Source organism: Mycobacterium sp. NGS11 (assembly GCF_059813315.1).
Genome location: NZ_JCALEJ010000007.1, coordinates 113,999 through 170,200, shown reverse-complemented (window position 1 = coordinate 170,200; position 56,202 = coordinate 113,999). Strand labels below are relative to the sequence as shown.

Sequence of the window (56,202 nt, the reverse complement as noted above, 5' to 3'; positions counted from 1 at the left end):
GTGCGGGTCGACCGCACCCTCACTATATACCCCCCGAGGGTATGTCGTAAACGGCCACCACCGGTCCGATACCGGTCCGGCTTGCCGTGCCAACCCGGTCGGGCGCGGCTAGCGTGGGCGAAATGACCGAGAAACCAACCCCCGAAGACGTCGACGCATTTCTGGACAGCACGGTGGTGCAGGACGATCCGTCCTTGAGCGCCGCCCTGGAGGCCAGCAGTGCGGCCGGATTGCCCCCGATTGCGGTATCGGTCCAGCAGGGAAAGTTCCTGAGCGTGCTCGCGGGTGCCACCGGCGCGCGCAGCATCCTCGAGCTCGGCACGCTCGGCGGTTTCAGCACCATCTGGCTGGCGCGCGGCGCCGGCCCGCAGGGCCGGGTGGTGACGCTGGAATACGAGCCCAAGCACGCCGAGGTGGCGCGGGCCAACCTGGAGCGGGCCGGCCTCGCCGATCGGGTGGAGGTGGTCGTCGGGGCCGCGCTGGACACGCTGCCGACGGTGACCGGTCCCTTCGATCTGATCTTCATCGACGCCGATAAGGAGAACTACCCCGCCTACCTGGAGTGGTCGGTGCGACTGGCCCGTCCCGGCGCGGTCATCGTGGCGGACAACGTGATTCGGCAGGGACAGATCCTCGACCCGGAATCCAACGCCCAGGCGCAGGCTGTCCGGCGAACGCTGCAGGCGATGGGCGAGGATCCGCGGCTGGACACCGCGGTGATCCAGACGGTGGGCGCCAAGCCTTGGGACGGCTTCGCGCTCGCGTTGGTGCGCTAGGTGTAGCGCGGGGTGAGGTCGGCGACGGCCTGCTCGGCGGAGGTGAGTTCGCCTATCCGCAAAGCGGTTTCGCCCGCGTACAAAGCCGCGCTGTCCAACCAGGAGTCGGGCACGCCGGCCACCGGCGCCAGCGGCGTGAAGAACGGGAAGGCGGGCGACTGCAGGCGCATCAGCGGCCCCGCATCGAAATAGCCCAGAGCCGACAGCGGGCGGCTGGCCGCGTTCAGGGCAGAAGGGAGCGCCTTGGCCTTCCCGTCGTGGCCGCACCACCGCCGGGTGGCCGCGTTGGGCACGACGCGGTGGCGCAGCGGCCAGCTCAGCCCGAACAGGTTGGTTTCGATCGTGCTGTCCGCCTGCAGGATTCGCCGCTGGTACTCGCGGTTCGCGTTGGCTTCGTGCGTCAACAGGAATCGTGTGCCGGCGATGACACCGCTGGCGCCGGCATCCAGCGCGGCGCGGGTGTCGGCGCCGGTGGCGATGCCACCGGCCACGAAGACCGGGCGGTTGGCGGACACGGCGAGGGCGTGCGGTAAAAAATCCAGCGCCGCCATCGTGCCCACGAGATGCCCTCCGGCCTCGCGTCCCTGAGCGATCAAACCATCGGCGCCGCCGGCTATCGCGGCACGCGCTTGCGCCTCGGTGCCCACCATCACGAAGACGAAGACCCCGGCATCGCGCAGGTGCGCGACGAGCCCCCGCTTGTCGCCGAACGCCAGGACGACGGCGTCCACGCCGGCGTCGACGCAGACCGCGACGTGACGACGATGAACGAAGGGCAGCAACAGGTTTACCGCCACGGCGCGGTCAGGCGCCTGCGCGCGCACCTGTTCGATCGACGTTCGTAGCCGGCGGGGCGTGTCGATGCCCAGCGTGCCGAGCCCGCCCGCCCGGGTGACCGCGCCCGCCAGCGCCGGGCCCGCCAGTCCGCCGCCCATGCCGGCCTGCCCGACCGGTACATCGAGGCGCAGCCGGTCGACGATATCCATGCCCTAAGACGCTACGCGCCTTATCGATACGACCCCGCGGAGCGGCCCCGTCGGGCGCCGCTTTTCGTTGCTGGCCATGGTGCGCCGGCGTAATCTTGACGCCAGATGGATGGGTGCAGTCGGGCTCAAAAGGCTTGCTGCATAACAGAAAGGTCACAAAATGAGTACAGTCCATTCATCAATCGATCACCATCCCGATTTGTTGGCTCTGCGTGCGCGCTATGAGCGCGTCGCCGAGTCGATGAGCGCGCATGTCACGTTCGGACTGGCCCTGCTGACGGGCCTGTATGTGGCCGCGTCGCCGTGGATCGTCGGATTCAACGCCACGGCATCGCTCACCACGTCCGACTTGATCGCGGGGATCGCGGCGGCGTTCTTGGCCTACGGGTTCGCGACCGCGCTGGATCGCGCGCACGGCATGACCTGGACGATGCCGGTTCTGGGCGGTTGGGTCATCGTCTCGACCTGGATCCTGCCGGGCGTCACGCTGAGCGCCGGCATGGTCTGGTCGAATGTCGTTGCGGGCGCGTTGTTGACGTTCTTGGGCCTCAACGCGACCTACTTCGGCATGCGCACTCGCGCGGCGGACACGCGCGCGTAGTCGCGAACTTCGCTAGACCGCAAGGCGGTTCGCCTGCCCCGGGCCGAACCTCACGGCCCGGGGCGGCGATCAGCCGCAGACCGCGCCGATCGCGGCCGAGCTGACCAGCTTCACATACTTGGCCAGCACCCCGGTCTTGTAGCGGGGCTCCGGCGGGGTGAAATCCTTTCGGCGCGACTCGAATTCGGCAGGATCGGTCAGCACGTCGAGCACGTGGTTGGCCACATCCAGGCGGATGCGGTCGCCGTCTTGCAGGAAGGCGATCGGTCCGGCGTCGACCGCCTCGGGCGCGATATGTCCGACGCACAGGCCGGTGGTCCCGCCCGAGAACCGGCCGTCGGTCAGCAGCAGCACGTCCTTGCCCAGACCCGCACCCTTGATGGCGCCGGTGATGGCCAGCATTTCGCGCATGCCGGGCCCGCCCTTGGGGCCCTCGTAGCGGATCACCACGGCGTCACCCTTGGTGATGGTGCCGTCCTCCAAAGCGTCCAGCGCGGCCCGCTCGCCGTCGAAAACCCTTGCGGTGCCCTCGAACACGTCGGAATCGAAACCGGCCGACTTCACCACCGCCCCCTCGGGCGCCAGCGATCCGCGCAGGATGGTGATCCCGCCGGTCGGGTGAATGGGATTGCTCAGGGCGCGAAGCACCTTGCCGTCCGGGTCGGGCGGCGCGATCTCGGCCAGGTTCTCGGCAACCGTCGCACCCGTCACCGTCAGGCAGTCGCCGCGCAGCAGACCGGCGTCGAGCAGCGCCTTCATCACGACCGGCACGCCGCCGATGTGGTCGACGTGGGACATGACGTGGCGGCCGAAGGGCTTGACGTCGGCCAAGTGCGGAACCTTCGAGCCGATCCGGCTGAAATCGTCGAGCGAGAGCTCGACGCCGGCCTCGTGGGCGATGGCGAGCAGGTGCAGCACCGCGTTCGTCGAGCCGCCGAACGCCATCACCACCGCGATCGCGTTTTCGAAGGCCTCCTTGGTGAGGATGTCGCGGGCGGTGATGCCGCGCCGCAGCAGCTCGACGACGGCCGCACCGCTGCGCCGCGCGAACCCGTCGCGGCGGCGGTCGGTCGCCGGTGGCGCCGCGCTGCCCGGCAGCGACATCCCGAGCGCCTCGGCGGCGCTGGCCATCGTGTTGGCGGTGTACATGCCGCCGCACGCGCCCTCACCGGGACAGATCGCGCGCTCGATGGCATCGACGTCCTCGCGGGGCATCAGACCCCGGGCGCAAGCGCCGACCGCCTCGAACGCGTCGATGATCGTGACCTCGCGCTCGCTGCCGTCGGACAGCTTGGCAAGCCCGGGCAGGATGGACCCCGCGTAGAGGAACACCGAGGCCAGGTCGAGTCGTGCGGCGGCCATCAGCATCCCGGGCAGCGACTTGTCGCATCCGGCCAGCAGCACCGACCCGTCGAGCCGCTCGGCCTGCATCACCGTCTCGACGCTGTCGGCGATCACCTCGCGGGAGACCAGCGAGAAGTGCATGCCTTCGTGGCCCATCGAGATGCCGTCGGACACCGAGATGGTGCCGAACTCCAGCGGGTATCCGCCGGCGGAGAAGACGCCCTCCTTGACCGCCTTGGCGAGCCGGTCCAGGGACAGGTTGCACGGGGTGATCTCGTTCCAGGACGACGCCACCCCGATCTGCGGCTTGGCGAAGTCTTCGTCTCCCATGCCTACGGCCCGCAGCATGCCCCGGGCGGCGGCCTTCTCCAGGCCGTCGGTGACGTCACGACTACGCGGCTTGATGTCGGCGGCGGGGGCCGAATCGGTGGTGGGGGGCATCGCTCAAGTATGCGGGAACGCCGTGGCCAGCTGACCGGGGGATACCCCAACGGGGTATAAGCTGGCGGGGTGACGAACGACCACGGGTATTCGCAGCAGAAGGACAACTACGCGAAGCGGCTGCGACGCATCGAGGGCCAGGTGCGTGGCATCGCCCGGATGATCGAGGAAGACAAGTACTGCATCGACGTGCTCACCCAGGTGAGCGCCGTCAACAGCGCGCTGCGGTCGGTCGCCCTGAACCTGCTCGACGAGCACCTGAACCACTGCGTCACCCGCGCCGTCGCCGAGGGCGGCGACGATGCCCAAGCCAAGCTCGACGAGGCGTCCGCCGCGATCGCGCGGTTGGTTCGTTCTTGATCGGTGATGCAGTTGAGACCTTCGCTACGGCCCTGATGCGGGGGGAGGCGTAGTTGCGGTCCGTACGGTAAGGCAGTGTGATCGCATTAGGCGCGACAACCCAGGAAGTGGGTAGTCCGGCCGATACAGAAGCCATGACTGCCGAAATCAACGCTGCCGCGCGAACGTGGACCCCACGGATCGCGGCTCAGTTGGCTGTGCTGGCGGCCGCGGCCTTCACCTACGTCACCGCCGAGATTCTGCCGGTGGGCGCGCTGCCGGCCATCGCTCGCGACCTGCACGTCAGTTTGTTCGCGGTGGGAACGCTGTTGACCTGGTATGCCTTCGTGGCGGCCCTGACGACGTTTCCGCTGGTGCGCTGGACCGCGCACTGGCCGCGGCGGCGCGCGCTCATGCTCAGCCTGACCTGCCTGACGGCCTCGCAGGCGATCTCGGCACTGGCGCCTAATTTTGCGGTGCTGGCCACCGGGCGGGTGCTCTGCGCGATCACCCACGGCCTGCTGTGGGCGGTCATCGCACCGATCGCGACCCGGCTCGTGCCGCCGAGCCATGCCGGGCGGGCCACCATGTCGATCTACGTCGGTACCAGCCTCGCGCTGGTGGTGGGGAGCCCGCTCACCGCGGCCTTGAGCCTGATGTGGGGGTGGCGCCTGGCCGTCGTGTGCGTCACCGTCGCGGCCGCCGCCGTCACGCTCGCCGCCCGGCTGATGCTGCCGGAGATGGTGCTCACCGAGGACCAGCTCGCCCACGTCGGCCCCAGGTCACGACACCACCGCAACCCCCGGCTGATTCTGGTGAGCGTGCTGGCGATGATCGCGGTCACCGGCCACTTCGTGTCCTACACGTTCATCGTCGAGATCATCCGCAACGTCCTCGGCGTGCGTGGACCCAACCTGGCCTTCGTGCTGGCCGCCTACGGGCTGGCCGGTTTGCTGTCGTTGCCGCTGGTGGCGCGGCCGCTGGATCACCGGCCCAAGAGCGCCGTCATCCTGTGCATGACGGGGTTGACGGCGGCCTTCGTGGCGCTGACCGGGCTGGCGTTCGGTGGCCGGGCCGGCGTGGCCACAGCGCTGATCGGAACCGCCGCCATCGTGCTGTGGGGGGCGATGGCCACCGCGGTCTCGCCGATGATGCAATCCGCCGCGATGCGCAACGGGGCCGACGACCCCGACGGGGCGTCGGGGTTCTACGTCACCGCGTTCCAGGTCGGTATCATGGCCGGCTCACTGGTCGGCGGCCTGCTGTACGAGCGCAGCGTCACGATGATGCTGACGGCTTCGGCAGCGCTGATGGCCGTCGCGCTGGCCGGCATCGCGGCCAACCGGCGGATGCTGGACGTTGCTCCGACAAGCTCACCCGATTCATAGCCGCGCAGGTCAAGTGCGTGAACGCACTCCTTTCGTGTCGCGGCAATCCGTCGGTGACGGTAGCTGGCGTGGCTGCTATGCCACACTGTGTCGAGAACACCGAGTGGAGGTATGCGTATGTCAGGCTGGACGAGGGCCGGGACGAGGAAGGGCCTTTTCGCCGCTCTGAGCACAACCGGTTTGGCGTCCGTCGTGGGCTTGGCGCTGGTGCTGAGTGCGGCTCCCGCATCGGCGGATCCGGACCCGGCACCCGCTGACCCGGGTGCCGTCGCCGCTCCGCCCGGGCCGCCCCCGCCCGATCCGTTGGCGCCCCCGCCTCCGGCTGACCCGCTGGCGGCCCCGCCTCCGCCCAACCCGCTGGCGCCGCCGGCGCCGTGGGCTCCGCCCAACGCCCAGCCCGCAGCGACGTCGGCCGAGGGGCAGAACGCCACGCCGTTCACCGGCACGGCGCCGTTCGGGCCGCCGTCGTTCGTCCCCAAGAGCGGCTCGACGGTGGGTGTGGGCCAGCCGATCATCATCAACTTCCCCGGAACGGTCGAGAACGCCGACGCGGCGATCGGCGCCGTGCACGTCTCGTCGGTTCCGCCGGTGCCGGGCAAGTTCTACTGGATGACCCCGACCCAGCTGCGCTGGCGCCCGATCAACTTCTGGCCCGCGCACACCGCGGTGACCGTCGACGCCGGCGGCACCGTGTCCACCTTCCAGACCGGTGACACGCTGATCGCCACGGCCGACGACGCGACCCACCAGCTGACCATCACCCGCAACGGCACCGTGGAGAAGACCTTTCCGATGTCGATGGGCATGACGTCGGGCAACCACCAGACCCCCAACGGCACCTACTACGTGCAGGACAAGAAGGCCTCGGTGGTGATGGACTCCTCGACCTACGGGGTGCCGGTCAGCTCGACCTATGGCTACAAGGTGACGGTTGAGGACGCGGTGCGCTTCGACAACGTCGGCGACTACGTGCACAGCGCGCCGTGGTCGGTCGACGACCAAGGCAAGCGCGACGTCAGCCACGGCTGCATCAACATCAGCCCGAGCAACGCGAAGTGGTTCTTCGACAACTTCGGTCCGGGTGATCCCATCGTGGTGAAGAACTCCAGCGGCGGCTCGTACAAGAAGAACGACGGCTCCGCCGACTGGATGAACTAGACCCTTCGCGACAGCGCAGAATCGCCCATTTCCCTCGGAAATGGGTCGATTCTGCGTATTGGCGTTAAGGACGTGTGTGCTCGGGGGCTTTCGCGGCCGCGGCGATTATGTATAGCATCATACATACGCCGAGACCGCTGAGGAGCTGCGATGCGTAGTCCACGCGAGCGGATGGTCGTCTCCGCCGCGCTGCTTATCCGGGAGCGGGGCGCGCGCGCCACCGCGATCTCCGACGTGCTCGAGCACAGCGGCGCGCCGCGGGGCTCGGCCTACCACTACTTCCCCGGCGGCCGCACGCAATTGCTCTGCGAGGCGGTCGACTATGCGGGTGAGCACGTCGCCGCCGTGATCGCCGGCGCCGACGATGGCCCGCAACTGCTGGACACGTTGATCGACAAGTACCGCCGGCAGCTACTCGACAGCGACTTCCGCGCCGGCTGCCCCATCGTGGCGGTCTCCGTCGAAGCGGGCGAGCAGCACGACGCCGAACGCATGGTGATCGAGCGTGCCGCCGCGGTCTTCGACCGATGGACGGATTTGATCGCCGCGCGGTTCATCGCGGACGGGATTCCGCCGGAGCGGGCACGCGAACTGGCGATCCTCGCGACCACCTCCCTCGAGGGCGCGATCGTGCTCGCGCGGGTTCGTCGTGACCCGACGCCCCTCGACGTCGTCCACCGCCAGCTGCGCGATCTGCTGCTGGCGGCGTCGCCCCCTGGGGGGCCAGGAAAGGAAATCCGCGATGACCGGTGAATGGCAATCCAGCGCGTGCATCCTGTGCGAATGCAACTGCGGCATCGTCGTCCAAGTCGAAGACCGCCGGCTGGCCCGCATCCGCGGCGATAAGGCGCACCCGGCCTCGCAGGGCTATACCTGCAACAAGGCGCTGCGGCTGGACCACTACCAGAACAGCGGCGCCCGGCTGACCTCACCACTTCGCCGCCGCGCGGACGGCGGCTACGAGGAGATCGATTGGGACACGGCGATCGTGGAGATCGCCGAGGGATTCAAGCGCATTCGCGACAGCTACGGCGGCGACAAGATCTTCTACTACGGCGGCGGCGGGCAGGGCAATCACCTGGGCGGGGCGTACAGCGGCGCCTTCTTGAAGGCGCTGGGTTCGCGCTACCGCTCGAATGCGCTGGCGCAGGAGAAGACCGGTGAGGCCTGGATCGACGGGCACCTCTACGGTGGTCACACCAGGGGCGAGTTCGAACACGCCGAGGTCGCGGTATTCGTCGGCAAGAACCCGTGGATGTCGCAGAGCTTTCCGCGAGCCCGGGTGGTGCTCAACGAGATCGCCAAGGATCCGGCCCGTTCGATGATCGTCATCGATCCCGTGGTCACCGACACCGCCAAGATGTCCGACTTCCACCTGCGGGTCCGACCCGGCACCGACGCATGGTGTCTGGCCGCGCTGGCCGCCATCCTGGTGCAGGAAAACCTGTGCAACGAAACATTTCTCGCCGAGCATGTGCGCGGCGCGGATGCCGTGCGCGCGGCGCTGCGCGAGGTGTCGGTGGCCGACTACGCCGAGCAGTGCGGGGTGGACCAGGAACTGCTGCGCGCAGCGGCGCGGCGCATCGGCACGGCCGCCAGCGTCTCGGTGTTCGAAGACCTTGGCGTGCAGCAGGCACCCAACAGCACCCTGTGCTCCTATCTGAACAAGTTGCTCTGGATCCTCACCGGCAACTTCGCGAAAAAGGGTGGCCAGCACCTGCATTCGTCGTTCGCCCCACTGTTCGGCCAGTTCTCCGGCCGTACCCCCGTCACCGGCGCCCCGATCATCTCCGGACTGGTGCCCAGCAATGTGGTGCCCGAGGAAATCCTGACCGACCATCCCGACCGGTTCCGGGCCATGATCGTGGAAAGCAGCAATCCCGCTCACTCGCTGGCCAATTCGGCCGCCTGCCGGGAGGCTTTTCAGGCGCTGGAACTGATGGTGGTCATCGACGTCGCGATGACCGAGACGGCAAGGCTCGCGCATTATGTGCTGCCCGCGGCGTCCCAGTTCGAGAAGCCGGAAGCCACCTTCTTCAACCTCGAATTCCCGCGCAATACCTTCCAGCTGCGCCGTGCGTTGATGGAGCCGCTGCCGGGAACCCTGGACGAACCCGAGATCTGGGCGCGGTTGGTCCGTGCGCTCGGCGTCGTGGACGACGCGGATCTGCGGCCGCTGCACGAAGCGGCCCGACATGGCCGGCAGGCATACACCGAAACGTTCCTCGGTGCCGCCGCGACCAATCCCACTGTGGCGCAACTGCTGCCGTATGTGCTGTACGAAACGCTCGGGCCGACACTGCCCGAGGGGCTGCGCGGCGCGGCCGCCCTGTGGGGGCTTGCCCAGAAAACCGCACTGAGCTATCCGGATGCGGTGCGGCGCGCCGGGCACGCCGACGGCAACGCCCTGTTCGACGCGATCCTGGCCACCCCGTCAGGGGTGACCTTCACCGTGCACAACTACGAGGACGACTTCGCGCTGATCGGTCACGCCGATCAGCAGATCGCGCTGGAGATTCCGTCCATGCTCGACGAATTGAAGACGCTGTCCCGCACTCCGTCCCGGCTCACCACCCCGGAATTCCCGATCGTGCTGTCGGTGGGGGAGCGGCGCGCCTACACCGCGAATGACATCTTCCGCGACCCGACCTGGCGCAGACGCGACGCCGACGGCGCACTGCGGATCAGCATCGAGGACGCCCAGATGCTCGGTCTGGCGCAGGGGTGCCGGGCGCGCATCAGCACAGCGGCCGGTAGCGCCGAGGCCACCGTGGAGATCACCGAGACGATGATGGCCGGTCATGCCGCCCTGCCCAACGGTTTTGGGCTCGACTACCGCGACGCCGAGGGGCGCACCGTCACTCCGGGTGTGGCCCCGAACGTACTCACGTCGACCGGGTGGCGCGACCCCTACGCCGGCACGCCGTGGCACAAGCACGTGCCCGCGCGGATCGAGGCCGTGAGCGTCAGTTCCAGATCTTGACCCGGCTGCCCGGCTCCAAGAACAGCGCGCCGGCGTCGGCGCCGTCGAAGGCGTCGTAAAAGGCGTCCATGTTGCGCAGCACGCCGTTGCACCGGAACTCCGGCGGCGAGTGCGGATCCACCGCCAGGCGCCGGATCGCATCCGCCTCACGGGATTTGGTGCGCCACACCTGGGCCCATCCGTAGAACACGCGCTGCACGCCGGTCAGGCCGTCGATCACCGGGGCGGGCCGGCCGTTCAGCGACAACTGGTAAGCCAGCAGCGCGATCGACAAGCCACCCAGGTCGCCGATGTTCTCCCCGACGGTGAAAGCGCCGTTGACGTGGTGGTCGCCGTCCAGGCCCCGTGGAGTGTAAGCGTCGTACTGCTCGATGAGAGCCTTTGTGCGGGAACCGAATTCGGTCCGGTCGGCATCCGTCCACCAGTCCACCAGGTTTCCGTCACCGTCGTATTTGGCCCCCTGGTCGTCGAAGCCGTGCCCGATCTCGTGCCCGATCACCGCGCCGATCCCGCCGTAGTTGGCCGCGTCGTCGGCCTCGGGGTCGAAGAACGGCGGCTGCAGAATCGCTGCCGGGAAGACGATTTCGTTCATCCCGGGGTTGTAGTACGCGTTGACCGTCTGCGGCGTCATGAACCACTCGTCCCTGTCCACCGGCCCGCCCAGCTTGGCCAGCTCACGATCGTGGTTGACCGCGTACCCGCGCAGGTAGTTGCCGTACAGGTCGTCGCGCTCGATCACCAGCGTGGAGTAGTCGCGCCACTTGGCCGGATAGCCGACCTTGGCGGTGAACTTCTCCAGCTTGGCCAGCGCCCGCTCCCGGGTCTGCGGCGTCATCCAGTCCAGGTCGCTGATGCTCATCCGGTACGCCGCACGCAGGTTGGCGACCAGCTCGTCGATGCGGGCCTTCGCCCCGGGCGGGAAATGCCGCTGCACATACAGCTTTCCGACGGCGTCGCCCATCAGGTTCTCCACCAGCGACACCGCGCGCTTCCATCGCTCCCGGATCTGCTCGGCGCCGGTCAGCAGCCGGCCGTAGAAGTCGAAGTCCGCGGACACCAGCTCGTCGGTCAGCCAGGAGGCCCGTGCGCGGATCAGCCGCCACCGCGCCCAGCTCTTCCACACCTCGAGGTCCTCGTTGCGCCACAGCTCGGCGAAGGTGCGCAGGTAATCGGGTTGGCGCACAATCACTTCCGCCAGCGACTCGGGGCTCGCGCCCAGCGCGGCGGCCCAGCCCGCCCAGTCGAAGCCCACCGACTCGTCACGCAGTTGCGCGAACGTGCGCAGGTTGTAGCTGAGCTCGGCGTCGCGGCGCTTGACCACATCCCAATGCGCCTCGGCGAGCTTGCCCTCCAGCGCGACGATGCGTTCGGCGGTTTGGACGTGGTCGGCCGGGTCCCCGCCGAACACCAGGGCGAACATCCGCGCGATGTGCGCCGGATAGGCCTCCAGCACCTGGAGGTGCCGCTCTTCGCGGTAGTAGGACTCGTCGGGCAGCCCGAGGCCGGACTGGGTGAAATGCACCAGGTAGCGGGCCGAGTTCTTGGCGTCGGTGTCCACGTACACCCCGACGCCGCCGCCCGCGCCGGTGCGCTGCAGCGCGCCGATGGCCCGGGCCAGCGCGTCGGCATCGGCGGCGTCGTCGATCACGGACATCTCGTCGCGCAGCGGCCGCACGCCGCGGCGCTGCACGGTGTCCTCGTCGAGGAAGCTGGCATACAGGTCGCCGATGCGCTGCGCGTCATCGTCCGTGGCGGCCGAATCCTGCTGGCTGGCCTCCACGATCAGGTCGCGCACCTGTTCTTCGGCGCGGTCGTAGAGCTGGCGGAAGGCGCCGTCGGTCGCCCGGTCTGCGGGTATCTCGTATTCGGTCAGCCAGCGGCCGTTGACGTGACCGAACAGGTCGTCTTGGGGGCGGATGCTTTCGTCGACAAAGCTCAGGTCGATGCCCGAGCGGATGGCCGTATTCGTCACCCCGCCATCCTTCCATCTTTTCCGGGTGCGACGATCGGGCCATGTCCGACGGCGAGCGAACCGAGCAAGAAGATTCCGTTGACGTCGACCCAGACGAGGACTCGAACGACTCCAGCGACGTGGCAGACGAATCCGAAACAGCCGAAATGTTTTCGCATTACGGCATCGCGTCGGCGGTTCTCGGTGTGCTGTCGGTCGCCGCGGTCGTGCTCGGCTACGTCATCTGGTCCGATCACCGCGACCAGATTGCCGAGCGCGGCTACCTGAGCCGCGCCATGCAGACCGCCGCGGACTGGGCGAACGTGTTGATCAACATGAACAGCGGAAACGTGGATGCCAGCCTGCAACGGCTGCACGACGGCACGGTCGGCGAACTCAACACCGACTTCGATGCCGCCGTGCAGCCATACAAGGCGGTCGTGGAGAAGCTGCAGTCGAAGAGCGCCGGCCGGATCGACGCGGTGGCGATCGAAACCGTGCACCACGACCTGGACACCCAGCCGGCGGGCGCGAGGCCTCCAAGAGAGATCGTCACCACCAAGCTGCCGCCGTTCGCGAGTCGAACCGACTCGGTGATATTGATCGCCACGTCGGTCAGCGAAAACGTCGGAGCCAAACCGCAGACCGTGCACTGGAGTCTGCGGCTGGACGTCTCCGACGTGGACGGCAAGCAGATGATCTCCGGATTGGCGTCGATCAAATGAGGAACATCTGGCGGCTGGCCGCCTTCGACATCCTGGCGCCGCTGGCCGCGATCGCGGCCCTGCTGGCCATCGGGCTGGTGCTCGGCTGGCCGCTGTGGTGGGTGTCGGCGTGCTCGGTGCTGATCCTGCTGATCGTCGAAGGCGTGGCGATCAATTTCTGGCTGTTGCGCCGCGATTCGGTCAGCCTCGGCACCGACGACGACGCGCCGGGACTGCGGTTGGCGGTCGTCCTGCTGTGCACGGCCGCCCTGGGCGCGGCCGTCGCGACCGGCTACACGCACTGGACCGAGGCGGACAACGACTTCACCGACGACTCCCACCAAGTGGTTCAGATCGCGACCGGCATGGCGGAGGCGATGGCATCGTTCAGCCCCACCGCCCCGACCGGCTCCATCGACCGGGCGACGGCGATGATCGTCCCCGAGCACGAGGCCGCCTTCAAGGAGCAGTACACGAAGTCCAGCACCGAGCTGGCCCAGCACAATGTCACCGCGCAAGCGACCACGGTGTCGGCCGGAGTCGAGGCCCTGGGGCCGTCGGCGGCCAGTGTGGCGGTGGTCCTGCGGGTTACTCAGAACACCCCGGGCCAGCCGCCGAGTCAGGCGGCGCCGGCGCTGCGGGTGACGCTGACCAAGCGGGGCAGCGACTGGCTGGTCGCCGATGTGCTGCCGGTCAGATAGCGGGTCAGTTCGCTTCGGCTGAGCGAGCGGACTTCACCTTGACGAACCGATCCGACAACCGCCGGATCCGGATCATCAGGGCGGCCGTCGGGCTGGTGCTGCCGTCGAGGTAGCCGTCCAGCTCCTCGGCAGTGACCCCGATGCGCGACGCGAACTCCTGCGGGGCCAGACCCGAGCGGTCGATCAGGAGCCCGACGTGACGCGCCACCTCGGCGCGCTCGTTGGCCTCCAGGTGGGTGCGGGCACGCTCGAGCACCTCCCACAGCGCCTTGGCGATGCCGTACGGCCGGGTGCCCTCGAGGACCTCTTCGACCTGTCGGGCGGTCCGCCCGTACGGGTCCCGCTTCAGCGCACCGGCGATGCGCTTCCACGTCGCGATGTCACCGCCCTGCAGGGCGGAACGGATGGCCGCGGTCGGCCAGAACTCCACGGGCTGTTCGGTGTCCTGGAGCGACCCGGACGGTCCGTTGCCGGGTTGACGTTGTGCCGGGGCCGGCCGGCGGGGCGGCGGCGCGGGGCGTCGGTCGGGTGCCAACGTCACCTCGCCTCCTCCAGCATCGCTACGGCCACGGACATGCAGCGTTGCCTGATTCCCTCCCAGTCCGAGTCGGCCTCGGCTTCCGATCCCTGGTCTTCCGGGTAGTCGCAAGGGTCGGGATCTGCGAGTCGACGGACCAGCTGGGTGGCGATCCACTGCTCCCTGGATGATTTACAACAGTAGTACCTGTCCATTCCGGCCAGCACCACCGCGGCGGTCTCGGGCTCCAACGTATCGACCATGTCTGCAAAGTCGGCGTAATCGCGCCGGCTGTTACGGCGCATGATCAGGTAGCCCTTCAGCCGCAGCGTCTCCGCACCGGTCGGGACCAGCAACCGGTCGCCGGTGGGCAGCTGCACGTTGGTGGTCTCCACCGGGCTGCGCCGCTCGTATCTCGGCCCGTCGTCGACGGCTGCGCCGGTGTCGCTTTCCAGCGCGTCGATCGCGACCGACAGGCGTCCCCGCCACAACGTCACCGGGTGAACGGGCCTGCCCGTGATGGCCTTGGCGATGCCGTTGCGCGAGGTCAGGCCGTTGACCAGCTTCTTGGCCGCCAGGGAGCCGTTGGTGTGGCCGTTGGCGCCGGGCTTCCTGTCGGCCGCCACGCCGACGCTGACCTTCTCCTCACCCAGGGCGACCTGGTGGGGGATCTGCCCGGGTCCAAGACCACGGGACCGATCCTCGTCGGGGCCCAGCGCCGCCTGCGCGGTGCGGCCACAACCGGTGAAGGCCAGCGGATCGGCCACGCAGATCGCGTCGGGCGCCAGGTGTTTGAGCTTGGCGGCCGACTTGACCACCATCCGCAGGTCGGCGCTCGGGGCCACCAGCGCCGAGATGTCGTCGGGGATGACGACGACGTCGCCGAGGTCGACCTCGGGCAGCGGCCGGTCGAAGTCCACCGACGGCAGCACGCGGGACAGCCACGGCGGCAGCCACCAGTTCCACTGGGCGAACATCGCCATCAGCGCCGGCACCATCACCAGCCGCACCACGGTGGCGTCCACCGCGATGGCGACCGCGCACGCCACGCCGATCTCCGCCACCAGCGGCATGCCGGCGAACGCGAACCCGACGAATACCGCGATCATGATCAGCGCCGCGCTGGTGATGGTCCGGGCGCTGGTGCTGACGCCGTAGGCCACCGCATCGCGGGTGTTACCGGAATGCAGGAAGCGCTCCCGGATGCGGGTGAGCAGGAAGATCTCGTAGTCCATCGACAACCCGAAGGTCATCGCGAGCACCAGCGGGGGAACGGTGCTGTCGATCGAGCTGATCTGGGCGAAGCCGAGGTCCTTCAGCCACCCCCACTGGAAGACCATCACCAGGCTGCCGTAGGCGGCGGCGACCGACAGCAGCGTCATCAGGACGCCCTTGAGCGCCAGGAACACCGAGTGAACCGACACCAGCAGCATCACGAACGCGATCAGCGCCACGATGCCCAGCACCAGCGGCTCGGTCTTGGACACCTGGTCGTCGAAGTCCTTGATCAGCGCCGTGGGGCCGCCGACGTCGACGCGCGCGGTGCCCACTTCGGGGATCTTGGGCAACTGCGCACGCATCCAGCCGACGGTCTCGCGGGCCTTCATGTCCTCGGGATCCACCGACAACACCGCGGACAGCAGCGCGCTGCCGTTGTCCTCGGCGAACTGCGGAGGCGACACCGAGACGATGTTGGGGGCCTGCGACATCCGCTGGCGGATCGCGCCGACGGTGTGGCTGTGTTCGGGGGAGGCGGCGCCGCCCTCGGGGAAGTTGATCAGCACGCGGATCGGGCCCAGCGCGCCGGGACCGAGGGCCTGGGCCGCGGCGCCGACGCCGGCGCGAATTTCGTGCGACGAGTCGAACTGGCGCAACAGGCTGTTGCCCAGCACCATCGAGGACGCCGGCGCGGCCATCACGAGCAGCACCAGCGACGCCGCCAGTGCGGACATCCACGGCCGGCGCATCACCCAGCCGATCCAGCGGTTCCAGAACCGCGACTGCGTGCTCTCGGGCCGTCGCGACCAGTGCAGGAAGCCCGACCGTTTGGCGGCCGCGCGGCCGAACGTCGCCAGCGCGGCCGGCGTCAAAGTGGTCGAGGTCAACATGGCGACCGCGACGGCCAGGATGGCGCCGGTGGCCATCGACTTCAGGGCAGGGGTATTGATCACGTAGATCCCGGTCAAGGAGGCGACGACCGTCATGCCCGACAGCACCACCGCCAGACCGGAGGTGGCCATCGCGGCGTCGACGGCTTCGCGGGGCTGGCGCCCGGTCCGCAGCTCCTCCCGGAACCGCATCAAGATGAACAGTGAGTAGTCGACGGCGAGCGCGATCCCGAACATGGACACCGTCGAGGTCACGAACACCGACATGGTGGTGTAGGCGGACAGCAGATAGACCAGGCCCATGGTGACCACGACCGTGCAGATTCCCAAGGCGAGCGGAATGGCCGCGGCGGCCAGCGAACCGAACACCGCGAGCAGCACGATCAAAATGACCGGCAGGTTCCACTTTTCGGCCGCGGCGATGTCGTGTTTGGTGTTGGCCGCGGCGGCGGCGGACAGCGCGCCCTGCCCGATGACATACAGCCGCACGCGGCCGTTCGCGGTCTGGCCGGGCTGATCGCCCTTGATGCCGACCTTGGTGCGGAGCTGCTTGGCGATGTCGCTCGTGTTGCGGGAATCCAGCCGGACCGACAGCACGTACGGGCGGTCGGGCTGCGGCGGCCGCTGGGTCGGGTTGGGGATTTCGGCGGTGCCGGGGATGCCGCCGGCGATCTGTCGCAGCTGGGCGACGGCGTCGTTCATGTCCTGGTAGCTGGCGTCGGGCCGGGGCGCGGCCACCAGCGCCAGCGACGACCCACCCTGGTCGTGGTACAGCTCCTCGAGCTGGTCATGGACCGCCAGCGATTGCGATCCGGCGACGTCGAACCCACCGCCGGTGAGGTTGCCCGACTGCGTCAGCGCCAGGTACACGGCCGGAACCAATGCCAGCAACCAGCCTGTGAAGACCAACCAGCGGTACTTACGCAGGCTGCGGCTGAGGCGGATCATTAACTGCTGGATTTTGTCGCTCCCCGGTTCTCGCGTAGCGCGTGCTCGCGACGATACCGCAGCGGGCTGTGGAATATGTGGCTTATCTAGTTCCTGAGCTGCGGCGACGGCGTTGTTGCCAAGACGCTGCGAAGACGTTGTGAAGTGGTGACCAAAGCGGGATTTCGGTCACACGCTCCGTCCGAACTGGCAGCGGTGATACCGGCGGTGGCAGGATGTCGCATGGCCCGCCAGGCGGTCCCCGGGGTTCACGGGGATGCCCGCGCTCAGTGGGGCCGTCTGTTGCAGTCGTTTGCGCGGCGCCGATCCGGCGATCCGCCGCAAACTCCTAAGGAGTTATCGATGACGAGAGCCACCGCTGGACGGGGTCGCAGAATCTTCGCCGGGCTGATCGCCGCCACGGTGCCCGGGGTCGCCTTCGCGGTGCTCGCCGGAGCACCGGCGACGGGCGCCAATGACCCGTGCGCGGCCAGTGAGGTCGCCCGGACGATCGGCTCGGTCTCCAAGTCGATGGGTGATTACCTGGATTCGCATCCGGAGACCAATCAGACGATGACCTCGATGCTGCAGCAGCAGGCCGGGCCGCAGTCGGTGAACGGATTGAAGTCCTACTTCGAGGCCAACCCCAAGGTGGCCGGTGACATGACGTCGATCGCGCAGCCGCTGACCACCCTGTCGACGCAGTGCAAGCTGCCGATCTCGATCCCGCAGGCGATGGGCCTGATGCAACAGGCGCAGGGCGCGGCCGGTGGGCTGCCCGCGCTGCCCGGAAACCCTGCGGGCGCATCGCCGTTGGGTGGGACCACCGGAGGCGCTCCGGCCGCGGCGCCGCCCGCGGCGACCAACCCGCTGCCGGGTCCGCCGCGCGGAAACACCGTCGGCTAGTCCCGATGGTGGCGACCCGCTTCGCCCGGCTTGGACTATGCGGCGACCCGCCGCGCCCGGCTACGCCGCGCTTGCGATCGCCGCGGCCGCCCTCGCGATCGCCACTAGAGCTCGGTTTCGGGGTTTCGGTCGGGCGGCAACGGCCCCTGCAGCGCGGTCTCGGTCGGATCGGCCGGGGGGTCGCCCTGCGGCGGCACGACCGGTAGTGGACCCGTGATCGGGTCCTCGTCGGACTCCGCCACGTTCTCGGTGCGGAACACGAAGAAGAACACCACCCAGCCGATCGCGGAGATGAGCAACCAGCTGATCAGCCGGTAGATCAGCATCGCCGAGATCGCGTTGGGCAGCGACATTCCGCTGGACACCAGGCCGGGCACGAGCACCGCCTCGACGATCAACAGCCCGCCGGGCATCAGCGGGATGGTGCCGACCGCGCGGGCGGCAGCGTAGGCCACCGTCAACCCGGCAACCGAGGCGTGGTCCCCGGCGGCGTACGCGGCGAAGCCCAGGCAGGCGACGTCGGCGATCCAGTTGAACATCGACCAGCCGAAGGCCACCCCCAGGTCGCGCCGGCCCAGGCTCACCGATTCCAGCTGCATCAGCGTCTCGCGCCACTTGTCCAGGCCGGCGTCGGCCGGCCTGCCCCGGACCGAGTTGATCCATGCCAACACCCGGCTGCCGATGCCGTCGATCAGCTCCGGGCGTGACGCGACGGCCTGGGCCAGCAGCAGCAGCGCGACGAAGCCGCCGAGGGTGAACAGCAACGAGAACGGGTTGTTCTTCGCGCCCAGCAGGAAGGCGCCGCCCAGGCCGAGCAAAGCCAACCCGACCGCCTGCAGTACGCCCGACATCACCAACTGCCACGACGCCACCACGGTCGAGGCTCCCCACAGCCGCTGCTGGCGGAACAGGAACGTCGCCGACAGGACGGGCCCGCCGGGCAGCGTGGTGCTCAGTGAGTTGGCGGCATAGAAGGCCGCCTCGGAGCGCAACTGCTTGACGTGCACGCCAGCCGACTTGAGCAACGTGCGCTGGATCTGAGCAAAGCTGTGCATCGACGCGGCCGCGGCCGCCACCGACGCCAGCAACCACAACCAGTTCGCCTCATACAGGCTCATCCAGGCTTTGGCCAGCTGGTCCCAGCCCAGCGAAACCTCGACGGCAAGCACGATGGCTACCGCGCCCAGGATCACCCAGCGCACCCACCAGTACTTGCCACGCGAAGTTTCTTCGCGCGGCAAGTCGAGGTTGCGGGCGGGCGCGTCGTGCGACACGTGATTTAGGGTAACGGTGCAGGTGGCGCCGCGATCGCCGCGGATCGCTTACCGTGTCTCGGACGTGCTGGGGTCGTAACCGGATCGTGCCGACGATTACCGGTTCAGCAGGCGCGCAGCCTGCCTCGAGCCAGGCTTGGACCACGTTTGACCGCGCGCCGCGGCGGATAGGCTGACGAGATGTCAGCAAACGTCGACGATGCCTCGGTCGAACCCCTTGTCCGCAAGACCGCAGCCTGGGCGTGGCGCTTGCTCATCATCCTGATCGCCGTGCTCGCGCTGTTGTGGGTGGTGAAAAAGCTCGAAGTCATCGTCGTTCCGGTCCTGGTGGCGCTGCTGCTGAGCGCACTGTTGGTGCCCGTGGTCGACTGGCTGGACAAGCGAGGCCTGCCCCGCGGCGGCGCGGTGGCCCTGGTGTTGCTGGGCGGCTTCGCGATCCTGGGCGGCATTCTGGCGTTCGTCGTCCTGCAATTCATCGACGGCCTGCCCGGCCTCACCGAGCAGGTGACGAACAGCATCGAGTCAACGCGGCGCTGGCTGACTCACGGGCCGGCCCATCTGCGCAACGAACAGATCGACAACGTGGGCAACGCCGCCATCGAGGCGCTGCACAACAATCAGGCGAAGCTGACCAGCGGCGCGCTCTCCACCGCGGCCACCGTCACGGAGCTGGTCACGGCGGCGGTGCTGGTGCTGTTCACGCTCATCTTCTTTCTCTACGGCGGGCGCAACATCTGGCAGTACGTCGTGCAGATCATTCCGTCGGACGTGCGCGGCCGGGTGCACGAAGCCGGTACTGCCGGATACGGGTCGCTGATCGGGTACGTGCGGGCCACGTTTCTGGTTGCCCTGACCGACGCGGCGGGGGTCGGCACGGGCTTGGCGATCATGGGGATCCCGCTGGCGCTGCCGCTGGCGTCGCTGGTCTTCCTGGGCGCGTTCATCCCGCTGGTGGGTGCATTGATCTCCGGTCTGGTGGCCGTGGTGGTCGCGCTGCTGGCCAAGGGCTTCGTCTACGCCCTGATCACGCTGGGCCTGCTGATCGCGGTCAACCAGATCGAGGCTCATCTGCTACAGCCGCTGGTGATGGGCCGCGCGGTCTCGATTCACCCGCTCGCGGTGGTGCTCGCGATTGCCACCGGAGGAGTGATCGCCGGGATCGTCGGTGCCCTGCTGGCGGTGCCGACGGTGGCCTTTCTCAACAACGCGATCCAGGTGCTGTTGGCGCCCGATCCGTCCGTCGAAGCCGAGAAACAGACCGAGGAAGCGGACGAAAAGAACGCGATTTTGCAGGCCGAGCCCGACAAACCCGAGGACGAATCCGGCTGAGCCGCTAGTCCTTTCGGTGCCGTTGCGAAGACCTGGTTACAGCCGACCCTCGCGACGCAGGAGGTCCTGCGCGGACAGGCCGCCGCCGGAGCGCCGGCGTTGCCGCGCGGGGTCGCCGTTCTCGCCCTGCCCGCGCGCGTCCGCCTGATCGGTGGCAGCGTTGGGGTCGTTGCCCTCCGGGCGCATCTTCGGCAGGGCGGTGGTGGGTTCGGCGGCGTCGCTGGTGTCGTCGGTCCGGTGGCCGGGCACCGGGATGGCCCGCGTCTGATCGTCGGACGGCGGGGCGGTCGGGCCCGGCGCCGGCGGTCGTTGGGCAGGCTGCGGTGCGGAGCTGGTCGCGGGGCGCGGCTCGGCCGGGCGGTCATGCCCGGGCACGCCCGGCGCGGAGAAGCGCGTCGTCTTGGCTTCGGTCGGCTGGCTGGAGCGGGCGGGGACGCGGGTGCCGCCCGCGGTTTCACCCGAAGACGGTTCCCGCGCAGGCCGTGGCTCGGCCGGACCCGGACGGGCCGGGCGCGGCGGCTCCAGCGCGCCGGGATGGGTGGGGTCATGCGGCGGCCGCGGTGCGGCCGCGACCAGGCTTGCGGCGACCGGCGGCCGCGCGGGCCGGCCGTTGAGCGTGGGCCGCTTGCGCTCGTCGGGCAGGTCGATCTCGCCGAGCCCGATCTTGTTCTGCAGGCGCCGGGCCCAGCGCGGCGCCCACCAGCAGTCGTCGCCGAGCAGCTTCATCACCGACGGCACCAGGAACATGCGGACGACGGTGGCGTCCAGCAGCAGCGCCGCCATCAGACCGAAGGCCAGATACTTCATCAACACCAGGTCGGAGAACACGAACGAGCCGGCGACCACCGCCAGCACCAGAGCGGCGGCCGTGATCAGGCGCCCGGTGGTCGCGGTGCCGATCCGGATGGCCTCGGCCGTCGACATGCCGCGCTCGCGCGCCTCGACCATTCGCGACACCAGGAACACCTCGTAGTCGGTGGCCAGACCGAAACCGACCGCGACGACCAGCGCGATGACCACGACCATCAGGGGGGTAGGCGTGAAGTTCAGCACGTTCGCGAAGTGCCCGTCGACGAAAATCCAGGTCAGGATGCCCATCGTCGAGCCCAGCGTCAGCGCGCTCATCACCGCCGCCTTGATCGGCAACACCACCGACCCGAACGCCAGGAACATCAGCAACATGGTCGCGCCCAGCAGCAGCACCAGCATCAGCGGAGCCTTGTCGAACAAGCTGTGGATGCTGTCCTGCTCCAGGGCCGGCGTACCGCCGACGTACAGGTTGAGCCCCTTCGGGGGGTTGATCGAGCGAAGTTCGGCGAGCTTCTTGGCGGCGTCGTTCTTGTTGACCAGACCGTTCTGGATCACCCGCACCGAGCCGTCCTTGGGCACCGTCGTCCCGTTCGGTCCGGCGACGCAGGGGTTGCCGGCGATGGTCGGGCAGGCCCGCTCCTCCCACTGCTTGTCGGTGAAGCCGCCGATCGAGGAGATCCTGTTGCGGATGTCGGCGACCTGTTGGTCGGTGACCTTGGTGCCGTTGCTGCTCTGGATGACGACCGTCAGCTGCTCGGTCCGGTAACCGGGGAAGAGCTTGTCGAAGTGCTCCTGGGCCATGCGCACCGGGTTGTCCGGCGGCAGGTATTTCTCGCTCATGCCGCCGAACGACAGGTTGCCCAGCGGGATGACCAGCAGGATCATGCCGATGGCGATCGGCAGGGCGAACGCCAGCGGGCGCTTCATCACCCAGTTGACGAGCTTGCCCCAGAAGCCGGCCTCGACCTCTTCACGGGTCTTGGTCTTCTGCAGCCGGTCGGCCAGCCAGTTCAGGTAGGCCCGCGAATACTTCCAATTCCGCAGGAAGGGCACCCGGAATGCGGTCCGGACCCCGAGCGCGTCGACGTGGCGGCCGAGGATGCCCAGGCAGGCGGGCAGGAACGTGATCGACAGCAGCGCCGCCAGGCCCACCGCGGCGAAGATCGCGTACGTCAGCGAATGCACGAAGCCCTGGGGCAACACCAGCAGGCTGGCGCTGGACGCGATGATCAGCACCGCCGAGAACGTCACGGTGCGGCCGGCCGTCATCACCGTTCTTCGCACGGCGGCCTCGGTGTCGTAGCCCTCGGCTATCTCCTCGCGGAATCTGCTCACCACGAACAGCCCGTAGTCGATGGCGATACCCAGACCGATCAGCGAGACCACCGGCTGGGCGAAGAAGTGCACCGGCCCGAACACGGCGACCAGGCGCAGGATGCCCAGCGAGCCCGCGATGCTCAGGCCGCCCACGATGGCCGGCAGGCCGGCGGCGACCGCGCCCCCGAAGACGAGGAACAGCACGACGGCGACCAGCGGCACCGCGAGTACCTCCATGCGGCGCTGGTCGGTGGCGATGGTGCCCGTCAGGGCGTTGGCGATCGGCTCGAGGCCGGCCAGCTGCACGGTGCCCCCGTCGAGCTTCTGCAGATCCGGCTGGATGGCCTTGTAGTTGTTGAGGATGCTGTCGTCGTCGTCGCCCTTGAGCGGAATGCTGACGAAGGTGTGCTTTCGGTCCTCGCTGACCATCCCCTTGATGACCGGGTTGGTGCTGTTCGGCGCCGCGAGCCAGCCGGCCCAGCCGACGACCTGGTCGGGGTGGTCGGTCTTGAACTTGTTGAGTTCGCCGACGAGCTTGTCGCGCCACGCCGGGTCGTCGGCCGATTTGCCGTCGGGAGCCGTGAAGGTGGCCACGATGTGGCTGGTGCGGTCGCGGCCGTAGGTCTGGTCGCCCAGTACCGAGGCTTTGACGGATTGGCTGCCGTCGTCATAGAAGCCGCTCTGTGTAACATGCTTGCCCAGGCTTACTCCGAAGACGCCACCCAGCAGACACAGAGCTACCGTGACCCCGATCACGATGTACCGGTACCGGTACACAGTTCGACCCCACCAGGCGAACACGCAAGCTCCTTACTGGATCGTCAACGACCCGCGCATAGGTTTTCCAGTGTCACACACGGGCGGTCAGCAGCGCGGAGAGCGGCCGGAACGGCTGTAGCCACGCACCCTGGTCAGGCAGCGAATCTAGGCCGATCCGCGGCAACGGTTCCCGGAAGACACCAGCGATATCCTCCAGATCAACGAAGTCCAAGGTATCCGACGCTAGCGCCCAACTCGCATGTTCGCGAAATCCGATCACCTGGACGCTGACCCCGGTTCGTGCGATGTCTTCCAGCGGATGACGAAAAGCCTGGCCGTCGGCGGAGGCCACCACCAGCGCCGCCAATCCCTGGGTGCGCCGCAGTTCGATGTGGGCCAGCATGTCGCGGTCCACGTCGCTGTCCTCGTCGATCTTCGGCTTGGCGAACACCGCGAATCCCACGTTACGAAGCGCGTCCACCCAGGGCCGGACGACGTCGGCGCTGCCCGGTGCGATGTTGGTGAAGACGGTGGCCTCGGGTTCCACCACCACGCCGGGGCGACTGGCGCTGACCTCGGCCGTGCGCGACAACAGCCAGCGCCCCAGGGCGTCGAACCGCGGGCGTTCCAGGGCCGTCGGGCGGCGGCCGAGGATCGATCCCAGGCCCATGTCGAGGTTGGGTGCGTCCCACACCAGCAGTACGCGTCCACCCGGCGGGGTGAAGTCGCCCAGCTCGTCGCCGGTCAGCACCGCCGGCGGCGCGACGGGCTCCGCTCCCGCCGCGGTCTCTTCAGTCAGGCTCATACTCATCGCCTACTCATCGTCTAAGCCAAATGAATTCGGTGACGGCGCTGCCCGCTTCTTGAGCCTTCGTCTCGTACTTGGTGCTCGGGCGCACGATCGAGATCGGCAGCGCACTGTCGGGACCGGCCGGGTGCAGTCGGGATTCACCCGCGCCGACCTCGGCGATGTGCTCGGCGTAGCCGGCGTGGTCCGTCGCAACGTGCAGGACACCACCAGGGAGTAGCCGGTCGGCTATCAAGCCAATCGTGCCGGGCTGCAGGAACCGGCGTTTGTGGTGCCGGGCTTTCGGCCACGGATCGGGAAAGAAGACGCGAACCCCGGTCAGCGACCCCGGCGCGATGAGGCGTTGCAGGACATCGAGGGCGTTGCCACGGATCAGCCGGATGTTGCTCACCTGGTCGCGGTCGATGGCGGACAGCAGTTGCGCCAGCCCGCGGCGGTAGATTTCCACCGCGACCACATCGACATCGGGCTCGTCTTTGGCCATCGCCAAGGTGGAAATGCCACTGCCGCAACCGATTTCGAGCACCACCGGGGCCTGTCGGCCGAACCACGCGGCCGTATCCAGCGGGGGCTCGGAGCTGTCGGGTTCGTCGGGGGTGGCCACTGACAAGCCGAGTTCGGGCCAGCGTCGCTCCCAGGTCTGGCGCTGGGCGTCGGACAGCGTCGAGCGTCGCGATCGGAACGCCGTTGCCGGGAGATAGCGCTGGTCGGGGCGGTCGGAGTCCCCGGTCGACGTGTCGGCAGACATCGCCACCCCGCGCTGCGCGTGCATTTGTCCATGGTGGCCTATGAACCCCGGATGTAGCCGCCCCTGGTCCGGATTGATACCCAACAGTTGCGTTCAACTGGTAACTGATTAACGGTGGCTCGCTTCTTCGTGACGCGGATGCCACCATTCGGTGGGACCGCTCGGTCCCGGCGCTGCATCGCCTAGCGGTGGCGCCGGCCGGGCAGGGGGTCATCCAGACCGAACAGGCGGGATATGAGGGCACAAGGACACCGAACTTTCGTCGACGAGCTGGCGCGGTTCGCTGCCGGCCACGTCGATCCGCGCATCACGGCGATCGCAAGGCGATCCGCCACCCCGTTGCGCGTGGCCGTGCGCGGCCGTCGCGGCGTCGGCTGCAGCACCGTGCGCCGCGCCCTGTCCGGCGCGGGACCCGCGGCGGGCATCGCGGTCGACGGCCCGGCGACGGATGGTCGCGTGGATGCGGTGGTCTACGTGGTCACGGAGGTGGTCAAGCCCGAGGACACCCGGGCGATCGCCCAACTCGCAGCGGCGGGGCGCCCGGTGCTGGCGGTGCTGAACAAGGCCGACCTGGCGGGCTCGCTGTCCGGCCGTGGCGGAGACGGCCCGACCGCCGCCGCGCGCGCGAGGTGCGTGGAGCTGTCGGCGCTGAGCGGCGTGCCCATGGAACCGATGACCGGCCTGCTCGCGGTCGCCGCGCTCGACGACCTGGACAGCACCCAGTGGACGGCGCTGTCCACGCTCGCCGCGCACCCCGGTGGGACCGCGTGTTTCGCCGGCTCCTTCGCCGGATTCCTGTCCGCCGACGTCCCCGTTCCGGTCGAGGTGCGGCGGCGCCTGCTGGACACCCTCGACCTGTTCGGCACCGCGCTGGCGGTCGCCGCGTTCCGGCAGGGCCGGACCCCGGCCCAGGTGCTGACCCTGCTGCACCGGATGAGTGGCATCGAGGCCGTCGTGGCCAGGATCGGCGCGCTGGGCGCCGAGGCGCGCTACCAGCGGGTGCTGGACGCCGTCGCCGAACTCGAGGCGCTGGCCGCCGGCGGCGGCAGGCTGGGTGAGCGCATCGGCGGGTTCCTGTCCCGCGACGAGACCGTGCTCGCAAGGATGGCGGCCGCGGTGGACCTGGCCGAGGCGGCCGGCCTGGAGCCGGGCGACCGGAAGGCCGTCGACGCCCATCGAGACCCGGCCGCGCACCTGCCTCGGGCGGTGCGGTGGCAGCGCTACAGCCGCGCGTCGGCCAGCGACCTGCACCGCGCCTGCGGCGCCGACATCGCCCGGGGGTCGCTGCGGCTGTGGTCCCAGGCCTGCGCGTCGCTGCCGGGGGAATCCTGGTGAGCGGCGAGACAAGCCACGATCCCGTCGCCGACGTGGACGCGTTGGTCGCGGCGGCCGGCCCCGGGCTGGATCCGCCGGCGATTCAGCGCCGCGACGCGGTGCTGGTGACCGGTCCGTGGATGGCCGGGGTCAGCGCGGTGGTCGACGCACTGCGTGAGCGGCTGCCACAACGCGAATTCGTCGAGTCGACGGACCTGGGTCCCGGCGAGGCACCGGTGGCTGTGGTGTTCGTCGTGTCGGCGGCGGCGAACCTGACGCCGTCGGACTGCGCGCTGCTGGACGCCGCGACCGAGCACACCGACGCGGTCGTCGGCGTGGTGTCCAAGATCGACGTGCATCTCAACTGGCGGGACATCGTCGCCGCCAACCGAGACTCGCTCGGCGCGCACGCGCCCCGCTACGGCCGGGCGCCCTGGGTGGGCGCGGCGGCCCTGCCCGACCTGGGTGACCCGGACGTCGACGACGTGGTCGAAGCCGTCACGGTGGTGGTGGAGGCCCCCGATCTCGCGCGCCGGAACCGGTTGCGGGCGTGGGAGTCTCGGCTTGAAACGATGGCGCGCCGGTATGAGCGCGAGGTCGAGGGGTCCGGCCGGCGGGCCCGGGTCGAGGCGCTGCGCGAGGAGCGCAGCACCGCGCTGAAACAGCAACGCCAGGCGAAAAGCGAGCGGACCATCACGCTGCGCGGTCAGATCCAGCAGGCGCGGGTGGCCCTGTCGCACTCGGCGCGTAACCGGTGTGCGGCGGTGCGCACCGACCTGCAGGAGCACGCGGCGGGTTTGTCGCGGCGCGGTATGTCCGGCTTCGAGGCGCTCACCCGCGATCAGGTGGATGCGGTGGTGGCCGAGGTCAGCGAGGGCGCCGACGCGCGCCTGGCCGAGGTGGCGCAGGTGGTCGGCCTGCCGATGGAGCTACCGCCGCCCGAGCGGCTGCCAAAGGTCGATATCTCGCCGCCGCCGCTGAAATCGCGCCGACACGAAACCTGGCTGATGATCGTGCTGGGCGTCGGGTTCGGCCTCGGGGTGGCGCTGACACTGAGCCGGCTGATGAGCGGCCTGGCCTCGCGGCTGAACCCCGCGCTGGCCGTCGCCGCGGCTGTGGCGTGCGTGGCGATCTCGGTGGGGCTCACGTTCATGGTGATCAACATTCGTGCGCTGCTGCACGACCGGGCGCTGCTGGACCGCTGGGCGGGCGGCGTCAAGTCCTCGCTGCAGTCGGTCGTCGAGGAGCTGGTCGCCACCCGGGTGTTGGTGGTCGAGTCGGTGTTGAGCAGGGCGCTGCTGGCTCAGGACGAGGCCGAAAACGCGCAGGTGTCGTCGTCGGTGGGCGTCATCGATGCCGAACTGCGCGAGCACGCCCTGGCCGCCGCGCGGGCCGCGGCTGCGCGCGACCGGGACATGCCCGCGGTGGCGGCGGCCCTGGCGGTCGTACGTGCAGAACTGGGAGAACCGGGTATACGAGAGGACGAAAGTCACTCCGGAGACGACGGCGGTGACGACGACGCCGGAAAACCCGCTTCGAGGAGCGAAGATGACAGCCCGTCGGGATCTTCTGAATCGTTGTTGTGAGAAGGCTTATACCTGCCCGAGACCCACCCGACAAGATCCTCGCGATAACCTGTTGTTAACGCCACCAATTCCTTAATTGTGTGGGCGAGAGCATAGCGAGCAACACCAGCCCGATACGCAGAAGAATCCAGGAGAGTTCGATGACCTCAGCGACCATTCCCGGTTTGGACACAGCACCCACGAACCACCCGGGCCTGTTGTCATGGGTGCAGGAGGTCGCCGAGCTCACCCAGCCCGACCGGGTCGTTTTCGCTGACGGCTCCGACGAGGAGTTCAACCGGCTGGCCACGCACCTGGTCGAGGCCGGCACCCTGACGAAGCTGAACGAGAAGAAGCACCCCAACTCCTACCTGGCGCTGTCCGACCCGTCCGACGTGGCGCGGGTGGAGTCGCGGACCTTCATTTGTTCCGAGCGCCAGATCGACGCCGGGCCGACGAACAACTGGATGGACCCCTCCGAGATGCGGGCCACCATGACCGATCTCTACCGCGGCTGCATGCGCGGCCGCACCATGTGGGTGGTGCCGTTCTGCATGGGCCCGCTGGGCGCCGACGACCCCAAGCTGGGTGTCGAGATCACCGACTCCGAGTACGTCGTCATCTCGATGAAGGTGATGACCCGGATGGGCAAGGCCGCCCTGGAGAAGATCGGCGACGACGGATTCTTCGTCAAGGCGATGCACTCGGTGGGCGCTCCGCTGGAGCCGGGCCAACAGGATGTGCCGTGGCCCTGCAACGACACCAAGTACATCACCCACTTCCCGGAGACCCGCGAGATCATGAGCTACGGCTCGGGCTACGGCGGGAACGCGCTGTTGGGCAAGAAGTGCTACTCGCTGCGCATCGCCTCGGCGATGGCCCACGACGAGGGCTGGCTCGCCGAGCACATGCTGATCCTCAAGCTCATCTCCCCGGAGAACAAGGCCTACTACTTCGCCGCGGCGTTCCCGTCAGCGTGCGGCAAGACGAATCTCGCCATGCTGCAGCCGACCATCCCGGGCTGGCGCGCCGAGACCCTCGGCGACGACATCGCCTGGATGCGGTTCGGCAAGGACGGCCGCCTGTACGCGGTGAACCCCGAGTTCGGTTTCTTCGGCGTCGCGCCGGGGACCAACTGGAAGTCCAACCCCAATGCGATGCGCACCATCGAGGGGGGCAACACCGTCTTCACCAACGTGGCGCTCACCGACGACAACGACGTGTGGTGGGAGGGCCTCGAGGGCGAGCCGGAGCACCTGACCGACTGGAAGGGCCGCGACTGGACGCCCGATTCCGGCGAGAAGGCCGCGCACCCCAACTCGCGCTACTGCACCCCGATGTCGCAGTGCCCGATCCTGGCGCCGGAGTGGGACGACCCGCAGGGCGTACCGATCTCCGGCATCCTGTTCGGCGCGCGCCGCAAGACGACGGTGCCGCTGGTGACGCAGGCCCGCGACTGGCAGCACGGCGTGTTCATGGGAGCCACCATGGGCAGCGAGCAGACCGCCGCCGCCGAGGGCAAGGTGGGCACCGTGCGCCGCGACCCGATGGCCATGCTGCCGTTCCTGGGCTACCACGTCGGTGACTACTTCCAGCACTGGATCGACCTGGGCAAGAACTCCGACGAGTCGAAGATGCCGAAGGTGTTCTTCGTCAACTGGTTCCGCCGCGACGAAGACGGTGGCTTCCTGTGGCCGGGCTTCGGCGAGAACAGCCGGGTGCTCAAGTGGATCGTGGACCGCATCGAGCACCAGGCCGGCGGCCAGGACACCCCGATCGGCATCGTGCCGACGGCCGACGATTTGGACCTGGACGGACTGGACGTCGACGGCGATGACGTGGCCAAGGCGCTGGCCGTCAACCCGGCGGAGTGGCGCGAGGAACTGCCGCTGATCGAGGAGTGGTTCGAGTTCGTCGGCGACAAGCTGCCCACCGGTGTGCGCGACGAGTTCGAGGCGCTCAAGCAGCGGCTGTCCGAAGCGCGTTGAAGCCGCGCGGTGACGTAGTCCTCAGCCGCTAATCGCCTGCCGCCGTAGCGATCTCGGCAGGTAGACCGCTCCCGCCCCGGAGTTGGCTGCCAGGTCGCCCGGATTGGAGATCGCGCAGCGCTTCAGTGACAGGCAACCGCAGCCGATGCACGAATCCAGGTTGTCGCGCAGCGCGATCAACCCGGCGATCTGATCGTCGAGGCGCGCGCGCCAGGTTTTGGACAGCCGGCCCCAATCGGCTCGGGTGGGGGTGCGCCCGTCCGGAAGTGTGGCGAGTGCGTCGGCAACCTCATCCAGGCTCAGGCCGACGTTGCGGGCGGCCTTGATGAAGGCCAGGCGTCGCAGCATCTGACGCTCGAAGCGGCGCTGACCGCCGGCGGTCCGGGTCGCCGTGATCAGCCCCTGACTCTCATAGAACCGGATCGCCGATGCCGCGAAGCCGCTGCGCTTCGCTATCTCACCGACGGTGAACAAGTCTCGCTCATCCATTGTGGCCTTCTCGAATTCGTGACTTGACTTAAAGTTTACTTCAACTATCAGTATGGGGGGATGACTCAATCCGAACAGCGACCCGTCGCTATTGTCACCGGCACCTCGCGCGGCTTCGGACGTGCGGTCTCCGCCGCCCTGCTCGACCGCGGTTGGACGGTCGTCGGCGATGCCCGACGCGCCTACGAACTGGAATCAACTGCCCGAGAACTGAATTCACCGAACTTCATCACGCTGGCCGGTGACGTCACCGACGCGTCGCACCGTGCCGACGTGGTGGCGGCCGCGCTAGCCGCCGGGCCGCTTGGCCTGTTGGTGAACAACGCCAGTCGGCTGGGGCCCAGCCCGCAACCGGTCCTCGCCGATTACCCCGCGAGCGAATTGTGGACGGTGTATCAGACGAACCTGTTCGCGCCGCTGGCCCTCATCCAGGCGACACTGCCGGCGCTCGCGGAAAACGGCGGCGCGATCGTCAATCTGACCTCCGACGCCGCCGTCGAACCGTACCCGGGCTGGGGCGGGTACGGCTCGTCGAAGGCCGCACTCGACCAGCTCTCGGCCGTCCTCGCCGCCGAGAAGCCCACGGTGCCCGCGTACGCCTTCGACCCGGGTGACATGCGCACCGAGATGCACCAGGCCGCCTTTCCGGGCGAGAACATCTCCGACCGTGCCGAGCCGGAGGCGAAAGTGCCGGCGCTACTGCGATTGCTTGACACCCGGCCCCCCGCGGGCCGCTATCGCGCCGCGGACCTGGCGCCATCCGGAGCGGCGCGATGACCCTGACGGCCCCGCACACCCGCTTCCACCGCCCCCCGAACTCCGATGCCATCGAGCCGCCCGAAGCGCACGGCGTCGCCCGCGACGGCGTCAAGCTGCTGATCGCTCGCCCCGACGGCGTCAGCCATGCCCGCTTCGCCGACCTCGTCGATCACCTGCGTCCGGGCGATCTGCTGGTGGTGAACAACTCCGCCACCATGCCGGGCGCCGTGGACGGCCGCCGCGACGGGCGGCCCATCGCAGTGCACTTCTCTACCCGGCGCGCCGAGAGGGTCTGGGTGGTGGAACTGCGGCCTGCGGGAGAAGCGGCCGGACACCTCCCAGACGTCCGGCCGGGCGAACGCATCGACATGCCGGGCGGCGGCGCGTTGGTCGTCGCGGCCTCCTACCCGCAACCCGGGATCAGCGGCGCTCGGTTGTGGTCCGCGCGAGTCGTCGTAGAGGGAGACGTCGCGTCGTATCTGGCCCGCCACGGCCGGCCCATTCGGTACGCGTACGTGCCACGGCCGTGGCCGCTGCGCTACTACCAGACCGTGTTCGCCCGGCACCCGGGCAGTGCAGAAATGCCCAGCGCGGCCCGTCCTTTCAGCACCGAATTGGTCACCGCCCTGGTTTCCGCGGGCATCGCGATCGCACCGATCACGCTGCACGCGGGGGTGTCGTCGGCCGACGCCGGCGAGCCACCGACTCCCGAGCCCTTCGCCGTACCGGCCGCGACCGCGCGACTGGTGAACGTCACGCGCATGACCGGCGGGCGGGTGATCGCGGTGGGAACGACGGTGACGCGCGCGCTGGAGTCCGCGGCCACCGCGGACGGCGAGGTGCGGCAGGTGGACGGCTGGACGGACCTGGTGCTGGGCCCTGGCCGGCCGTGCCGGGTGGTCGACGGCCTGATCACCGGCTGGCACGACGCCGGCGCCTCGCACCTGCTGTTGCTGGAGGCGGTCGCCGGCCCCGAGCTGGTCGGGCTGGCGTATCGGGAGGCGGTTGAGCACGGCTACCTGTGGCATGAATTCGGCGACAGCGCGCTGCTACTGCCCGCACCGGAGGCCACTTAACACCTGTCAAGTTTCGCGGCGGTACAGTTTGCGCATGCAGATCCGCCCCTACATCGGCGCCGACAAACCTGCTGTCATCCTGTACCCGTCCGGAACGGTCGTCACCTTCGACGACCTCGAGGCGCGCGCCAATCGACTGGCGCACCGGTTCCGCGCCGCGGGCCTGCGCGAAGGCGACACCGTCGCAATCCTGATGGAGAACAACGAGCACATCCACGCGGTGATGTGGGCGGCTCGTCGCAGCGGTTTGTACTACGTGCCGATCAACACGCACCTGACCGCGGCAGAGGCCGCCTACATCATCGACAACAGCAGCGCCAAGGCCATCATCGGCTCGGCGGCGCTGCGTGACACCCTCGCCGGCCTCGGCGAGCATTTGCCGGGCGGGCTACCCGAGCTGCTGCTGATCGCTGACGGCGACCTGCCGGGCTGGGAGCGCTACCCGGAATGCGTTGCCGGGCAGCCCGATACACCGATCGATGACGAAATCGAGGGCGACCTGCTGCAGTACTCGTCGGGCACCACCGGCCGGCCCAAGGGCATCAAACGCGAATTGCCGCACGTGCCACCGGCCGACGCGCCCGGCATGATGTCCGCACTCGTCGGCTTCTGGATGACGCCCGACTCGATCTATCTCAGCCCCGCGCCGCTGTACCACACGGCGCCCTCGGTGTGGTCGATGAGCGCGCAGGCCGGCGGCATCACCACGGTGGTGATGGAGAAGTTCGACGCCGAAGGATGCCTGGACGCCATCGCGCGCCACCGAGTCACGCATGGCCAGTTCGTCCCGGCGATGTTCACCCGCATGCTGAAACTGCCTGACCGGGTGCGTCATTCGTACGACCTGTCCAGCCTGCAGCGGGTGATGCACGCGGCGGCCCCGTGTCCGGTGGAGATCAAGAAGCAGATGATCGACTGGTGGGGGCCGATCATCGACGAGTACTACGCGTCCTCGGAAGCGCACGGCTCGACGCTGATCACGGCCGAGGACTGGCTGGCGCACCCGGGTTCCGTCGGCAAACCCATGGGCGGCGCCATACACATCCTCGACGAGCACGGCGACGAGTTGCCACCCGGGCAGGCCGGCGAGATCTACTTCGAAGGCGGCTATTCCTTCGAATACCTCAATGACGAGGCGAAAACCGCCTCATCGCGCGACAAGCACGGCTGGGCCACGGTCGGGGACATCGGCTACCTCGACGACGAGGGTTACCTGTACCTGACCGACCGGCGGCACCACATGATCATCTCCGGCGGAGTGAACATCTACCCGCAGGAAGCCGAGAACCTTCTGGTCACCCACCCGAAGGTGTTGGACGCCGCGGTGTTCGGGGTGCCCGACGACGAAATGGGCCAGCGCGTGGTGGCGGCCGTGCAGACCGTCGACGCCGCCGATGCCACCGACGGATTCGCCGAGGAGTTGACGGCGTGGCTGCGAGACCGGTTGGCGCACTACAAGTGCCCGCGATCGATTGCCTTCGAAGCACAGCTGCCGCGCACCGACACGGGCAAGCTCTACAAGAACGGGCTGATCGAGAAGTACTCGGTGTGACCGATGCTCCGGGTGGTCGACCTGTCGAAGTCGCCGCACGACGGCCCGGCGTCACCGCCCGGGGTGATCGTCGCCGTCGGCTCGGCCACCGACATCGCAGGCGCTGAATTCTGGCTCGACGCAGCGACTTTCACGCTGACCGAGGATCGCTGCGCCGACCGCCGCGTGGTCACCGTCGCGTCGGTGCCGGCGACCGTGGCGGAGCTGACGGCACGCTGTCGACGCTGGCCGCACGCCAGCGGGGTCTGTGACGACGTGCTGCGCGCGGTCGACCCGCGGGGCCCGACGCTGGCTGGGGTGACGACGGAGTCGTTGGCGTACTCGACCCTGCAGGCCGGCCCGGAGTTCGCGCGGTGGTTACGCGAGCGGGGCCCGGTCCGGATGCCCGAGATCCCCGACCCGGTGCGGGCGACCCGCGACGGCGACGTTGTGCGTATCGCGTTCAACCGGCCGCAGCGGCACAACGCGTTCTCCACCGATGCGCGCGCGGCGCTGCTGGAGGCCCTGACGGTGGCTCAGCTGGACCCGTCGGTCACCGGCATCGTGTTGAGCGGCAACGGTCCGTCATTCTGCAGCGGTGGGGACCTGGCCGAGTTCGGCACCTTCGCGGACCCGGCGAGTGCGCACCTGGCGCGTACCCGCTACAGCCCCGCCCTGGCGCTCGACGCGCTGGCCACCAGGCTCGGCCGCGCATGCCGGGCCGAAGTGCACGGGCGGGTGGTGGGCAGCGGACTGGAGATGGCGGCGTTTTGCGGGTGGGTCACCGCCCGCAATGACGCGATGTTCGGGCTACCCGAGCTGGCGTTGGGGCTGCTGCCCGGCGCCGGTGGCACCGTCAGCGTCACACGGCGGATCGGCCGTTGGCGCACAGCGTATCTCGTGTTGTCCGGTCGCACCGTCGACGCGGAGACCGCGTTGGCCTGGGGGCTGGTGGACGAGGCCTGGGGTCAGAAGCCCGAATAGGTGGTGGTGGTCGTGGACGGGATGGAAGAGACGATCGCCGCGAACATGGCGAACCACAGCACGACGCCGATCACCGCGGCGGCGGCGCCCACGACCGCACCGATGATGGCCCACTTCTTGGCGTTGTTGGACGCCTCATAGGCCTCGGCGTACCGGCCCTGGGCCCACAGCCCGGACACCTTGTTGGAGTAGACGATCGACACGATCCCGAAAGGCAGGCAGCACAGCACCGTGCACAGGATCGCCCAGACCAGATAGTTCTCGGGCTCCTGCATTCCCGGCTGCTGCGCCGGCCATCCCGCCGGTGGCGGCTGGCCCTGCCATCCCGGTGGGTGCTGAGCTTGCCACCCGGCGGGCTGCTGGCCTTGCCACTCCGGTTGTTGGCCTTGCCATTCCGGTTGCTGCGCTGGCCATTCCGGCGAACCTCCGGGCGGCACGGGAGGATAACTCATGGCGGCTGCCTTTCCCTTTGGTTCAGAGTCAGGTAAATATACTCCCAAACTATGTTCTCGGGCCGTGAGATTGGTGCGTAGGATCAGATGCCGCCGCGCGTCACCAGTTGCCGGGCAATCACATTTCGCTGGATCTCGTTCGTGCCTTCGCCGACGATCATCAACGGTGCGTCCCGAAAGTAGCGTTCGACGTCGTATTCGGTGGAATAGCCGTATCCGCCGTGTATTCGCACCGCGTTCAGCGGGATCTCCATGGCGACCTCGGAAGCAAACAATTTCGCCATGCCGGCTTCCATGTCGCAGCGTTCGCCACTGTCGTACCGCTCGGCGGCATACCGGGTGAGCTGGCGGGCCGCGGTGAGTTTGGTGGCCATGTCGGCCAGGTAGTTACCGATCGACTGGTGCTGCCAGATCGGCTGGCCGAAGCTCTCCCGCTGCTGGGCATAAGCCAGCGCGTCCTCGAGCGCCGCGGTGGCCACCCCCAGGGCACGAGAGGCCACCTGGATACGTCCTGTCTCGAGTCCCTTCATCATCTGCGAAAAGCCTTCGCCCGCAACGCCTCCCAGCAACGCCGTGCGGGGTGTCCGGAAGTTGTCGAACGACAGCTCGCACGACTCGACGCCCTTGTAGCCCAGCTTCGGCAGGTCCCGCGACACCGTCAGGCCCGGGCCGTGCTCGACGAGCACGATCGAGATGCCCTTATGGCGCGGCGTGGCATCCGGATCGGTCTTACACAGCCGCGCGATCAGTCCGGAACGGCGCGCGTTGCTGATCCAGGTCTTGGATCCGTTGATCACCAGCCTGTCGGCGTCGGGCAGCGCGGTGGTCGTCATGTTCTGCAGATCCGAGCCGCCGCCGGGCTCGGTCAGCGCCATGGTGGCGCGCACCTCTCCGCTGGCCATCCGCGGCAGGTAAGTCCGCTTCTGATCCTCGGTGCCGAACAGCGTCAGCAGTTTGGCGACAACGGTGTGCCCGCCCATCGCACCGGCCAGGCTCATCCAGCCGCGCGCCAGTTCCTCGGTGACTCGCACGTAGCACGGCATGGACACCGGCGACCCGCCGTATTCCTCCGGAACGGCCAGGCCGTAGATGCCGATCCGCTTCATCTGGTCGATCCACGCCTCGGGGTAGGTGTTGGCGTGCTCGACCTCGCGAATGCTCGGTTTGACGTCGCGGTCGATGAACGCCCGCACCGTGGCGACCAGCATCTCTTCTTCGTCGTTCACCTGCGATCACCTTCCAGCCCTGATGGTGGCGACCCGCTTCGCCCGGCTTCGCCGCACTCGCGATCGCCACGAAGTTGACCCTCGATTCCACAGCCTGCCAGCATGGGGCGTTGTGACGAGTGACGGGTATGCGGGGATTCGCGAGGGGGGACCCTACTTCGACGACCTGTCGGTTGGGCAGGTGTTCGACTGGGCGCCGTCGATGACGTTGTCGTCGGGGCTGGCCGGCGCCCATCAGGCCATCGTGGGCGACCGGTTGCGCCTGGCGCTGGACGCTGACCTGTGCGGCGCGGTGACGGGCCTACCGGCGCCGCTGGCCCACCCGGGGCTGGTGTGCGACGTGGCGATCGGGCAGTCGACGTTGGTGACCCAGCGGGTCAAGGCCAACCTGTTTTATCGCAACCTGGTGTTCCACCGGTTCCCGGTGATCGGCGATTCCCTCTACACCCGCACCGAAGTGGTTGGGCTGCGCGCGAATTCGCCCAAGCCGGGCCGGGCGCCGACGGGCCTTGCGGCGCTGCGGATGATCACGATAGACCAGGCCGATCAGCTGGTGCTCGACTTCTACCGCTGCGGCATGCTGCCCGCCAGTCCGGATTGGCGGCCGCAGGACGGGCCCGACGACGATCTGTCGGCCATCGGCGCCGACGTGCCCGGCCCGGCCCACGATCCGACCGCGCAGTGGGACGGAAAGGTGTTCCGCGACAAGGTGCCCGGGCCGCACTTCGATGCCGGCTTGGCGGGCTCGGTGTTGCACAGCACCGCCGACGTGGTCAGCAGCGCACCCGAACTGGCCCGGCTCACCCTGAATATCGCTGCCACGCATCACGATTCGCGAGTCGGTGGGCGCCGGCTCGTGTACGGCGGGCATACCATCGGGCTGGCTTTGGCGCAGGCGAGCAGGCTGCTGCCCAATCTGGTCACGGTGCTGAGCTGGCAGTCCTGCGACCACACCGGACCCGTGCACGAGGGCGACACCCTTTACAGCGAGTTGCACATCGAATCCGCGGAGCCGGCCGATCACGGCGGCGTGTTGGGGCTGCGGTCGCTGGTGTACGCCGTCGGCGACGCAGAACCGGACCGTCCGGTGCTGGACTGGCGGTTTCACGCGCTGCAGTTCTGAGGCCGCCGTGCGCCACGCGCACAATGGGGTCGTGAGCTCGGCCGCAACCAACTGGGGGAGCAGCGGGCTGGCCTACTTGACCGGCCTGCCCGACGGTCCCGCCGACTTCTCCCGCGCCAACGTGCTGGCCCGCGCGCACCAGGCCGCGACGGCCATCGGCGGCGGACTGGGTATCGACGTGGACGCGGTGAGCCTGCTGACCGGGCGGGCCGCACTGCTGGGGCTGACTCGTCGCGGTCGGGTGTCGCCGGGTGGCGGCACCCGCTTGTTCGCCGCCCGGGACGGCTGCTGCGCGCTCACCCTCTCGCGGCCCGACGACCTCGCCGCCGTCCCGGCACTGCTGCAGGTCGACGACGTCGACGCCGACCCGTGGCCGGTGTTGGGGCGCTGGGTGGCGGCCCGTCCGGTGGCCGAGATCGTCGAGCGGGCGGCGCTGCTCGACCTTCCGGTGGCGGGCCTCGGCGAGGCGGCGCCCGCGTCGCCGCGGATACGCGTGACAGGACCGCGGTCGGCGCCGCGCGTGCCACCGGATCTGCTGGTGGCCGACCTGTCCTCGATGTGGGCGGGGCCGCTGTGCGGGCGGCTGCTGGCCCGCGCCGGAGCGACCGTTGTGAAGGTCGAAAGCCCGCGCCGCCGGGACGGTACCCGGGCCGGCCATCCGGCCTTCTTCGATTGGATCAACGGCCAAAAGCTCTGTTACGAAGCCGATTTCGATAGTCAGGCCGACGGACTGCGTGATCTGCTCGCGGCCAGCGACGTCGTCATCGAGGGCTCGCGTCCCGCGGCGCTGGCGCGCCGGGGCCTCGGACCAGACGACGTCGCCCCACGCGCGGGCCGAATCTGGTTGCAGATCACCGGATATGACGGCCGCCGGCCGGGATTCGGGGACGACACCGCGGTGGCCGGCGGACTGGTCGGCACCAGCGCCGGCGGACCGGTGTTCTGCGGCGACGCCATCGCCGACCCGTTGACCGGGCTCGAGGCGACGCTCGCGGTGGCCGAATCCCTGGCCCGCGGTGGCGGCGAGTTGATCGGCGTGTCCATGGCCGGGGTCGCCGCGACCTACGCGGCCCTGCCGGTCGAGGCGCCGGCGTCGTCGGCGCCGGTGTCTGCACCGTCGGCCCCGCCGGCGTCGGGTCCGGCATCCGGGCCGGGCGCCGACAACGCGGCGGTGCGCCATTTGGTGAGCCAAAGGCGCGTGCTGTCATGCTGATTCAGCGGGCAACCCTGCTGGACGGCACCACGACAGACATCCGGGTGGGCGCGCTGATCGAGGAGATGGCGCCGCCGGGGGAGGGTCTGGTGCCCCGGGCGGGCGAGGGTGTGCTGTACGCGGGCGGCGGCGCCGTCCTGCCCGGGCTACACGACCACCATGTGCACGTGCGTTCTGCGGCCTCGGCGCTCGATTCGTTCTTCGTCGGGCCGCCGGGGGTCAGCAACGCGTCGCAGCTCACGCAATTGCTCGCGAACGCCACCCCGGGACCCGACGGCTGGATTCGCGCTGTGGGATACCACGATTCGGTTGCCGGAGAACTCGATCGGGGCACCCTCGACGCCATCGTTTCGCACGTGCCGGTGCGCATTCAGCACCGCAGCGGGGCGCTGTGGATCCTCAATTCCGAGGCGCTGGGCCGCGTCGGCCTGGCCGATCATCCCGATGGGCGGCTGCGCAGCGCCGACCGGGGCTGGTCGCTGGCGCTGCAGCGGCGCGAAACCGATCTGGCCGAATTGAGCCGCCGGATCACCGCGACCGGTGTCACCGGCGTCACGGACGCGACCCCCGATCTCGATGCCGACGACATGGAGTCGCTGACGGCGGCGCACCAGCGCGGCGAGTTCCGGCCCCGGCTGAGTTTCCTGTCGCCGGGCAAGAAGATCCTGCACGACGACCGCCTCGACCTCGATGCCCTCACGGAATGGATTGCGCGCCAACATGACAGTGGACAACCGGTCGCGGTGCACTGCGTGACCGCGGCACAGCTGGTGGTGGCCCTAGCGGCGCTGCGCGCGGCCGGCGGCCATCCGAAGGACCGCATCGAACACGCCGCCGTGGTGCCCGACGACAACCTGGCCGACCTGGCCGACCTCGGGGTCACGGTGGTGACGCAGCCCAACTTCGTCGCCGAGCGCGGCGATCAGTACCTCGCCGAAGTCCCCGTCGCCGAGCACGATCAGCTGTGGCGCGTCGCCTCCCTGCGCTACGCGAGGGTGCAGGTCGCGCTGTCCACCGACATGCCGTTCGGCCATGGCGACCCATGGACGGCGATGCGCGCCGCGGTCCACCGCACCACTCCGCGGGGCGCCGTGCTGGGGGCGCGCGAATGTGTCTCTGCGCGAGAGGCTTTGACGATGTTTCTGGGCAGGGCCGATCAGCCCGGCCGGCCGCGCACAGTGGAGATCGGGCAGCCGGGTGACCTGTGCGTGCTCAACGAGCCGCCGGCTACGGCGCTGGCGGCCTTGGACGCGGGGCTGGTGGCGGCCACCGTCATCGGTGGCGAGCTGGTGTACTTCGCGATGTGAGCCGGATCAAGCGGCGGGGGCCAACGCCGCCCGAAGACTGTCGCATTGGCTGTCGAAAAAACGCTGGGACACTTGGGCTTTCGGCAAAATCAGGTCGAAACCGTGGAAGGCGCCCGGAATGGTTTCCACCTGGCACGGCACCCCCGCGGCGCGCAGGCGCTCGGCGTAGGCCAGGTCTTCGTCGTGGAACAGGTCATGCGTGCCCACCCCGATCCAGGCCGGCGGCAATCCGCCCAGGTCGTCGCGGCGGCCGGGGACTGCCACCTGCGGGTCGGCGTCGCCCAGGTACGCCGCCCAGCCGAACCTGTTGCTGCGGTTGTCCCACAGCCGGTAGTTCGCATTGGGCGCGGTGGCCGAACTGCGGTCGTCGAGCATGGGATAGGTCAGCAGCTGGAACGCCGGGCTCACCTCGGCGCGGTCGCGGGCCAGCAGGGCCAGGGCCGCCGCGAGCCCACCGCCGGCGCTGGCGCCGCCGATGGCGATGCGGTAGCGGTCCACCGATGGCAGGCCGGCCAGCCAGGTGAGTGCCGCATAGCAGTCTTCCAGCGGGGTGGGATAGGGATGTTGGGGCGCCAGGCGGTATTCGACCGAGGCGACGGTGATGCCCAACCGCCTGCTGAATCGGCTGCAGAGCCGGTCGTCCTGCTGGGCGGTGCCGATCACGTATCCGCCACCATGGATCCACAACAGCGCAGGGGTGGCCTCGGTGGCCCCCGCGGGCCGGAACAGCCGGACGCCGGCCCCGGAACCGAGCGTGATCGCCTCGACGCCGGCGACGGGCTTGCCGAGGCGCCCCCGCCACGCCGACCCCACCCGCATCAGCGGCAGGGTGCGCGGACTGACGAGCCGCCGCGGAGCGAAGCGGGCAAATCGCTGCAGGTCGGGATGAACATCGTTGTTCGTCACCGGACAAGTATCGCCGACGCGGAAAATCAAGGGACGGCGATGCGTGGCCTGCCGTACCCACTAGGACTCCAGGAGGCAGCGTGACCGTCGACAATCCCCGGCTGGCTTCGCGGTTGGTCGATACGGCTCTCGGGGCGATCCGGGTGCAGGTGAGTGCGGGGACCGGGCCCGCCGTCCTGATGTGGCCCAGCCTGTTGATGACTGGCGATCTGTGGGCCGGCCAGGCCGCACGCTTCGGCGACTCCCACCGCCTGGTGCTGATCGATCCGCCCGGCCACGGGCGCAGTGCGCCGCTGCGCGCGATGTTCAGCTTCACCGACTGCGCGCGCTGCGTCGTCGAACTACTGGACGGCCTCAACATCGACAGGGCGCATTTCGTCGGCAACTCGTGGGGCGGGATGATCGGCGGCACCTTCGCCGCCCTCTACCCCGACCGCGTCGACCGCGCGGTGCTGATGAATTGCACGGCCTCGAAAGCGCCTGTCGCGCAACAGGTGCAGTACGCCGCCATGCTCCGGGTGGCGAGGCTGCTGGGCGGCATCCGGCCGCCGCTGACCCGCTCGGCCGTCCGCGCCTTCTTGGGCCCGACGACGCTGCGCACCCGCCCGGACGTGGTGGCGACCGTGCGGGCAGCCGTGCAGTCGGTGAACACCGATTCGGTCCGTTGGGCGGTGCGCAGCGTGGTGTCCGCCCGACCCGACCAGCACGCCCTGCTGGGTCGCGTCACGGCCCGGGTGCTGGTGGTCGCGGGCGCTGAAGACGCCACCTTCCCGGTGGCCGAGACGCGGGCGATGGCCGACTCCATTGGCGGCGCATCCTTCACCGTGCTCGACGGGGTGGCCCACCTGGCGGCGCTGGAAGGTCCCGCGCGGGTCAACGAGCTGCTGGACGCATTCCTGTTCGGCTGATTTGGACAGGATTCGCAGCGGCGAAAAGCCCTGCCGGCGGCCATGATTCGGGCGCTATCGGTTGCGCGGTGACCACGCCCGTCTGCCGCCGATCGCCGCCGTGGGTGAACCACGCCCGGCGCTGCAACGTAGCCGCAGGAAGGGCCTCGAAAGAGAGGGGGATTAACCGAGCCACGATCGGGGTATCGGAGCAGTGCTGGCGCACGTGCTTGCCGTCAGCTTGTTGGGGTTTGCCGGTACGTCGCCGCAACGTCCTTCGGGGGGACCGAGCGCCGGTGCGCCGCCCGATCGGCCAGGACGCGAGGGACGTGAAATGCTTGGGCAACTCTACGATCGGGCACTCGGCGGCGAGCGATGTTGGATCCGTCATGACGACGGCGAACTGCGGCCACTGCCGACGCACAAATGGTTGGGTGTGCGATGTCCCGGTGATGGATCTGGTGGCGCCTTCGACGAAATCTTCGACGAAGCCGTCACGCAGATGTGCACCGGGCCGACGATCGAGTTGGGCTGCGGCCCGGGCCGATTGGTGGCGAGGCTGATCCGGCGGGGCATCCCGGCGCTCGGCATCGACCGGTCCGCGACCGCGATTCAGCTGGCGGGCCGCGGCGGTGCGCCGGCCCTGTTGGGCGATGTGTTCGAGCCGCTGCCGGGAATGGGCCTGTGGCAGACGGTTTTGCTGGTCGATGGCAATGTCGGGCTGGGTGGGGATCCGCTGCGAATTCTCCGGCGCGCCTTCGAACTGCTGGCCCGCGGTGGCCGTTGCATTGCCGAATTCGACGCCGAGGCCATCGGGATCTGTTCGCGATGGGTCCGGCTGGAGGCGTCGGGCGAGGTCGGCCCCTGGTTTCGCTGGGCATCCGTCGGGGTGGACAGCGCTGCCGCGCTGGCCGCGCAGGTGGGGCTCACGCTGACCGGCGTCAGCCTGGTCGGTGGCCGGGTGATCGCCGACCTGACGGTCAGGTAAGCGTGTCGTACACAGCAACATGCGTCGCAGGCTGAAAACCGCGAAAGGCGGTTCAAGCAGCGTAAATACCGCCTGCAACGAGCGCACTGGGCAAAGCGTTTTCGCTGCCATCGCCCGTTCGACGGAAACGTCAGTTTGTCAATCGCAGTGAGGGGTACAGTCCCCTCCATGACGGTGACTGGACCGGGCATTACCAATTGCGTGAAATGGTTGCTGCGGGCCCGCCCCGGCGACTATGCGCTGGCGTTGAGCGTGGCGGGGACTTCGCTGCCCGTGGTCGGCAAGCATCTCGAACCCCTGGGTGGCCTGACCGCCATGGGCGTCTGGGGAGCCCGGCACGCTCCGGAGGCGATCTCCGCGGCGACCAGGGACTGGTTCACGCCGGGAATCAACGACGTACGCCGCCGCGACCGCGAGAGCACCCAACGGGTATCCCTCGCCGCGCTACGCGGGGTCGTGTCGGCAGCCGATCTCGAGAGGGACTGGCCCGTCGCCGCAAAGACACCGCCGATCTGGGCGGGCCTGCGCCAGCGCCGCTATCTCTACCGCCGCGCCGTGCACTACGGCGACCACCCCGATCAGGTGCTCGACGTCTGGCGGCGCCAAGACCTGCCCGCGCAGCCCGCGCCGGTCCTGATCTTCCTGCCGGGCGGCGCCTGGGTGCACGGCAAGTGCATGGGTCAGGGTTCGGCGCTCATGTCGCGGCTCGCGGAGCAGGGCTGGGTGTGCCTGGCGGTCAACTACCGCGCCGCCCCGCACCACCGCTGGCCACGCCACATCATCGACGTCAAAACCGCCATCGCCTGGGCACGAGCCAACGTCGACAAGTTCGGCGGTGACCGCGATTTCGTGGCGATAGCGGGATGTTCGGCCGGCGGCCACTTGTGCGCGCTGGCCGGGCTCACGCCCGACGATCCGCAGTTTCAGGCCAAGCTGCCCGAGGGCGCGAACACCTCCGTGGACGCGGTCGTCGGGATCTACGGCCGCTACGACTGGGAGGACCGCTCGACGCCGGAGCGCGAACGGTTCGTCGAGTTCCTGGAGCGCATCGTGGTGAAGAAGTCGATCGCGCGGCGCCCCGACATCTTTCACGACGCATCGCCGATCGCGCGTGTGCACCGCAACGCGCCGCCCTTCCTGGTCATTCACGGCAGCAAAGACTCGGTGATACCCGTCGAACAGGCACGCAGCTTCGTCGAGCGGCTCCGGGCGGTGTCGCATTCGATGGTCGGCTACCTCGAATTCCCCGGCGCCGGCCACGGGTATGACCTCGTCGACGGCGAGCGAGCCGGCGCCGCCGCGCACGTCACCTCGTTGTTCCTCAACCAGATCTACCGCACCAAGACACGCGTCGGGGCTAAAGAGGTCATCTGAACGTCGCCGCTGAGTATGGTCCCTCTATGGGCAAGGGGCAGCGGTGAAGAGGCTTAGCGGGTGGGACGCCGTACTCCTGTACAGCGAAACGCCGAACGTCCACATGCACACCATCAAAGCGGCCGTGATCGAGCTGGACGCCGACCGCCGCTCGCTGAACGTCGACACGTTTCGTGAAGTCATCGCCGGGCGGCTGAACAAGCTCGATCCGTTCTGCTACCAGCTCGTCGAGGTGCCGCTGCACTTACACCACCCGATGTGGCGAGAGAACTGCGACCTGGACCTGGACTATCACATCCGCCCCTGGCGGGTGTCGCCGCCAGGGGGCCGGCGCGAACTGGACGAGGCCATCGGGCAGATCGCCAGCACGCAACTCGACCGCAGCCGTCCGCTGTGGGAGATGTACTTCGTGGAGGGTTTGGCCAACAACCGGATCGCGGTCGTCGGCAAAATCCATCACGCGCTGGCCGACGGCGTCGCGTCCGCGAACCTGTTGGCCCGGGGCATGGACCTGCAGCCCGGCCCGGAGGGCGGTCCGTACGTGTGCGACCCGGCGCCCACCACGCGGCAGCTGATGGCATCGGCATTCGCCGACCACATGCGCCATGTCGGAGCGCTGCCCCACACCTTCCGCTACACCGCCCAGGGCCTGGGCCGGGTGCGCCGCAGCTCCCGCAAACTCTCCCCGGAACTGACGCGGCCGTTCGAGCCGCCGCCGACCTTCATGAACCACAAGATCACCCCGGAACGGCGGTTCGCGACCGCCACCCTGGCCCTGGCCGACGTCAAGGAGACCGGCAAGCGGCTCGGGGCGACGATCAACGACATGGTGCTGGCCATGGCGACCGGCGCCCTGCGCACCTTGTTGTTGCGATACGACGGCAAGGCCGAACCGCTGCTCGCGTCGGTGCCGATGAGTTTCGACTTCTCGCCCGAACGGATCTCGGGCAATCGCTTCACCGGCGTACTGGTGGGCCTGCCGACGAACTCCGACGATCCGCTGGAGCGGGTGCGGTGCTGCCACGAAAACGCCATCGCCGCAAAGGAAAGCAACCAGCTGATGGGGCCGGAGCTGGTCAGCAGGTGGGCGGCCTACATGCCCCCGGCGCCCACCCAGGCCTTCTTCCGCTGGGCCTCCGGTCGCGACGGACACAACAAGATCCTCAACCTGAACATCTCCAACGTGCCCGGCCCCCGGGAACGCGGCCGGGTGGGCGGTGCGCTGGTCACCGAGATCTATTCGGTGGGCCCATTGACCGCCGGCAGCGGCCTCAACATCACCGTGTGGAGTTACGTCGATCAGCTCAACATCTCAGTGCTCTCGGACGGCTCCACGCTCGAGGACCCGCACGAGGTTTCCGACGCCATGGTCGCCGACTTCATCGAGATACGCAGGGCCGCAGGGCTTTCCGAGAACCTAACGGTCATCGAAGCGGCAATGGCCCCGGCGTGATCGACACGGATTCCTGGCCGACTCGGCGTTGGCGGTAAGCCGAATCTCTTTGGGCTGTTAACGCCATTTCCGCCGACCGTTACCATCGGTCCGACAGCAGCTATCCCAGAGCCACCGATCCGTGTAAGGAGCCGCGGCACCGTGAGCAGTGGAAATCAAGAGGCCGGCACCGAAGAACCCGAAGTTCTGGTCGAACAACGGGATCGAATCCTCATCATCACGATCAACCGGCCCAAGGCCAAGAATGCGGTCAACTCCGCGGTGGCCAATGGCCTGGCCGCGGCCGTGGATCGGCTCGACAACGAGACCGGCCTCTCGGTGGGCATCCTGACCGGCGCGGGCGGTTCGTTCTGCGCCGGCATGGACCTCAAGGCCTTCGCCCGCGGCGAGCTTCCCATCGTCGAGGGCCGGGGTATGGGCTTCACCGAGCGGCCCCCGGTCAAGCCGCTGATCGCCGCGGTGGAGGGCTACGCGCTGGCCGGCGGCACCGAGCTGGCCTTAGCCACCGACCTGATCGTGGCCTCGAAGGACGCCGCGTTCGGCATTCCTGAAGTCAAGCGTGGGCTGGTCGCCGGTGGCGGCGGGCTGCTGCGGCTGCCGCAGCGCATCCCGTCCGCGATCGCCATGGAACTGGCGCTGACCGGCGAGAACCTGAGCGCCGAGCGCGCGCATGCGCTGGGCATGGTGAACGTGCTGGCCGAGCCGGGCGCCGCGCTGGACGCCGCGATCGAGCTGGCCGAAAAGATCGCGGCGAACGGGCCGCTCGCGGTGGCGGCCACCAAGCGGATCATCGTCGAGTCCCGGGGCTGGAGCCCCGACGAGATGTTCGCCGAGCAGAACAAGCTGCTGACTCCGGTGTTCTCCTCCAACGACGCCAAGGAGGGTGCCATCGCGTTCGCCGAGAAGCGCCCACCCAAGTGGACGGGCACCTAATCGGTCAGATAGCGCTGCAGCGTCGGCCCCAGCCAGCCGACGAGGTCCTCGACGGTGGTCGACGCGAGTGGCTCTATCTTCAGCTGGTAGCGCGCGAAAGCGAGCCCGGCCAGATGGCTTGCCACCAGCTCGACCCGTAGCTCGGCATCGGCCACCCCGAATTCTTTCGCGACCCGCGTGGCGATTGGGCCGGCGAGACTGTCGTGCAACACTTTTCGCGCCTCGGGGTGCATCGCCGCCGAGCGCCACAGCGTCAGGAACGGTTCGAAGACGGCGCCTTCCTCCCAGTGCTCGAGGAAGCGCCGCGCCAGCCTTTCGCCGATCCGTTGGGTGCCCTCGTCGAGCAGCGTGGCCAGCTGGTGCAACGGATGCTCGGGACCGGTCAGCGTGGACGCGGTGAACAGGCCTTCCTTATTGCCGAAAAAGTAGTAGACCATCGCGACGTCCACACCGGCGTCGGCCGCGATCGCGCGGACGGTGGCCCGGTCGTACCCGTCGCGCATGAAGCGTTCGCGCGCCGCGTCGATGATGCGCTGGCGGTTCAGTTGACCGGTGCGCCACCGGCCGGGACGCCGCGCTCCTGGCATGCGCGCCAGGATACTTCAACAAGCGTTGGCAAATCTCGCCGTGCGGCGTACGTTAGTTGTTGAACGGAGGTTGAAGTTTCGACACGGAGGAGGTCTTCCATGGAGACGAGCACACGACGACGCCTTTGGTGGCGACACCTGATGTCCGTCCTGCTGTTCCCGGTGACGGTGACGCTCGTGGTGCCGGCCCTGATCGTCTTTCCGGCAGGCGTGCGCGCGCCGCACCTGGATGCCGCGCTGACGGCCGGACTGATCACTGTCGGCTTTCTACTGATCGCCGCCGGCGTGGCTCTGATGATCTGGACAAACGTGCTGTTCGACCGAGTGGGCGAGGGGACGCTTGGGCTGGGAGATGTGATGGGAGAGCCGCTGCATCTGGTCGTGCGGGGCCCCTACCGGCATGTGCGGAACCCGATGATCACCGGTGTGCTGTGCATCCTGCTCGGCGAGGCGGCCGTCACCGCGTCGGGCTCGCTATTGCTCTGGTTCGCAATCTTTTTCACGTTCCAGGCGATCGCCATTCGGTTCTGGGAGGAGCCCCATCTGACCGAGCGCTATGGCGGTGAATACGTCGACTATCGGGCCAACGTGCCACGCTGGATCCCGCGGGTCTCGGCCTGGGATCCGCCCGTAAGTCGCTGAGGCGGTGGCGAAGCGCCCCGGCACTGATCGAATTTTGGTTTCCTGTCCGTTCGCTGTTGACGAGGGCTCAAACGGCCGTGCCGTCAGAGCCGACGGACCCGCCGTGACCAGGGCGCCTGTCACGCGGCAAGCTCGGCATCGGGGGACAACCCGGCTGAGTTACACTGCAGGCGAGATTTGTAAAGGGCCGGGAATCCAGAAAGATCGAGGATGAGCATTTCGTTGCTGCTGGAGATGGCCGCATCGGGCAACGCCGAACGCACGGCGGTGGTATCCGGAGACCTGCGGCTGACAACACAACAGCTCAGCGAGCTCGCCGACGGCGGCGCGGGGGTGATCGCCGGGTCGAATGCCAAGCATGTCGCGTACGTTGGCACCGGCGGCGCGATGCTGCCGGTGCTGATCTTCGCCGCGGCGCGCGCCGGGGTGACCTTCACCCCGATCAATTACCGGCTTTCCGCCGAGGGGATCCAGGCGCTGATCGAGCGGCTGCCCGACCCGTTGGTGATCGTCGACAGTCGCTACCGCGACGCCGTCGGCGACGTGTCGGACCGGATGATGGTGTCCGACGATTTCCTGGCGGCCGCGCGCACCGCCGAACCGGCCACTGAAGGCCTCGCGTTCCCCGATCCGGACTCCGTCGCGATCGTGCTGTTCACCTCGGGCACCACGTCGCAGCCCAAGGCCGTCGAACTCTCGCACAACAACCTGACCAGTTACGTCACCGGCACGGTGGAATTCGGGGCGGCCTCCGAGACCGACGCCGCCCTGATCTGCGTGCCGCCGTATCACATCGCCGGGATCAGCGCCGCGCTGTCGAATCTCTATGCCGGCCGCAAGATGGTGTACCTGCCGAATTTCGATGCGCGGGAATGGGTTCGGCTGATCAACGCCGAGAAGGTGACCACCGCGACGGTGGTGCCGACCATGCTGGACCGCATCGTCACCGTGCTGGAGAACGGCGACGGGACGGCCATCGAACTGCCGTCGTTGCGCAACCTGGCCTACGGCGGCTCCAAGGTCGGGCTGCCGCTGGTCCGCCGTGCACTCGAGCTGCTGCCCGACGTGGGCTTCGTCAACGCGTACGGCCTGACCGAGACCAGCTCGACGATCGCGGTGTTGACGCCCGACGACCATCGCGCGGCGCAGGCGGCGGATACGCCCGATGTCGCCCGCCGGCTGGGATCGGTGGGCCAAGCCGTCGCCGGCATCGAGCTGCAGATCCGCGACGAGGCCGGCCATGTGCTGCCGCCGGGTGCGACGGGCGAGCTGTTTGTGCGGGGCGAGCAGGTGTCGGGCCGCTACACCGGGATCGGTTCGGTGCTCGACGAAAACGGCTGGTTTCCCACCAAGGACATCGCCATGCTCGACGACGAGGGCTACCTGTTCATCGGCGGGCGCAGCGACGACACCATCATCCGCGGCGGCGAGAACATCGCGCCCGCCGAGCTGGAAGAGGTCCTGGTCGAGCACCCCCACGTGCGTGACGTCGCCGTGGTTGGTGTCGAGGACCCGCAGTGGGGGCAGGCGATCGTCGCGGTGGTGGTGCCCGCCGCGGGCGTGGAGCCCGACCCCGAAGAATTGCGCGACTTCGTCCGCAAGAGTTTGCGCGGATCGCGCACTCCCGACGAGGTAGTGTTTCGCGACGAGCTGCCCACCACCGCCACCGGCAAGGTCTTGCGGCGGGAGATCATCCAGACCCTGACCGGATTGCGCGCCGCGCCGGCCCAGCAGTAAGCGATCAAGGACGGAAATCAATGATCAAGAACGGAACTCGTCTCGCCAGCCAGGTCTGTGACACCCAGGTGATCGTCGTCAGAAGTTCCGACAGCCTGGACGATCTGCGGTGTGGGGGTGCGCCGATGGTGCCGGTCGGTGGTGAGCGGTCGGGCGAACTGGACCCGGCGTTCGCCGGCGGCACGGTGATGGGCAAGCGCTACGTCGACGAAACCGGTGCCGAGGTACTGGTGACCAAGCCGGGTGCGGGAAGCCTGAGCATCGGGCAAACCGCCCTGCAGCTCAAAGAGGTCAAGCCGTTACCGGCCAGCGACTGAGCCGCCCTGCTTTCCGGAAATCTTGTTCCGGGCAACGAATTCCTTTGCCTTGATCAGGAATTCGAGCTGCTCACCCACCTGGTGTAGCGGGCCCGCATTGCGCGTGGAGCGGGAGAGCACGATGGCGCCCTCCAGCGCGGCGATCGACATGACGGCCAGCGACGCGGCATCGGCCTGGTCGAAGCCGTCGTTGACGAATGCCCGGGTGAGCGCGGTGCACCAGCGGCCCAGGATCGCGCCGGCCTCGGTGGAGAGCTTCGGGCCGTCGCCGTCCGAACAGCCGATCGCCGCCGCCACGACCGGGCAGCCGGCGGTGAATCCGCCCTCGGTGAGCAGCCGCTCCCAGAACCCGACGAATTCCTGCAACAACACCCGGGCGCCCCGGCCGGCGGCCTCGTCGATGATGGCCGTGATCGAGTCACCGGAGTACCGCAGTGCCTCGGTCAGGATCTGGTTGCGCCCGTCGGGAAAGTGGTAGTAAACCGAACCGCGTGGGGCGCCGCTGCGGGCGAGCACGGCGTCGATGGTGACGCCCGCGGCTCCTCGTTCGCGCATCACCTCGGCGGCGCTGGCCAACATTTTCGTCCGGGTGCCCCCACGTTTCGCCGGGGCTTGGTCCGGCGCGGCCTTCCCGATAGTCGGCGTTCGAGTACCTTCCATGGCCCGACTCATGCAGCGTGCGAGTGCCGCAACGCCGGCCAGTGCATTTGGCGTGGGGTGAAGCGAAATGTGCGGCGCCGCAAGTCCGGCATCTCGCGGGTGAATTGGTAGCCGGCGACGTTGAGCTCGATGATCCACATGATGTTCTCCCGGCCTGTGTAGGGCCCTAGATTATGCTATGAACCATATAAGACATTTGTAAATTAATCTATTTCTCAGGCGCGGTGTGACGTAAGTCGCAGAATCTTCTGCCTGGTGGACGAGGCCGCCGCTTACGTGCACTTAAACAAGTCCGAGATTATGTCTTATTGCATAATTCATAGATTTCCGCTTCACTGGGCGGATGGTCAGCAGCCCCGAGCCCCCGCCCCTGCCGGAACTGGACACCGTGGCGCTGCGGCGCGACGGCCATGTCCTACTCATCGGGCTGAACCGACCGCACAAACGCAACGCGTTCGACCGGGCGATGCTCGCCGACCTTTCCCGCGCCTACGGCGTGCTGGAGTCCGATCCCTCGGTGCGGGCCGGCGTGCTGTTCGCGCAGGGCGACCACTTCACCGCAGGTCTGGATCTGGTCGACGTCGGCCCGGGGATCGCGAGCGGGGAGCTGTCCTTTCCGGACGATGGCCGCGATCCCTGGCGCCTCGACGGCACCTGGACCACGCCACTGGTCGCCGTGGCGCACGGCTGGTGCATGACGCTGGGCATCGAGTTGTTGCTGGCCGCAGACATCCGCATCGCGGCGACCGGCACCCGGTTCACACAGCTGGAGGTGCAGCGCGGGATCTATCCGTTCGGCGGTGCGACGATCCGCCTGCCCCCAACCGCCGGGTGGGGCAACGCGATGCGCTGGCTGCTCACCGGCGAGGAGTTCGACGCCGCCGAGGCGCACCGCATCGGACTGGTCCAGGAGGTGGCCGACGACGCCGCGGCGGGCCTGGCCCGGGCTCGCGACATCGCGCACACCATCGCCGATCGCGCCGCGCCGCTGGGTGTGCGGGCGACGCTGGAGTCGGCCCATCTGGCGCGCGATCGCGGGGAAGCTGCGGCGATCGAACGGCTACGCCCGGCCGTCATCGAACTCTTCGCCAGCCAGGACGCCGCCGAGGGAGTGCAGTCGTTCGTCGAACGTCGCGACGCCCAGTTCTACGGCCGCTGACCGGGCTCGAGCGTCACGCGAGCGTGGTGCGGGACGCCGCGCGTCACCCTGGCGTGACACTGCGCGTCAAGCCCTAGCTTTCGACGGTGTAGCCCATCGGCATCAGCACGCTCTTCTGTTGCGTGAAGTGCTCGACGCCCTCGGGCCCGTTCTCGCGGCCGATGCCGGAGTTCTTGTAACCGCCGAACGGGCAGCACGGGTCGAACGCATACCAGTTGATGGCGTAGGTCCCGGTGCGGATCTTCTCCGAGATCTCGATGCCCTTGGGAATGTCGGTGGTCCACACGCTGCCGGCCAAGCCATACGCCGAGTCGTTGGCGATCTTGATCGCGTCCTCCTCGGTGTCGAACGGGATGATGCTCAGCACCGGCCCGAAGATCTCCTCCTGGGCGATCGTCATCTTGTTGTCGACGTCGGCGAAGACGGTGGGCTGCACGAAGAAGCCGCTGTCCAGGCCCTCGGGACGGCCACCGCCGCACACCAGCCGGGCGCCCTCCTCGATGCCCTTGGCGATGTAACCCTCGACGCGGGCGCGCTGCTTCTCCGAGATCAGCGACCCGATCTGGGCGGCCGGGTCCGACGGCGGCCCAACCGGTAGCGCCTGCACGAATTGACTGACCGCATCCACGATTTCGTCGTAGCGCGAGCGGGGCGCCAGGATGCGGGTCTGGCCCACGCAGGCCTGCCCGGTGTTCATGATGCCGGAGAACACCAGCATCGGGACCGCCGACGCCAGGTCGACGTCCTCGAGGACGATCGCGGCCGACTTACCGCCGAGCTCGAGCGTGCACGGCTTGAGCATTTCCGCGGCGCGCCGGCCGATCTCCTTGCCGACGCCGGAGCTGCCGGTGAACGTGAACAGGTCGACGTCTGGGTTGGAGGTCAGCGCCTGGCCGGTCTCGATGCCGCCGGGCACCACCGACAGCACGCCTTCGGGCAGGCCGGCCTCGACGAAGATGTCCGCCAAAGCATTTGTGGTCAAAGGTGTTTCGGCGGCCGGCTTGAGCACTACGGTGCAGCCGGCCAGCAACGCGGGGCCCAGCTTGTTGACCGCCAGGAACAGCGGCACGTTCCAGGCCACGATCGCGCCGACCACGCCGATCGGCTCGCGGTGCACGATGGTCTGTCCGTAGGAGCCGTTGCGGATCTCGCGCCACTTGACCTGGTCGACGGCCGGGCCGGCGAAGAAGTTCATCGCGCCCATCGAGCCCATCCAGTGCATCGTCTCGATGGTGGTCGGCGGCTGGCCGGTCTCGCCGGCGAGCAGCGCGCTCAGCAGCTCCTTGCGCTCCTCCATCAGCTTGGCGGCGTTGGCGATGACGGCCGCGCGTTCCTTCGGCGGCGTCGTGGGCCAGGGGCCGTTGTCGAAAGCGGCGCGGGCCGCGGCGACCGCCGCGTCGACGTCGGCCGCTGCCGCCAGGGGCGCCTTGCCGAAGTACTCACCGGTGGCCGGACAGCGCACCTCGATCACCTTGGAGGTCGACGGCTCCGTCCACTTGCCGCCGATGAAAAGCTTGTCGTATTCGGTCTTGATGTCGGTCATGTTCCGCCGCTCCTCCTCATTGCTCCGCGCTGCATCGTCGCCGCGGGCATGCGCGCCACCCTACCCAAGCCAGAGCAAAACGAGAACACGTTTCACTATTGGGGTTGCAGGACCAGCACCAGATTGCTCACCAGGAACTCGCGCAGCACCGGCACACCCGTCAGCCACCATGCCCATCGTGGGTGGTAGCGGGGAAATGCGGCTACCAGGGCCCCGGTGTTCTCGGCCCAGCTCAGCCCCTCCGCCACCGACACCCCAAACAACGACGACCCGTAGTCGTTTTTGGGTCGGTGGCCGTGTTTGCGGGCGTAGCGCGCGGCGGCGCGGGCGCCGCCGAGGTAATGGGCCAGGCCCGTCTCGTGACCGCCGAACGGCCCCAGCCAGACGGTGTAGGACAGCACGGCCAGCCCGCCCGGCCTGGTCACCCGCAGCATCTCGGCGCCGAGCTGCCAGGGCCGCGGCACGTGCTCGGCGACGTTGGAGGACAAGCAGATGTCCACGGAGTCCTCGGCGAAGGGCAGCGCCATTCCCGAGGCCCGCACGAAGGTCCCCGTCCGGGCGGCGACGGCGGGCCCGGCCGCATGCATCTCGCTGGGGTCGGGTTCGACCCCGACATAGCGCAGGCCGGCATCGGTGAAGGCCGCCGCGAAGTAACCCGGGCCGCCGCCGACGTCGAGCAGCGTGCGGCCGCAAAGCGGCTCGCCGTGGGCGGCCCGCCACAGGTCGCTCACCATGGCCGCCGTGTCGGCCGCCAGGGCGCCGTAGAAGCGGGCCGGATCCGGCTGCTCGTAGCGAAACTCCGACAGCAGCCGCATGGAGCGGGCCAGCGTCGCCCGGCGCGCGAAGATGTCGGTGGCCGCCACCGGCCACACCCTACGGATGTGTGGCGCTGCCCGATGCACATCCTCGCCGGTTAGGCTGACGACCGATGTCTTCCTTGCGCTCCGTGCTGCTGCTGTGCTGGCGCGATACCGGGCACCCCCAGGGCGGCGGCAGCGAAGCGTATTTGCAGCGCATCGGCGCGCAGCTGGCCGCATCGGGAATCGCCGTCACGCTGCGCACCGCCCGCTACCCCGGGGCGCCGCGCCGGGAGGTCGTCGACGGCGTGCGAATCAACCGGGCCGGCGGCCGCTACTCGGTGTACGTCTGGGCCCTGCTGGCGATGGCCTCGGCGCGGCTGGGGCTCGGGCCGCTGCGCGCGGTGCGGCCCGACGTGGTCGTCGACACCCAGAACGGCCTGCCTTTCCTGGCCCGGCTGATCTATGGCCGCCGCACGGTGGTGTTGGTGCACCACTGCCATCGCGAACAGTGGCCGGTGGCCGGGCCCGTGCTCGGCCGGCTCGGCTGGTTCGTCGAGTCGACGCTGTCGCCGCGGGTGAACCGGCACAACCAGTACGTCACGGTGTCGCTGCCGTCCGCGCGCGACCTGGTGAGCCTGGGCGTCAACGGCGCGCAGATCGCGGTGGTGCGCAACGGTCTTGACCGCGCGCCCGCGCAGTCGCTGACGGGCCCGCGGTCGGCCGCGCCGCGGGTGGTGGTGCTGTCGCGGCTGGTGCCGCACAAGCAGATCGAGGACGCCCTGGAGGCCGTCGCGCGGCTGCTGCCGCGGATCCCGGGGCTGCACCTGGACATCGTCGGCGACGGCTGGTGGCGCGACCGGCTCGTCGAGCACGTGCGGCGGCTCGGCATCGGTTCGGCGGTGACGTTCCACGGGCATGTCGACGACGTGACCAAACACCATGTCCTGCAACGGGCGTGGGTGCACCTGTTGCCCTCCCGCAAGGAGGGCTGGGGTCTGGCCGTCGTGGAGGCGGCCCAGCACCGGGTGCCGACCATCGGCTACCGGTCCTCGGGCGGCCTGTCGGACTCGATCGTCGACGAGGTGACCGGGATCCTGGTGGACAGCCACGCCGAGCTGGTGGACCGGCTCGAAGAACTGATCGCCGATCCGGTGCTGCGCGACCAACTGGGCGCCAAGGCGCACACCCGCAGCGGTGAATTCTCCTGGACGCAGAGCGCGGACGCGATGTGCGGCGTACTGGAAGCCGTACGGGCCGGCCGCATGGTCGGCGGGCTAGTCACCGGGCGGGACTGAGCGGGTGCGGCGACGCCACGCGCCGATCATCGCGCCGGCGCCACCGCCGATCAGCATCGTCAGCCACGCGAGATGTGCGACCATCGTCGCCGTCCGCCGCCCGGCCGCCACCCCGGCGGTCTGACCGCCGATCCGGTAGAGCGCAATCTCGTGGTCGCGATAGGCGGGGGCCACCGCGTTCAGCGTGCGCGCGGCCGCCCCCATGTCGCCCGCGCTGTCGGATTCCACCACCAGCCAGGCCACGCCCGCAGCGGCCAGCGCCGCCGGATCGGATCCGGACAGCAGGAGCTCCTGCACCGCCCGGGCGTGCGCTCCCTCCCCGGCAATGGTGGTCCCCGAGATCACCAAATCACCGGTGCTGAGCACGTCGGCACGCACCCAGCGGGGCAGCGGGTCCAACACCGGCGCCGGGCCCGACCAGGAGAACAGCCGCATGGTGCCGGCGGGCAGCACCGCGACCGCCCCCGGCTGGGCATCGATCACCGCGGCGACGGCGGTCCAGCCGCGCGGATAGCACACCGGCGCCACCTTGCCGAACACACCCCAGGCCAGGTCGGGCAGGGCCAATAACAGCGTCAGGCAGCAGACCAGCGCCGGGGCGGCGCTCGAGGAAAGCCGTAGCCACCGGCGCAGCGTCACCACCGCACCGGCACCCGCCAGGGCGTAGCCGGGCACCGCCAGCGCTACCCACTTCTGGCCGTCACGCAGCAACCCGAAACCGGGCACGGCGTCGACCACCGCGCTCAGCAGCGCCACGCCCGGGCCAGTCGCCAGCGCCGCCGGCACGAGCACGGACACCGCCGCCAGCACCAGCAGCGGCACCACCGCCGGGCGCCGGATGATCGTCGGTAGGCCCGCCGCCACCACCCCCAGCAGCACCACGGCCGAGAACACCGCGAAAAGCGTTGTGCGCGAACCTGGTACTGCGTCGCCGTTCCAGATGCCGCCGAGACTGGCCAGGCTGGCCAGGGTGCCCAGCCCGGGCTCGGCGCGCGGCGCGAACGCCTCGACCCCGAGCC

The 56,202-nt window shown here is 68.8% G+C and carries 50 protein-coding genes (1 of these 50 running past the window's edge); 31 read left to right on the top strand and 19 right to left on the bottom strand.

Going from position 1 to position 56,202, the window contains the following annotated elements; all coding sequences use genetic code 11:
- Window positions 1-122: 122 nt before the first annotated feature.
- Window positions 123-776 (top strand): O-methyltransferase, encoded by a 654-nt coding sequence (locus tag AC5Y4T_RS11955; RefSeq protein ID WP_499953122.1) that lies wholly within the window; start codon window positions 123-125, stop codon window positions 774-776.
- On the opposite strand, the gene AC5Y4T_RS11950 is transcribed toward AC5Y4T_RS11955, so the two are convergent.
- Entirely contained in the window at window positions 773-1,762 is a 990-nt protein-coding gene (locus AC5Y4T_RS11950; protein ID WP_499953120.1) for a nitronate monooxygenase, read from the bottom strand. The two genes, AC5Y4T_RS11955 and AC5Y4T_RS11950, sit on opposite strands and share 4 nt — an antisense overlap.
- 160 nt (window positions 1,763-1,922) lie before the next feature.
- On the opposite strand from AC5Y4T_RS11950, the gene AC5Y4T_RS11945 reads away from it, so the two are divergent.
- Entirely contained in the window at window positions 1,923-2,363 is a 441-nt protein-coding gene (locus tag AC5Y4T_RS11945) for an SPW repeat protein (RefSeq protein WP_499917714.1), read from the top strand.
- A 69-nt stretch (window positions 2,364-2,432) separates the two neighbouring features.
- Here AC5Y4T_RS11945 and ilvD read toward each other — a convergent pair whose 3' ends face one another.
- Window positions 2,433-4,148: a dihydroxy-acid dehydratase gene (gene ilvD / locus AC5Y4T_RS11940; protein WP_499953118.1), complete on the bottom strand. Its 1,716-nt coding sequence runs from the start codon at window positions 4,146-4,148 to the stop codon at window positions 2,433-2,435.
- 69 nt (window positions 4,149-4,217) lie between these two features.
- Here ilvD and ricR point away from each other — a divergent pair, with 69 nt between their 5' ends.
- From ricR to AC5Y4T_RS11915, 5 genes are all read left to right on the top strand, one after another.
- A complete protein-coding gene (ricR, locus tag AC5Y4T_RS11935) occupies window positions 4,218-4,508 on the top strand; it encodes a copper-sensing transcriptional repressor RicR (RefSeq protein WP_112634682.1) in 291 nt (96 codons plus the stop codon).
- A gap of 134 nt (window positions 4,509-4,642) precedes the next feature.
- A complete protein-coding gene (locus AC5Y4T_RS11930; RefSeq protein ID WP_499917716.1) occupies window positions 4,643-5,875 on the top strand; it encodes an MFS transporter in 1,233 nt (410 codons plus the stop codon).
- A gap of 117 nt (window positions 5,876-5,992) precedes the next feature.
- Window positions 5,993-7,033 carry a L,D-transpeptidase gene (locus tag AC5Y4T_RS11925; protein ID WP_499953116.1) on the top strand — a complete coding sequence of 347 codons (1,041 nt, stop codon included), beginning with the start codon at window positions 5,993-5,995 and terminating at the stop codon, window positions 7,031-7,033.
- Window positions 7,034-7,183: 150 nt separating this feature from the next.
- Complete coding sequence (locus tag AC5Y4T_RS11920; RefSeq protein WP_499953114.1) at window positions 7,184-7,786, top strand: TetR/AcrR family transcriptional regulator; 603 nt, start codon at window positions 7,184-7,186, stop codon at window positions 7,784-7,786.
- Window positions 7,776-10,016 (top strand): molybdopterin-dependent oxidoreductase, encoded by a 2,241-nt coding sequence (locus AC5Y4T_RS11915; RefSeq protein WP_499953112.1) that lies wholly within the window; start codon window positions 7,776-7,778, stop codon window positions 10,014-10,016. Before AC5Y4T_RS11920 ends, AC5Y4T_RS11915 begins: the two co-directional genes overlap by 11 nt.
- Here the strand turns inward: AC5Y4T_RS11915 and AC5Y4T_RS11910 are convergent.
- Window positions 10,000-11,988 carry a M13 family metallopeptidase gene (locus AC5Y4T_RS11910; RefSeq protein WP_499953110.1) on the bottom strand — a complete coding sequence of 663 codons (1,989 nt, stop codon included), beginning with the start codon at window positions 11,986-11,988 and terminating at the stop codon, window positions 10,000-10,002. The two genes, AC5Y4T_RS11915 and AC5Y4T_RS11910, sit on opposite strands and share 17 nt — an antisense overlap.
- A 41-nt stretch (window positions 11,989-12,029) precedes the next feature.
- On the opposite strand from AC5Y4T_RS11910, the gene AC5Y4T_RS11905 reads away from it, so the two are divergent.
- Window positions 12,030-12,692: an Rv1363c family protein gene (locus tag AC5Y4T_RS11905; protein ID WP_499953108.1), complete on the top strand. Its 663-nt coding sequence runs from the start codon at window positions 12,030-12,032 to the stop codon at window positions 12,690-12,692.
- A complete protein-coding gene (locus tag AC5Y4T_RS11900) occupies window positions 12,689-13,372 on the top strand; it encodes a hypothetical protein (protein WP_499953106.1) in 684 nt (227 codons plus the stop codon). The genes AC5Y4T_RS11905 and AC5Y4T_RS11900 overlap by 4 nt, the downstream gene beginning before the upstream one ends.
- Window positions 13,373-13,376: 4 nt before the next feature.
- Here the strand turns inward: AC5Y4T_RS11900 and AC5Y4T_RS11895 are convergent, their stop codons facing one another.
- Window positions 13,377-13,913 carry an XRE family transcriptional regulator gene (locus AC5Y4T_RS11895; RefSeq protein WP_499917723.1) on the bottom strand — a complete coding sequence of 179 codons (537 nt, stop codon included), beginning with the start codon at window positions 13,911-13,913 and terminating at the stop codon, window positions 13,377-13,379.
- The gene (locus AC5Y4T_RS11890) at window positions 13,910-16,945 is read right to left on the bottom strand and encodes an MMPL family transporter (protein WP_499917724.1); all 3,036 of its coding nucleotides are present in this window, start codon (window positions 16,943-16,945) and stop codon (window positions 13,910-13,912) included. The genes AC5Y4T_RS11895 and AC5Y4T_RS11890 overlap by 4 nt, the downstream gene beginning before the upstream one ends.
- Window positions 16,946-17,287: 342 nt before the next feature.
- Between AC5Y4T_RS11890 and AC5Y4T_RS11885 the strand changes: the two genes are divergently transcribed.
- Window positions 17,288-17,830 carry a hemophore gene (locus AC5Y4T_RS11885; protein WP_499953104.1) on the top strand — a complete coding sequence of 181 codons (543 nt, stop codon included), beginning with the start codon at window positions 17,288-17,290 and terminating at the stop codon, window positions 17,828-17,830.
- Window positions 17,831-17,934: 104 nt separating this feature from the next.
- On the opposite strand, the gene AC5Y4T_RS11880 is transcribed toward AC5Y4T_RS11885, so the two are convergent.
- The gene (locus AC5Y4T_RS11880) at window positions 17,935-19,104 is read right to left on the bottom strand and encodes a lysylphosphatidylglycerol synthase transmembrane domain-containing protein (RefSeq protein WP_499917726.1); all 1,170 of its coding nucleotides are present in this window, start codon (window positions 19,102-19,104) and stop codon (window positions 17,935-17,937) included.
- 180 nt (window positions 19,105-19,284) lie between these two features.
- On the opposite strand from AC5Y4T_RS11880, the gene AC5Y4T_RS11875 reads away from it, so the two are divergent.
- Window positions 19,285-20,433 (top strand): AI-2E family transporter, encoded by a 1,149-nt coding sequence (locus tag AC5Y4T_RS11875; RefSeq protein WP_499953102.1) that lies wholly within the window; start codon window positions 19,285-19,287, stop codon window positions 20,431-20,433.
- 36 nt (window positions 20,434-20,469) lie between these two features.
- Here the strand turns inward: AC5Y4T_RS11875 and mmpL3 are convergent, their stop codons facing one another.
- From mmpL3 to trmB, 3 genes are read right to left on the bottom strand one after another with little or no spacing between them, the layout of a single operon-like run.
- Complete coding sequence (mmpL3, locus tag AC5Y4T_RS11870) at window positions 20,470-23,361, bottom strand: trehalose monomycolate exporter MmpL3 (protein WP_499953099.1); 2,892 nt, start codon at window positions 23,359-23,361, stop codon at window positions 20,470-20,472.
- A 49-nt stretch (window positions 23,362-23,410) separates the two neighbouring features.
- A complete protein-coding gene (locus AC5Y4T_RS11865) occupies window positions 23,411-24,124 on the bottom strand; it encodes an NYN domain-containing protein (protein ID WP_499953097.1) in 714 nt (237 codons plus the stop codon).
- Between the two features lie 13 nt (window positions 24,125-24,137).
- Entirely contained in the window at window positions 24,138-24,917 is a 780-nt protein-coding gene (gene trmB, locus AC5Y4T_RS11860; protein ID WP_499918224.1) for a tRNA (guanosine(46)-N7)-methyltransferase TrmB, read from the bottom strand.
- Window positions 24,918-25,109: 192 nt separating this feature from the next.
- On the opposite strand from trmB, the gene AC5Y4T_RS11855 reads away from it, so the two are divergent.
- From AC5Y4T_RS11855 to AC5Y4T_RS11845, 3 genes are all read left to right on the top strand, one after another.
- The gene (locus tag AC5Y4T_RS11855) at window positions 25,110-26,210 is read left to right on the top strand and encodes a hypothetical protein (RefSeq protein WP_499953095.1); all 1,101 of its coding nucleotides are present in this window, start codon (window positions 25,110-25,112) and stop codon (window positions 26,208-26,210) included.
- A complete protein-coding gene (locus AC5Y4T_RS11850) occupies window positions 26,207-27,775 on the top strand; it encodes a hypothetical protein (protein WP_499953092.1) in 1,569 nt (522 codons plus the stop codon). The genes AC5Y4T_RS11855 and AC5Y4T_RS11850 overlap by 4 nt, the downstream gene beginning before the upstream one ends.
- Window positions 27,776-27,915: 140 nt before the next feature.
- Complete coding sequence (locus AC5Y4T_RS11845) at window positions 27,916-29,742, top strand: phosphoenolpyruvate carboxykinase (GTP) (protein ID WP_499917732.1); 1,827 nt, start codon at window positions 27,916-27,918, stop codon at window positions 29,740-29,742.
- A 21-nt stretch (window positions 29,743-29,763) separates the two neighbouring features.
- Here the strand turns inward: AC5Y4T_RS11845 and soxR are convergent, their stop codons facing one another.
- The gene (gene soxR, locus AC5Y4T_RS11840) at window positions 29,764-30,231 is read right to left on the bottom strand and encodes a redox-sensitive transcriptional activator SoxR (RefSeq protein ID WP_499953090.1); all 468 of its coding nucleotides are present in this window, start codon (window positions 30,229-30,231) and stop codon (window positions 29,764-29,766) included.
- A 60-nt stretch (window positions 30,232-30,291) separates the two neighbouring features.
- Here soxR and AC5Y4T_RS11835 point away from each other — a divergent pair, with 60 nt between their 5' ends.
- Genes AC5Y4T_RS11835 through AC5Y4T_RS11820 form a run of 4 tightly spaced genes read left to right on the top strand, consistent with a single transcriptional unit; the run spans window position 30,292 to window position 34,581 of the window.
- Entirely contained in the window at window positions 30,292-31,008 is a 717-nt protein-coding gene (locus AC5Y4T_RS11835; RefSeq protein WP_499953088.1) for an SDR family NAD(P)-dependent oxidoreductase, read from the top strand.
- Window positions 31,005-32,066, top strand: a complete 1,062-nt coding sequence (locus AC5Y4T_RS11830; RefSeq protein WP_499953086.1) for an S-adenosylmethionine:tRNA ribosyltransferase-isomerase — start codon at window positions 31,005-31,007, stop codon at window positions 32,064-32,066. The genes AC5Y4T_RS11835 and AC5Y4T_RS11830 overlap by 4 nt, the downstream gene beginning before the upstream one ends.
- A gap of 34 nt (window positions 32,067-32,100) precedes the next feature.
- A complete protein-coding gene (gene fadD4, locus AC5Y4T_RS11825; protein WP_499953084.1) occupies window positions 32,101-33,618 on the top strand; it encodes a fatty-acid--CoA ligase FadD4 in 1,518 nt (505 codons plus the stop codon).
- A gap of 3 nt (window positions 33,619-33,621) precedes the next feature.
- The gene (locus AC5Y4T_RS11820) at window positions 33,622-34,581 is read left to right on the top strand and encodes an enoyl-CoA hydratase/isomerase family protein (protein WP_499953082.1); all 960 of its coding nucleotides are present in this window, start codon (window positions 33,622-33,624) and stop codon (window positions 34,579-34,581) included.
- Here the strand turns inward: AC5Y4T_RS11820 and AC5Y4T_RS11815 are convergent.
- Window positions 34,566-35,033: a CD225/dispanin family protein gene (locus AC5Y4T_RS11815; RefSeq protein WP_499953079.1), complete on the bottom strand. Its 468-nt coding sequence runs from the start codon at window positions 35,031-35,033 to the stop codon at window positions 34,566-34,568. The genes AC5Y4T_RS11820 and AC5Y4T_RS11815 overlap by 16 nt on opposite strands.
- 83 nt (window positions 35,034-35,116) lie before the next feature.
- A complete protein-coding gene (locus tag AC5Y4T_RS11810) occupies window positions 35,117-36,259 on the bottom strand; it encodes an acyl-CoA dehydrogenase family protein (RefSeq protein ID WP_499953077.1) in 1,143 nt (380 codons plus the stop codon).
- A gap of 112 nt (window positions 36,260-36,371) precedes the next feature.
- Here AC5Y4T_RS11810 and AC5Y4T_RS11805 point away from each other — a divergent pair, with 112 nt between their 5' ends.
- Genes AC5Y4T_RS11805 through AC5Y4T_RS11795 form a run of 3 tightly spaced genes read left to right on the top strand, consistent with a single transcriptional unit; the run spans window position 36,372 to window position 39,902 of the window.
- Window positions 36,372-37,382, top strand: a complete 1,011-nt coding sequence (locus AC5Y4T_RS11805; protein WP_499953075.1) for a MaoC family dehydratase — start codon at window positions 36,372-36,374, stop codon at window positions 37,380-37,382.
- Between the two features lie 31 nt (window positions 37,383-37,413).
- Entirely contained in the window at window positions 37,414-38,595 is a 1,182-nt protein-coding gene (locus AC5Y4T_RS11800) for a CoA transferase (protein WP_499953072.1), read from the top strand.
- Window positions 38,589-39,902 carry an amidohydrolase family protein gene (locus tag AC5Y4T_RS11795; protein WP_499953069.1) on the top strand — a complete coding sequence of 438 codons (1,314 nt, stop codon included), beginning with the start codon at window positions 38,589-38,591 and terminating at the stop codon, window positions 39,900-39,902. Before AC5Y4T_RS11800 ends, AC5Y4T_RS11795 begins: the two co-directional genes overlap by 7 nt.
- Before the next feature lie 6 nt (window positions 39,903-39,908).
- On the opposite strand, the gene AC5Y4T_RS11790 is transcribed toward AC5Y4T_RS11795, so the two are convergent.
- Window positions 39,909-40,808: an alpha/beta hydrolase gene (locus AC5Y4T_RS11790; RefSeq protein WP_499953066.1), complete on the bottom strand. Its 900-nt coding sequence runs from the start codon at window positions 40,806-40,808 to the stop codon at window positions 39,909-39,911.
- Window positions 40,809-40,987: 179 nt separating this feature from the next.
- Between AC5Y4T_RS11790 and AC5Y4T_RS11785 the strand changes: the two genes are divergently transcribed.
- The 5 genes from AC5Y4T_RS11785 to AC5Y4T_RS11765 all read left to right on the top strand — a co-directional run bounded on the left by AC5Y4T_RS11785 (window position 40,988) and on the right by AC5Y4T_RS11765 (window position 46,443).
- Entirely contained in the window at window positions 40,988-41,716 is a 729-nt protein-coding gene (locus AC5Y4T_RS11785; RefSeq protein WP_499953164.1) for an alpha/beta fold hydrolase, read from the top strand.
- Between the two features lie 313 nt (window positions 41,717-42,029).
- Window positions 42,030-42,683: a class I SAM-dependent methyltransferase gene (locus tag AC5Y4T_RS11780; protein WP_499917743.1), complete on the top strand. Its 654-nt coding sequence runs from the start codon at window positions 42,030-42,032 to the stop codon at window positions 42,681-42,683.
- A 168-nt stretch (window positions 42,684-42,851) separates the two neighbouring features.
- On the top strand, window positions 42,852-44,057 hold the full coding sequence (locus AC5Y4T_RS11775; protein WP_499953064.1) for an alpha/beta hydrolase fold domain-containing protein: 1,206 nt from the start codon (window positions 42,852-42,854) through the stop codon (window positions 44,055-44,057).
- Window positions 44,058-44,100: 43 nt separating this feature from the next.
- The gene (locus AC5Y4T_RS11770) at window positions 44,101-45,510 is read left to right on the top strand and encodes a WS/DGAT/MGAT family O-acyltransferase (protein ID WP_499917745.1); all 1,410 of its coding nucleotides are present in this window, start codon (window positions 44,101-44,103) and stop codon (window positions 45,508-45,510) included.
- A gap of 141 nt (window positions 45,511-45,651) precedes the next feature.
- Complete coding sequence (locus AC5Y4T_RS11765; RefSeq protein WP_499953061.1) at window positions 45,652-46,443, top strand: crotonase/enoyl-CoA hydratase family protein; 792 nt, start codon at window positions 45,652-45,654, stop codon at window positions 46,441-46,443.
- Here the strand turns inward: AC5Y4T_RS11765 and AC5Y4T_RS11760 are convergent.
- Window positions 46,440-47,030, bottom strand: a complete 591-nt coding sequence (locus AC5Y4T_RS11760; RefSeq protein ID WP_499953059.1) for a TetR/AcrR family transcriptional regulator — start codon at window positions 47,028-47,030, stop codon at window positions 46,440-46,442. The genes AC5Y4T_RS11765 and AC5Y4T_RS11760 overlap by 4 nt on opposite strands.
- A 141-nt stretch (window positions 47,031-47,171) precedes the next feature.
- On the opposite strand from AC5Y4T_RS11760, the gene AC5Y4T_RS11755 reads away from it, so the two are divergent.
- The 3 genes from AC5Y4T_RS11755 to AC5Y4T_RS11745 all read left to right on the top strand — a co-directional run bounded on the left by AC5Y4T_RS11755 (window position 47,172) and on the right by AC5Y4T_RS11745 (window position 49,726).
- Window positions 47,172-47,672, top strand: a complete 501-nt coding sequence (locus AC5Y4T_RS11755) for a methyltransferase family protein (RefSeq protein WP_499953057.1) — start codon at window positions 47,172-47,174, stop codon at window positions 47,670-47,672.
- Between the two features lie 210 nt (window positions 47,673-47,882).
- The gene (locus tag AC5Y4T_RS11750) at window positions 47,883-49,409 is read left to right on the top strand and encodes a class I adenylate-forming enzyme family protein (protein WP_499953055.1); all 1,527 of its coding nucleotides are present in this window, start codon (window positions 47,883-47,885) and stop codon (window positions 49,407-49,409) included.
- A gap of 20 nt (window positions 49,410-49,429) precedes the next feature.
- Complete coding sequence (locus AC5Y4T_RS11745) at window positions 49,430-49,726, top strand: hypothetical protein (protein WP_499917748.1); 297 nt, start codon at window positions 49,430-49,432, stop codon at window positions 49,724-49,726.
- Here AC5Y4T_RS11745 and AC5Y4T_RS11740 read toward each other — a convergent pair.
- Together AC5Y4T_RS11740 and AC5Y4T_RS11735 are read right to left on the bottom strand one after the other, a co-directional pair.
- Window positions 49,709-50,386 carry a TetR/AcrR family transcriptional regulator gene (locus tag AC5Y4T_RS11740; protein WP_499953052.1) on the bottom strand — a complete coding sequence of 226 codons (678 nt, stop codon included), beginning with the start codon at window positions 50,384-50,386 and terminating at the stop codon, window positions 49,709-49,711. The genes AC5Y4T_RS11745 and AC5Y4T_RS11740 overlap by 18 nt on opposite strands.
- Before the next feature lie 8 nt (window positions 50,387-50,394).
- Entirely contained in the window at window positions 50,395-50,526 is a 132-nt protein-coding gene (locus AC5Y4T_RS11735; RefSeq protein ID WP_499953049.1) for a hypothetical protein, read from the bottom strand.
- A gap of 203 nt (window positions 50,527-50,729) precedes the next feature.
- Between AC5Y4T_RS11735 and AC5Y4T_RS11730 the strand changes: the two genes are divergently transcribed.
- Window positions 50,730-51,545: a crotonase/enoyl-CoA hydratase family protein gene (locus AC5Y4T_RS11730; protein WP_499953047.1), complete on the top strand. Its 816-nt coding sequence runs from the start codon at window positions 50,730-50,732 to the stop codon at window positions 51,543-51,545.
- A gap of 73 nt (window positions 51,546-51,618) precedes the next feature.
- Here AC5Y4T_RS11730 and AC5Y4T_RS11725 read toward each other — a convergent pair whose 3' ends face one another.
- Together AC5Y4T_RS11725 and AC5Y4T_RS11720 are read right to left on the bottom strand one after the other, a co-directional pair.
- Window positions 51,619-53,088 (bottom strand): aldehyde dehydrogenase, encoded by a 1,470-nt coding sequence (locus AC5Y4T_RS11725; RefSeq protein WP_499917752.1) that lies wholly within the window; start codon window positions 53,086-53,088, stop codon window positions 51,619-51,621.
- A gap of 95 nt (window positions 53,089-53,183) precedes the next feature.
- Entirely contained in the window at window positions 53,184-53,951 is a 768-nt protein-coding gene (locus AC5Y4T_RS11720) for a class I SAM-dependent methyltransferase (RefSeq protein WP_499917753.1), read from the bottom strand.
- A 65-nt stretch (window positions 53,952-54,016) separates the two neighbouring features.
- Between AC5Y4T_RS11720 and AC5Y4T_RS11715 the strand changes: the two genes are divergently transcribed.
- Entirely contained in the window at window positions 54,017-55,183 is a 1,167-nt protein-coding gene (locus AC5Y4T_RS11715; RefSeq protein ID WP_499917754.1) for a glycosyltransferase family 4 protein, read from the top strand.
- Here AC5Y4T_RS11715 and AC5Y4T_RS11710 read toward each other — a convergent pair.
- Window positions 55,163-56,202: the 3' portion of an MmpA family trehalose lipid delivery protein gene (locus AC5Y4T_RS11710; protein WP_499953161.1), read on the bottom strand. The gene runs 679 nt beyond the window's last position; 1,040 of the gene's 1,719 nt are visible here — the last part of the coding sequence; the start codon falls outside the window, past its right edge; it ends in the stop codon at window positions 55,163-55,165. The two genes, AC5Y4T_RS11715 and AC5Y4T_RS11710, sit on opposite strands and share 21 nt — an antisense overlap.

What these genes read in the sequence shown, in the direction of transcription:
- AC5Y4T_RS11955 (WP_499953122.1), top strand. Translation starts at nt 123, where the DNA reads ATGACCGAGAAACCAACCCCCGAAGACGTCGACGCATTTCTGGACAGC.
- AC5Y4T_RS11950 (WP_499953120.1), bottom strand. Translation starts at nt 1,762, where the DNA reads ATGGATATCGTCGACCGGCTGCGCCTCGATGTACCGGTCGGGCAGGCC.
- AC5Y4T_RS11945 (WP_499917714.1), top strand. Translation starts at nt 1,923, where the DNA reads ATGAGTACAGTCCATTCATCAATCGATCACCATCCCGATTTGTTGGCT.
- ilvD (WP_499953118.1), bottom strand. Translation starts at nt 4,148, where the DNA reads ATGCCCCCCACCACCGATTCGGCCCCCGCCGCCGACATCAAGCCGCGT.
- AC5Y4T_RS11930 (WP_499917716.1), top strand. Translation starts at nt 4,643, where the DNA reads ATGACTGCCGAAATCAACGCTGCCGCGCGAACGTGGACCCCACGGATC.
- AC5Y4T_RS11925 (WP_499953116.1), top strand. Translation starts at nt 5,993, where the DNA reads ATGTCAGGCTGGACGAGGGCCGGGACGAGGAAGGGCCTTTTCGCCGCT.
- AC5Y4T_RS11920 (WP_499953114.1), top strand. Translation starts at nt 7,184, where the DNA reads ATGCGTAGTCCACGCGAGCGGATGGTCGTCTCCGCCGCGCTGCTTATC.
- AC5Y4T_RS11915 (WP_499953112.1), top strand. Translation starts at nt 7,776, where the DNA reads ATGACCGGTGAATGGCAATCCAGCGCGTGCATCCTGTGCGAATGCAAC.
- AC5Y4T_RS11905 (WP_499953108.1), top strand. Translation starts at nt 12,030, where the DNA reads ATGTCCGACGGCGAGCGAACCGAGCAAGAAGATTCCGTTGACGTCGAC.
- AC5Y4T_RS11900 (WP_499953106.1), top strand. Translation starts at nt 12,689, where the DNA reads ATGAGGAACATCTGGCGGCTGGCCGCCTTCGACATCCTGGCGCCGCTG.
- AC5Y4T_RS11890 (WP_499917724.1), bottom strand. Translation starts at nt 16,945, where the DNA reads ATGATCCGCCTCAGCCGCAGCCTGCGTAAGTACCGCTGGTTGGTCTTC.
- AC5Y4T_RS11885 (WP_499953104.1), top strand. Translation starts at nt 17,288, where the DNA reads ATGACGAGAGCCACCGCTGGACGGGGTCGCAGAATCTTCGCCGGGCTG.
- AC5Y4T_RS11875 (WP_499953102.1), top strand. Translation starts at nt 19,285, where the DNA reads ATGTCAGCAAACGTCGACGATGCCTCGGTCGAACCCCTTGTCCGCAAG.
- AC5Y4T_RS11865 (WP_499953097.1), bottom strand. Translation starts at nt 24,124, where the DNA reads ATGAGCCTGACTGAAGAGACCGCGGCGGGAGCGGAGCCCGTCGCGCCG.
- AC5Y4T_RS11855 (WP_499953095.1), top strand. Translation starts at nt 25,110, where the DNA reads ATGAGGGCACAAGGACACCGAACTTTCGTCGACGAGCTGGCGCGGTTC.
- AC5Y4T_RS11845 (WP_499917732.1), top strand. Translation starts at nt 27,916, where the DNA reads ATGACCTCAGCGACCATTCCCGGTTTGGACACAGCACCCACGAACCAC.
- soxR (WP_499953090.1), bottom strand. Translation starts at nt 30,231, where the DNA reads ATGGATGAGCGAGACTTGTTCACCGTCGGTGAGATAGCGAAGCGCAGC.
- AC5Y4T_RS11835 (WP_499953088.1), top strand. Translation starts at nt 30,292, where the DNA reads ATGACTCAATCCGAACAGCGACCCGTCGCTATTGTCACCGGCACCTCG.
- AC5Y4T_RS11830 (WP_499953086.1), top strand. Translation starts at nt 31,005, where the DNA reads ATGACCCTGACGGCCCCGCACACCCGCTTCCACCGCCCCCCGAACTCC.
- fadD4 (WP_499953084.1), top strand. Translation starts at nt 32,101, where the DNA reads ATGCAGATCCGCCCCTACATCGGCGCCGACAAACCTGCTGTCATCCTG.
- AC5Y4T_RS11820 (WP_499953082.1), top strand. Translation starts at nt 33,622, where the DNA reads ATGCTCCGGGTGGTCGACCTGTCGAAGTCGCCGCACGACGGCCCGGCG.
- AC5Y4T_RS11815 (WP_499953079.1), bottom strand. Translation starts at nt 35,033, where the DNA reads ATGAGTTATCCTCCCGTGCCGCCCGGAGGTTCGCCGGAATGGCCAGCG.
- AC5Y4T_RS11795 (WP_499953069.1), top strand. Translation starts at nt 38,589, where the DNA reads ATGCTGATTCAGCGGGCAACCCTGCTGGACGGCACCACGACAGACATC.
- AC5Y4T_RS11785 (WP_499953164.1), top strand. Translation starts at nt 40,988, where the DNA reads ATGTGGCCCAGCCTGTTGATGACTGGCGATCTGTGGGCCGGCCAGGCC.
- AC5Y4T_RS11780 (WP_499917743.1), top strand. Translation starts at nt 42,030, where the DNA reads ATGCTTGGGCAACTCTACGATCGGGCACTCGGCGGCGAGCGATGTTGG.
- AC5Y4T_RS11775 (WP_499953064.1), top strand. Translation starts at nt 42,852, where the DNA reads ATGACGGTGACTGGACCGGGCATTACCAATTGCGTGAAATGGTTGCTG.
- AC5Y4T_RS11760 (WP_499953059.1), bottom strand. Translation starts at nt 47,030, where the DNA reads ATGCCAGGAGCGCGGCGTCCCGGCCGGTGGCGCACCGGTCAACTGAAC.
- AC5Y4T_RS11755 (WP_499953057.1), top strand. Translation starts at nt 47,172, where the DNA reads ATGTCCGTCCTGCTGTTCCCGGTGACGGTGACGCTCGTGGTGCCGGCC.
- AC5Y4T_RS11750 (WP_499953055.1), top strand. Translation starts at nt 47,883, where the DNA reads ATGAGCATTTCGTTGCTGCTGGAGATGGCCGCATCGGGCAACGCCGAA.
- AC5Y4T_RS11745 (WP_499917748.1), top strand. Translation starts at nt 49,430, where the DNA reads ATGATCAAGAACGGAACTCGTCTCGCCAGCCAGGTCTGTGACACCCAG.
- AC5Y4T_RS11740 (WP_499953052.1), bottom strand. Translation starts at nt 50,386, where the DNA reads ATGGAAGGTACTCGAACGCCGACTATCGGGAAGGCCGCGCCGGACCAA.
- AC5Y4T_RS11735 (WP_499953049.1), bottom strand. Translation starts at nt 50,526, where the DNA reads ATGTGGATCATCGAGCTCAACGTCGCCGGCTACCAATTCACCCGCGAG.
- AC5Y4T_RS11730 (WP_499953047.1), top strand. Translation starts at nt 50,730, where the DNA reads ATGGTCAGCAGCCCCGAGCCCCCGCCCCTGCCGGAACTGGACACCGTG.
- AC5Y4T_RS11725 (WP_499917752.1), bottom strand. Translation starts at nt 53,088, where the DNA reads ATGACCGACATCAAGACCGAATACGACAAGCTTTTCATCGGCGGCAAG.
- AC5Y4T_RS11715 (WP_499917754.1), top strand. Translation starts at nt 54,017, where the DNA reads ATGTCTTCCTTGCGCTCCGTGCTGCTGCTGTGCTGGCGCGATACCGGG.